This window comes from Streptomyces sp. NPDC058663, assembly GCF_042716745.1.
Taxonomy (GTDB): Bacteria; Actinomycetota; Actinomycetes; order Streptomycetales; family Streptomycetaceae; genus Streptomyces.
Genome location: NZ_JBHXRV010000048.1, coordinates 1 through 56,702 on the forward strand (window position 1 = coordinate 1; position 56,702 = coordinate 56,702).

Sequence of the window (56,702 nt, forward strand, 5' to 3'; positions counted from 1 at the left end):
TGTGGGGGGGGTGGTCGGGGGGGGCGCGCGCGGCGGCCGCCCGCGGCGCGGCCCCCGTGACCTCGCTAGATGCGTTCGACCAGGTCGGCGATGGAGTCGACCACCGACGAGGGGCGGAAGGGGTAGCGGTCGATGTCGTCCTTGCCGGTCAGCCCCGTGAGGACCAGGAAGGTCTCCATCCCGGCCTCCAGGCCCGCCAGGACGTCGGTGTCCATCCGGTCGCCGATCATCGCGCTGGACTCGGAGTGCGCCCCGATCGCGTTCAGCCCGGTCCGCATCATCAGCGGATTGGGCTTGCCCGCGAAGTACGGGTCCTTGCCGGTCGCCTTGGTGATCAGGGCCGCGACGGCGCCGGTGGCCGGCAGCGGGCCCTCGGCCGAGGGGCCGGTCTCGTCGGGGTTGGTGCAGATGAACCTGGCTCCGCCGTTGATCAGCCGGATCGCCTTGGTGAGGGCCTCGAAGCTGTAGGTGCGGGTCTCGCCCAGGACGACGTAGTCCGGCTGGTGGTCGGTGAGGACGTACCCGATGTCGTGCAGCGCCGTGGTCAGTCCGGCCTCGCCGATGACGTACGCGGTGCCGCCCGGCCGCTGGTCGTCCAGGAACTGTGCCGTCGCCAGCGCCGAGGTCCAGATGTTCTCGACCGGCACGTCGAGCCCCATCCGCGCGAGCCGGGCGTGCAGGTCGCGGGCGGTGTAGATGGAGTTGTTCGTCAGCACGAGGAAGGGCTTTCCGGTGTCCCGGAGCTTCCTGATGAAGGCGTCGGCGCCGGGGATCGGTACGCCCTCGTGGATGAGGACCCCGTCCATGTCGGTGAGCCAGGATTCGATCGGCTTGCGCTCTGCCATCTGACGGAACTCCTCGTACGCGGTCAAAAAGAGCGAAGGGGGCGCGCACGACCTTGTGCACGCCCCCAGCCTAGTCAACGCAGGGCCGCGTCATCCTGCGACGATCGCGACCCCGTCGACGGTCCAGTACCAGTTGTTGCCGCCGGTGTAGCGGAAGTGCACCCGGGCCGTGGTGGCCCCCGCGGGGACCTGGAGCCGCAGGCTCTCCACCCGCGAGGAGGTGTCGGCGGTGTACGTCTTCACGACGGCCGGCGCCCCGTCCCCGTACGACACCAGCACCTCGCCCTTCTGCGGCGCCTCCTGCCGGTAGTACGTGGTGTACGTGAGCGTGGCGGGGGCGCCTGCGGTAACCGGGAACGCCGGGCTGACCAGTGTGGAGTCGAAGGTTCCGGTGACCGCCCTGTCCGACCACTCGTCGCCGTCGGCGACCGCGAAGACGTCGCGGGCCCGCACGTTGAGCTCGCGGCGCTGGCCCTTCTCGGCCTTGGTCCAGAACTCGTCGGTGGTGAAGGACCAGCCCCGCCATTCGGTGACGCCGCCCGTCCCCATCCGGGAGTTGTCGATCCGCCAGCCGGTGGGCGGCACCTGCGTGAAGCCGAGCACGTCGGTGCCCACGCCCGTCTCGTCGACGGCCTTCTGGAGCCGGCCGCGCAGCGAGTCGAAGGCGTCGGGCAGCGGCAGCTGCACGGGCCGTCCGTCCAGCCCCCAGGCCGGGTCGACGGCCACGCCCAGGTGGTGCAGCGCGGAGACGGCGACGTCCGGCATCTTCACGTCGTGGCGGGTGCTCCCGGCGGGCAGCCCGCCACCGCTCGCGATCAGGAAGGTCTGCCGCTCGTCCCAGCTGTCACCGCCGTGGCCGCCGGCCGCGGTGTGCCCGTGGTCGGTGGTGATCATCACGAGCCAGTCCTCGTCGCCGTACGAGGCACGGGAGGTGACGGCGGTGAGGATCTGGCCGACCTGGGCGTCCGCGTCGCGCAGCGCGTCCAGGTACTGCCGGCTGGCGTTGCCGTGCGCGTGGCCTGCGTGGTCGACGTTGTCGAGGTGGACGAAGAGCGCGTCGACGTCCGCCTTGGCCTTGGCGACGGCGCGCGCCGTGGTGCCCGCGTCGTACTCGGCGCTCGGCGTGGAGACCCGCTCGTCGACCTTCGCGGAGAAGATGACGTCGGTGACCGGGTTCCAGGAGGCCACCGCGTACGTCCTCAGAGCCGGCTTCGCCGTCTCGGCGCGGGTGAGGAAGTCCGGGTACTGGGCGAGGTTGTGCCCGGTGAAGTCGTTGTTGACCACCTTGTGCTTGTCCGGCCAGACACCGGTGAGGAGCGTGGACCAGCCGGGCCCGGAGGAGGTCGGCGCCATCGGGTTGCTGTAGATGCTGCTGGGCGCGGTGACACCGGACGCCATCAACGCGTCCAGGTGCGGGGTGTCGGCGTCCTTGATCCGGCGGAGCATCGCCCCGTCGAGCCCGATGACCAGCACCTTGGGAACCCGGGCCGCCCGCGGCGCGGCGGCGTGCGCGGCCCCGGCGAGGGGCCCGGACGCGGCGGCGGCGACGGCGGCCGCACCGAGCAGGAGGGCGCGACGGGAAATACCTGAGGACATGTCGGTCTCCAGTGGGGTGACGTGCGTGGCGAAGGTGGCTTGCGTGGTGCTCGGGGCCCGGAACCCGGAAGCTCGGACCAGACCCGTTACCTTGGCGTGACATCGACACTGCGTGGCGCAGCGCGACGGATGGCACAGCGCGACCGGTTGAGTGCGGAAGGCCTCACCGGGCACCGCCCTGCACTCAGCTGCCCGTGGCCGTCTTCCAGGCGTCGACGTAGTCCTTGAGGTTCTTGTCGATGTCGGCCCAGTCCGGGGTGAAGATCTCCACACCGTCGATGATCTTGGCGAGTTCGATGGCGTTGGCGTCGGTCGGCTTGACGTCGGTGCGGGAGGGGAAGCCGCCGCCGACCGGGCTGACCTGCTTCTGGGCTTCTTCGGTGAGCATGAAGTCGAGGAGCTTCCTGCCGTTCTCGGCGTGCGGGGCCTTGGCGACCAGGCCGGCGGCGTACGGGAGGGCGAAGGTGGTCGGCCTGCCGCCGGCCTTGGCGGGGAACCAGATGCCCAGGTGGGGGGCGGACTTGGACTGGGCGAAGTTCATCTGTACGTCGCCGTTGGCGATGAGGATCTCGCCCTTGTCGACCTTGGGGGCCAGCTTGGAGGTCGAGGAGGACGGGCCGACGTTGTTGGCCTGGAGCTTCTTCAAGTAGGCCATGGCGGGTTCCTTGCCGCCGAAGTCGTGCATGGCCTTGATGACCACCGCCGTGCCGTCTCCGGCGACGCCCGGGGTGGAGTACTGGAGCTTCCCCTTGTACTGCGGGTCGAGGAGGTCTTCCCAGGTTCTCGGGGTGTCGCCGGGGAGTTCCTTCTTGTTCTTGATGAAGCCGAAGTAGTTGTTGACGACCGAGGTCCAGGTGCCGTCGGCGGCCTTGTCGGCGCCGTTGACCTTGTCGGAGCCGGCCGGTGCGTACTTCTGGAGGAGGCCCTTGGAGCCGGCCTGCTGGATGAAGGGCGGCAGCGTGACGAGCACGTCCGCCTGGGTGTTGGACTTCTCGCGGACGGCGCGCTGCACCATCTCGCCGGAGCCGCCCTCCACGTACTTCACCTTGATGCCGGTCTTCTTCTCGAAGTCCTTGAAGACCTTGTCGTACCAGCCGTCGCCCTTCTCGCCCTTGAGGCCGTCGGCGCTGTAGACGGTGACGGTCTTCTCGTCGGAGGAGGCGGCCGAGGAGCCACCGCACGCGGTGAGGGTGGCGGCGAGGGCGAGGCTGCCGGTGACGGCGGCGAACGGCGTGAGCAGGTGGCGGTTGCGCATGGCGATTCGTGTCCCCTTGTGGCAGGTGGGAGTGGCGGGAGGGCGGGAGCGGGAGGTGGCGCCCGGCATACGGGAGAGGGCGGAAGGTGGCGTATGGCGGGCGGGCGTGGCGGGTCAGCGGTAGGAGGCGCGGGTGCGGACGCGGGAGACCGCGAGCAGCACGAGCAGCGTGGTGCTCATGAGGACGACCGCGACGGCGGACCCGGTGAAGAGGGAGCCCCGGTCGGTGGCCGTGAAGATCTGCACCGGCAGCGGCATCCAGTCCGGCGGGTAGAGCATCATCGTGGCGCTCAGCTCGCCCATGGACAGGGCGAAGCAGAGCCCGGCCGCCGCGTTGAGCGAGGGCAGGAGCAGGGGGAGCTTCACCCGCCACAGGACGTACGAGGGCCTGGCGCCGAGCGAGGCCGCGGCCTGCTCGTACACCGGGTCGAGCCGGAGGAGCGCGGCCGAGACGGACTGGTGGGCGAACGCCGTGACGAGCACGGTGTGCGCCAGGATGACGATCCAGCGGGTGCCGTTGAGGAGGAAGGGCGGCTGGGAGAAGGCGACCAGCACCGCCAGGCCGACGACCACCGAGGGCACCGCGACCGGCAGCATGAACAGCGCGTCCAGGACCCGCTTTCCGCGCGGTTTCAGCGCGGCAGCGGCGAGCGCCGCCCAGCTGCCGAGGACCAGGGCCAGGACGCTGGCCGCGACGGCGGTGACCAGGCTGGTGGTGAGTGCCTGGAGGGACTCGCCGCGTACGGCGGCCCCGTAGTTCTGGACGGTCGCGCCGGAGGGGAAGGCACCCGACCAGTGGGTGGCGAACGAGGCGGCCACGATGACCAGCATCGGCAGCGCGAACAGCGGCAGGAAGAGGATCAGGAAGAGCGCCCAGGTGGCCCACTTCCCGGTGCGGCTATGCACCAGCACGACGGCTCACCACCCGGTAGAGGCCGTAGAGCCCCACGGAGATCACGACGTTGACGACGGCGACGACACAGGCGGCGGTGTAGTCCGACTCCAGGATCGCCTTGCTGTAGACGAGCATCGGCAGGGTGGTGACACCCTTGGCGCCGGTGAAGAGCACGATGCCGAACTCGTTGAGGCACATCACCAGGACGAGCGAGCCGCCGGCGGCAAGGGCGGGCAGCGACTCGGGCAGGATCACCTGCCGTACGATCCGCCCGGTCCTGGCCCCCAGCGAGGACGCCACTTCCAGCTGCGCGGTGTCCAGTTGGGAGAACGCGGCGAGCAGCGGGCGCATCACGAAGGGCGTGAAGTACGTGATCTCCGCGAGCAGCACGCCCCACGGCGTGGTGAGGAAGTGGAAGGGTCCTTCCGCCGCTCCGGTGACGCCGGTCCACACCCCGTTGGCCATGCCGACCGTGCCGTAGATGAACAGCAGCGCGAGGGTGATGAGGAAGGAGGGGAAGGAGAGGAAGACGTCGATGAACTTGGCGACCGCCCTGCCGCCGGGGAAGGGCACGAAGGCGATGATCAGCGCGAGCAGGAAGCCGAGGACGAGACAGCCGACGGTGGCGCCGACCGCGAGCAGCACGGTCGTGGTGAGCGCCTCCCGGAAGGCCTCCGAGCCGAAGACGTCGGCGTAGGGCACGGTGGACACCACACCGTCCTCGGTGAGGAACGACTGCCGCACCACGAGGGCGAGCGGGTAGAGGAAGACCAGGGCGAGGACCGCGACCGGCGGCAGCGCCCACACCCAGCGGGGCACGCTCCGGCGGACGGGACCGTCTCCGCGGGCGGGACCGTCTCCGCGGATGGGACCGTCCCCGCGGAAGGTCGGCGGGCTCAGGGCGGCGCTAGCCATGGGGGGCTCCCACGGGTGTCTCCGCCGGGGCCCCGGTGACGTCCGCGCCCAGCAGCACCGCGTCCTCGGGGGCGAAGTGCAGGGTGACCTCGCCGCCCAGGGCCGGCGTCTCGCGCAGCTCGCGCACATCGGCCTTGACGCGGTGGCCGCCCACGTCGACGTACAGCCGGTGGGTCGAGCCCCGCCACTGGACCTCGGCGATCGTCCCGCGCAGTGCGTTGGGCCCGTCCTCTCCGAGTCCGACGAGGTGGGGGCGCACGCACAGGGTGGCCGAAGCGCCCGGGGCCACACCGGCCGTGTTCACCTTGAGGACGGTGGAGCGCAGGGTGACCGAGCCCGAACCCACCTTCACCGGCAGGAGGTTGGCGTTACCGACGAAGGAGGCGGTGAAGGCGGTGCGCGGCCTGCGGTAGAGGTCCTGCGGGGTGCCGCAGTCCTGGAGGCGGGCCTTGTCCATGACGGCGATGCGGTCGGCCAGCGTCAGCGCCTCGACCTGGTCGTGGGTGACGTACAGCATGGAGACGTCCGGCAACTCGCGGTGCAGGCGCGCCAGTTCGGCGAGCATTCCGGAGCGGAGCTGGGCGTCGAGCGCGGACAGCGGTTCGTCGAGGAGCAGGACGCCCGGGCGGATCGCCAGGGCGCGGGCGATGGCGACGCGCTGCTGCTGCCCGCCGGAGAGTTCGCGCGGGTAGCGGGCGGCGTAGGAGGCCATCCCGGTCATGTCCAGGGCCTCGGCGACGCGCCCCGGGATCTCCGCCTTGGGGACCTTCTGCGCCTTGAGCCCGAAGGCGACGTTGTCCTCGACCCTGAGGTGGGGGAAGAGCGCGTACTGCTGGACGACCATGCCGATGCCGCGCCGGTGGGGCGGCATCGAGGTGATGTCCCGCTCCCCGATGAACACCCGCCCGGAGACCGGCTGGACGAAGCCCGCGACGGCCCGCAGCGCGGTGGTCTTGCCGGAGCCCGAGGGGCCGAGCAGCGCCATCACCTCGCCTGGCTCCACGGTCAGGTCGAGGGAGTCCAGCACGGTGTTCCCGCCGTACGCGACGGTGACCTTGTCGAAGCGTATGCCGCTGCTCATCGCCCCAACTCCCGCAGCAGCTTCGGCAGTTCGACGACGGACTCCAGTACGTGGGTGGCGCCGTGCGCGAGGAGCACGTCGCGGCCGTGGGCCCCGGTCAGCACGCCGCCGACCAGGCCGGCCCCGGCACGGACGCCGCTGAGCATGTCGTACGAGGTGTCGCCCAGCACCGCGACGTCGCCGACGCCCGCGACGGCGCCGGTCCGCAGGAACGCGGCGAGCACCATGTCCGGGTAGGGGCGGCCCCGGCCGCCCGCGTCCGCCGGGCACAGGGTGAGCCCGACCAGCTCCTGCCAGCCCAGCGCGGCGAGGATGGCGTCCTGGGTGACCCGGGCGAAACCGGTGGTCAGGACGACGGTGCGGCCGTCCGCAGTGAGCTTCTCGATGGTGGCGCGGGCGCCCGGGATCTCGGCGATCCGGCCGCCGTCGACCAGCTCGCCGTACGCCGCCTCGAAAGCGGTGTTGGCGCGCCGGGCACGCTCCTCGTCGCCGAAGAGGTGCCGGAAGACGGAGATCTTCGACTCGCCCATGGTCCGGCGGACGTAGTCCAGCTTGGTGTCGAAGTCGGCGGACCCGGGGCGTACCCCGAGGTGCCCGGCGGCGGCCGCGAAGGCCTGCTCGACGAGGCCGCCGTCGGCGACGGTGGTGCCGGCCATGTCGAGAACGACGAGGCCGATGCGGTGCGTGGGGCTGTCGGTGCGCTCGTGGCTGCGGGGGTTCTCGTGGCTGCGGGGGTTCTCGTGACTGCGGGGGTTCTCGGGGGCGCTCGGGCTCTCGGGGGCGCTCGGGCTCTCGGGGGCGCTCGGGCTCTCGGGGGCGCTCGGGTTCTCGGGGACCGTCCGGCCTCCGAGGTCGCGGCGGTTCTCGGCGGCGGTCCGGTTCTCGGGATTGCTGCTCATGCTGTCGCTCACCAGCCCAGTTCGTTCGCGGTCTTCTCGGCGATGGCGGGCGAGCAGGTCATCCCGCGCCCGCCCGGCCCTGTCACCAGCCAGACGCCGCTGCGCACCTGTTCGCGGTGCACCACCCGGCTCGTGTCGGTGCACTGCGCGTACACCCCGGCCCAGCGCCGCCGGATCTTCGGCAGCGGGCGCCCCAGGAAGCTCTCCGCAACGGCCTGTACGTGCTCGTACGGCTCCTCCTCCACGTCGAAGCGGAACGGGTGCTCGTACTCGTGGGTGTCGCCGATGGTCAGCCCGCCGTCGCGCCGCTGCACCATCAGCAGCTGCATCTTGTGCGCGGCGGCGGCCGGGGTCTGCTCCTGTCCGGCGTTGAGGGCGTCAAGTGCCCCGCCCGCGTACGCCGGGTAGTAGCGGAAGCTGTCGCCGTCGGCCACCGAGGTGGTGAGGGTCTCGCCGAGCGGCCCGGTCTGCATCATCTGGAGCCGCACCCGCCGCACCGGCAGGCCAGGTACCAGCTCGCGCACCAGGCCGCCGAGCCACGCCCCCGTACACAGGACGACGTGATCGGCGCGGTGCACGACCCCGTGGTCGTCGCGTACGGAGCCCTCGCCGACCACGTCGCGGACCTCGCGGCCGCCGAGGAAGGTGTACCGGCTGGACGCCAGCAGGGCTTGCTTCAGGGCGAGTTGGGCGGTGCGGGGCTCGACGGCCGCGTCCCGTTCGCAGTGCAGCGCGGCGAGGAAGCCGCCGCGCAGGGCGGGGTTGACCGCTCGCGCCTCGGCGGCGGTCAGCAGCCGGTAGCCGCGCGCGGCGGCGTCGTCGCGCCCGAGCACGCTCTCCGCGACGCCGAGTTCGAGCTCGGTGCGCACCGGGGTCAGCGAGCCGTTGGCCCGGAAGCCCAGCTCGGGGACCCGGGCACCGATGCCCTCCCACAGCTCGCGGGCCCGCAGCGCGGTGTCGAGTTCCTCGCCACCGGCCCGGCCGCTGACCCATATCTGGCCGAAGTTGCGCAGACTCGCGCCGCGCGCCTCGCTCTCGCGCTCGATCTGTACGACCTCGTGGCCGCGTTCCACTGCCTGCCAGGCGTGCATGGTTCCCACCACGCCGGCTCCCACCACTATGACTCTCACGCCGGCAACGCTCCTCCGAACGGGTGGCCGGGCCGGAGCCGCCCAGCAACGGCCCGGTGAACAGCCTCCCAAGGATGGACCAGACCCGTTACCGTTCTGTGATCTGCGCGGGCCGCATCGAGCGCCTCCCCGGGCCACCCCGGCCGCTTCCCCCCTCGTAGGCGTGCAGGTAGCCGGCCCTGTCGCCCGCCGTACCCCCGCTAGGTGTTCAACTGCGTCGTGAAGCTGAATCTGTCGCCCCGGAACAGCATCCGCACCCGTTCCAGCGGCCGCCCGGCCAGGTCCCGCGACCACCGGTGCATCAGCAGCATCGGCAGCGCCGGCGGTGTCCCGATGAGCAGGGCCTCGCGCGGGGTGGCGAGCACGGTCTCGATCCGCTCCCCGGCCTGCCCGAGCGCGATCCCGCACTCCTCGCGGAGGTAGGCGTAGAAGGACGAGTCCGGACGGAATTCGACGTCCAGCCGGGGCACCCGCGCCACGGCGACGTACGAACTCTCCAGCCCCACCCGCTCGTCGTCGGCGAGCAGGACGCGCTCCAGGTGCCAGACGGGGTCGCCGGGTGCCACACCGATCTCGGGGGCGAGCCGCTCGGGGCACGCGAACCGTTCGAGGCCGATCAGGTTGCGGCCGGGCCGCCTGCCCTGGCGGCGTACTCCTTCTGTATAACTGGCCAACGCCAGGGGCTGCTCCAGCTTCGGACCGGCGGCGACGGTGCCGCGCCCCTGCCGCCGTACGCGTCCCTCCAGGAGGAGTTCGCGCAGCGCCTGGCGGACCGTGTCGCGGGCGACCTCGTACCGCAGGGCGAGGTCGCGCTCGGTGGGCAGCAGCTGCCCCTCCCCCAACTCGCGCACGAGTACGGCGAGGTGGGCCTTCACGGCGTAGTACTTGGGGATGCGTCCGTGCTCCGGGATGCCGGACCGGACGGGCGCGCCGGGGTCCTGGTGGTGCGTGTTCGGGTAGTCCACGTCAGGGATCGTCGCAGATGGCACCGGAGGGGGCTCCGGCCGCGGGCGTCCTGGATCGGTGCGGGCGGGCCGGGCACGGGCCTGCTGTCAGCGGCCGGGCGGTCAGTCGATGGCCGGCGCACTGACGGTCAGTGGATGGCCGGCGCACCGACGGCCGGTGGATGGCCAGCACCCCGACGGTCAGAGGATGGCCGGCGCACCGACGGCCAGTGGATGGCCGGCGCACCGACGGTCAGCGCATCCGTCGCGAGCCCACCACGAGGGCTCCCCCGCCGAGGAGGAGCGCGGCGGCGGTGGCCCCCAGTCCGGGCAGTGCGTCCCGGCCCGTCCGTGCGAGTTCGGCGGGGCTTCCGGCGCTTTCCGCGTAGGGGCGGCCCCAGGTGTCCGTGGAGCCGCCGGAGTCTCCCGTGGCGGCGTCGGGGTCGACCGCGAACCGGTACTCCCCGGACGCGCCGACCCATTCCCCGTCGTCGCCCTTGCGCTGCACGACGGCGGCGGTGGCCACGACGGTGTTGGTCCTGGCCGCCTCGGCGAACCCGAGCCGGACCTTCACCGGCAGGGTGCTGCTCGCGGCGACGGTGAAGCCGGGGAGCTTCTCCCCGGACGGCCCTTCGCCGAAGACGCCGATGACTTCATCCCTGTCCGTACGGAGGAACGGGACGCGGTGCCAGACACCGGTGCCGATGTCCTGGAACTCGGCCCTGACCTGTTCCGGCCGGAGGGTGCGTGCACTGTCGACGAGGACGAGCAGCGGGTGGATGTCGTGGCAGGCGGTCGCGGTGGCGTTGGTGAGGTCGACGTACCACTCGGCGCTGTCACCCCCCGGCTGATAGGTGCCAGGACCACCGTGGACGCGCGTACCGAGGGGGAACTCGGTGCTGCGCGGGTCTCCGCAGGAGGGCTGCTGCTGGTCGGCGGCAGGGCCGTGGCGGGGGGCGGCCGCCATGGCGACCGGGGCCTGCGCGAGCGCCCCGACGGTCACTGCCAGCACGAGAGCGCGGCGCAGTCGCATGAGGGGGCCTCTCCGGATCGCACGGTACGGACAACAGGACGGCGGGGCGGGACAGTGGGAGCGGCGGACAGACAGGGCGGGCGGACAGGGCGGGCGGGCGGGTCGGGAGGGCCGCAGCAGGTACGGAGCTGGGTGAGCGGCACCGCGATACGGAGGGCACACACCGGACGCCCAGGCACGGCGAACACGAAGGACACCCGCCGGGGCACCCGGGCACCGCGCCCGGCCTGCACCGGGCCCGCACCCGGCCGAGCGGCCCGCACCGCACCGCCGACGACCGGCCGCACGGCTCGCCGCCCGCACCGCGAAACCACGGTTCGCGAGCCTGGCACGCCGGTTCGCCGCCTCGACCGCGCCACGCCCGTACAGGGCCGGACAGCACGCAAAGTACCCCCGACCGGCCCAACCGCCTGCGCCACCACAGCGTTCCCGCACGGAGGGGCGGGGACGGCGCCGCAAGGCATCGACCGGGCGGGCAACGGCGTTCACCGGCCCAGCTGCACGGGGTGACCGCGCGGGGTGAGCCCACCCGAGAGGCAACCCCACAGGAGGCGGGCAGCCGCGTTCTCCCGACCTGGCTGCGCATGCGACCGCACGGGGCGAGCCCACAGACGCGACCCCACGCGCTCCCCCGCCCGGACGTGCGCGAGCGCCGAGACGCACGAGCGACCCCGCACCACGCAGCCGCACGGCCCCCTGCACAGCCGCACCGCCGCACCCGACAACCCCGCACCGCCGCACCGCCGCACCCCCGCACCGCCGCACAGCCCGCACGCCCCCCGCCACCCCCATATGGCCAGGTGCCAGGGGGCTCCCCCGGCGCACCCTTTTTGCACAAGGCGGCGCCCATTGTTTAAGTGGAAACCATGACGCCCTCAGCTACCCCGAGCACCACTTCCACCGCCCCCCTCCGGGTGGCCCTGATCGGTTACGGCCTGGCCGGTTCCGTCTTCCACGCGCCGATGATCGCCGCCACCGACGGCCTGGTCCTCGACACGGTCGTCACCTCGAACGAGGAGCGCAGGCAGCAGGCCCTCGCGGAGTTCCCCGACGTACGTTTCGCTGCCGCGGCCACCGAGCTGTGGGACCGGGCCGGCGAGCTGGACCTGGTCGTCATCGCCTCCCCGAACAAGACCCACGTCGATCTCGCCAGGGCCGCACTCGAAGCGGGCCTCCCCGTGGTGGTGGACAAGCCGCTGGCCGCCACGGCCGCCGAGGCCCGCGAGCTGGCGGCCCTCGCCGCCGACCGCGGCCTCCTGCTCTCCGTCTTCCAGAACCGCCGCTGGGACAACGACTTCCTCACCCTCCGCGCCCTCCTCGCGGACGGCGAACTGGGTGACGTACAGCGCTTCGAGTCGCGGTTCGAGCGGTGGCGTCCGCAGCCGAAGGGCGGCTGGCGCGAGTCCGGCGACCCGGCCGAGATCGGCGGGCTGCTCTACGACCTGGGCAGTCACGTCGTCGACCAGGCGCTCACCCTGTTCGGTCCTGTGACGCAGGTGTACGCGGAGGCGGACGTACGCCGCCCCGGCGCGCAGGCCGACGACGACACGTTCCTCGCGCTCACCCACGCGAACGGGGTCCGCTCGCACCTGTACGTCAGCGCGACGACGGCGCAGCTCGGCCCCCGCTTCCGGGTGCTCGGCTCGCGTGCCGGTTACGTGAAGTACGGCCTGGACCCCCAGGAGGCCGCCCTGCGCGAGGGCAAGCGCCCGGCCGCCGACGCCCCCTGGGGCGAGGAGCCCAAGGAGATGTGGGGCTGCCTGGGCTCGGGCGAGTCCCCGCTGACGGGTGGCGGCACCCCGGTCCCGACCGCGCCGGGCGACTACCCGGCGTACTACGCGGCGATCGCGAGCGCCCTGCGCACCGGCGGGGAACCCCCGGTCACGGCCCTTCAGGCCGCAGCGACCCTGGAGGTCCTGGAAGCCGCCCGCAAGTCCGCCACCGAGGGAATCACGGTGGCGCTCCCCCGGTGAGGTGAGCCGACGGGCGACCCGTGCCCTCCGGGCCCCGGATGGGGAGCCGACGGCCCGGGCCCTCGGGTCCCGGGTACGGGGAGCCGCCGGGCCGGGCGTCCGGTCCCGGGAAGCGGAAGCCAGGACGCCGCGCCCTCGGGTCCCTGGATGCGGGAAGCCGGTGCGCCGCGCCCCGGTACCAGCCGGCGCCCCGGGACACCCGTCCCGAGGGCGCGGGCTGGTCCCCACTCGCGTCCCCTCGCGTCCCCCACTCGCGCCCCTCGCGCCCCCGCTCGCGACTCGCGGGTGCGGCCATGCGGGAAGCCGGTGCGCCGCGCCCCGGTACGCAAGCAACCAGCCACGCACCCGCCAGGAGCAAACCTCCCCCGCCCCCTCAGGCCCCCTTCAGCTCCTGCCGCTGCCTGCCCAGCCCGGCCACCTCCAGCTCCACCACATCACCCGCCCGCAGGTACGGCTTGGGCTCCGGCTGCCCCATCGCCACTCCCGCCGGCGTCCCGGTGTTGATCACGTCACCGGGGTAGAGCGTCATGAACTGGGAGACGTACCGCACCACTTCCCCCACGCCGAAGATCTGCTCAGCTGTGGTGCCGTCCTGCTTCAGCTCCCCGTTGACCCACAGCCGGACCTCCAGCTGCTGCGGGTCAGGCACCTCGTCGGCGGTCACCAGCCACGGGCCCAGCGGGTTGAACGTCTCGCAGTTCTTGCCCTTGTCCCAGGTGCCGCCCCGCTCGATCTGGAACTCCCGCTCGGACACGTCGTGCGAGGTGGCGTACCCGGCGACGCAGGCCAGCCCCTCCTGCGCGCTGTCCAGGTAGCGGGCCGTCCGGCCCACCACCACGGCCAGCTCGACCTCCCAGTCCGTCTTCACACTCCGCCGGGGCACCAGCACGGTGTCGTACGGGCCGACGACCGTGTCCGGTGCCTTGAAGAAGAGGATCGGCTCCTCGGGGATCGCCTGGCCGGTCTCCGCCGCATGATCGTGGTAGTTCAACCCGATACAGACGATTTTCCCGATCCGTCCCAGCGGCGCACCGACCCGCAGCCCGGTGGCGTCGAGCGCGGGCAGCGAGCCGTCCCGGGCCGCGTCGCGGATCCGGTCCAGCTCCGCCTGGTCCGCCAGCAGGGCTCCGTCGATGTCGGCGACCAGTCCGGAGAGGTCCCGTACCGTCACGCCGTCCTCGTCGAGCAGGGCGGGCCGCTCGGCCCCGGCGGGACCTACACGCAGCAGCTTCATAGTCGTCTCCTCGTGGTCGAAGGTCGCGCCCAACCCGGCCGTTGTCGTGCGGCCCGGCCACCGGAGAATTGTTCGATCCTCCAAGGTCAGCGCCCGCTGCGCAAGACCGCGTTCACCGACTGGACCAGCCCGCGTCCGAGCCGTACGGTCCTCGCGCCCCCGCCGGGCCGCTCCTCGGCGGCCTCCTCGCCTGCCTCGCGGACCGCCTTCCGGGGCCGCTTCTCCCGGTGCAGCCAGGCCCGTTCGGCCACGGTCCAGGCCGTCGTGGTCGCCACGTAAAGCCCGGCTGCGAGCGGCACGACGGCCACGGTGATCAGCGTTCCGAAGGACAGAAGCGGCAGCCACTTCATCAGGCCGGCTCCCGGCGCCCCCGCCCCCGCAGCCCCGGCGGCGCCCATCAGCTGCGGCACCTCGGCGGTGGCCGCGTTCTTGCGCGCCCGCCGGAACGACCACGTCGCCACGGCCGTGATCACCAGGAACAGCCCCACGTAGACGACCCCCTGCGGCCCGAACAGCCCGCCCTCCCCAAGGGCGTCGCCCCACCGCGACCCGAGCGGCGCCGCGAACAGCCGGTGCCCGAGCAGCTCATTGGCCCGGTCGCCGACCTCGGCCGAGGAGAACACGTGGTACATCACGAAGAAAATCGGCAACTGCACGAGCATGGGCAGCATTCCCGCAAAGGGAGACACCTTCTCCTTGGCGTGCAGCGCCAGAATCTCCTGCTGCATCCGCTCCGGCCTCTTCGCGTACTTCTTCATCACGGCCGCCCTTTGCGGCGCCAGCCGCAACCGGGCCTTCTCACCGCGTACGGCGGCCCGGGCCAGCGGATGGAGAGCGATACGCACGAGCATGGTGAAGGCGACAATGGCGGCGGCAGTGGCGGACGCGGCGAAAAAGGGCTCAAGAAGCCCGGCCAGCCCCTCCACGAGGGAAGCGAAAAGGGAATACATAACGGAAGAGCCCTCCGAGGGTCTCGTCGTACCGAAGAAATGCGGAAAGCATCGGTATGACGACCCACGAGGGGCTCTGGCGGAACTCGGAAGTCACTTTCCTTCCAGCTCCCTGGTGCGCGATACCCCTACGCGGCCGTCGGAGAGAGACGGCCCGGAGCTCGCGGCCGGGCACGGCCCGCCGCATCGGGATCACGCTGGGCCAGGAAGGCGGTACGCCGCTCCCGGTCGCGCAGGGCGGTGCGCACCTTCGTACGCGGTACGCCCGGCGCGCTGCGCCCGGCCATGACGGCGCAGGCGATGAGCGCGGCACCGACGGTGGCGGTGGCGGCGAGCGCGACGGCACCGGCGAAGCCGAAGCCGCCGAGGTCGAAGAGGACCTGGGCCAGCAGGAAGAACATCAGCAGCGCATAGCGCGCACGCCCGGCATTCCTGATCACGCCCGTCCCTCCTCCCACTCGTCCCACACCACTGCGCACGTGACGGGTGACCGCACACGGCTCACCGTTCACGTCCGCCACAACTCACTCGCGACGTAACGCGACTGTCTTCAGCCTGCCACGACTGCGCGGTCCTTGGCCAGGGGATCCCCCAGCGGGTCCCGGGCCAGAACCTCGTCGTCCGGCCGGTCGTCCCGTTCGGGCGGCCCACCGTAGGAGACGGCGAGAGCGACGAGGAGGTTGAGTGCGAGCGCCACAATTCCCGCGTTCATTCCCCAGACCGGATCATGCCCGCCGAACACCAGGACACACACGGCCACCACCCCCACCACGAGCCCACTCAGCGCCCCTGCCCACGTGAGCTTCCGCCACACCAGCCCCAGCAGCAGCATGGGCAGCAGCTGCGCCATCCCCTCGTAGGAGATGAGCGAGAGCCGTACGAGGGTGTCGGGCGCGGTGTACGTGAGGACGAGCGCGAGCGTCCCCGCCACGACGACGACCACCTGCGAGGCGAGCTTCTCCCGCCCGCGCCACCTGGGCACGTGACCGAGCACGCTGCGCCCCCACATGGTGCCGATGACCAGCATGAACACCGCCATGGGCACGATCGACGACAGCGCGGCCGCGACCCCGATGACACCGACCGCCCAGGCCGGCAGCGAGTCGACGACCAGCTGGAAGAGCGCCAGGTTCGAATCGGCCCCGACCAGCCCGGGCACGACGAACAGGGCGGCGATCCCGAGCAGCATCGGGACGAACAGCAGGACGTTGTAGGCCGGCAGCCAGATCGCGTTGCGCCGCAGCCCGTCGGCGGACCGCGCACCGAGGTAACCGGCCACGGTGGTCGGAAAGATCACCACTGTCAGCGAATTCAGGAAGGACGTCGTGATGAACCACACCTGCCCGAATCCACTGTCCCCGTGCCCGGGAAAGGTCAGCCAGTCCCGCTTCTCCGCCACCACTTGGTCGAGAAAGGGCTCGTACCCGCCGAAGTAATGCAGCGGCACATAGACGGCCAGGAATCCCAGGGTCAGAATCACCATGCCGTCCTTCAGTACCGAAACCCACGCACTGCCCCGGAGCCCGCTCACCACCACGAATCCCACGGTGACGGCGAACCCGATGAAATAGGCCCAGTTGAGGCTGATCGCCCCGTACGAAATGGTCGAGACGACCACTCCCATACCGGTGATCTGCAACTGGATATAGGGCAGCAGAAAAACGGAGGCGAGCACGGCGACGACCGCTCCCAGCCACTTCTTCCCGTACCGGTGGGCCACCATGTCGGTGATCCCGACGAGCGAGTGGCGGCGCGCGTACGCCCACAGCATCGGCCCGACGACGTACCCCACCGCGTAACCGCAGGACATGTAGGCGACGACGTACAGCACCGGCGCCCCGTAGTTGTAGCCCCAGCCCGCGGCCCCCAGGTAGCTGAAGCTCGTGTACCCCTCCCCCGCCATCAGCACCCAGATGAAGACGGCCCCGAGGCTGCGGCCGCCCACCGACCACTCGGCGAGCCCGCCACTCCCGCCTCCGCGCCCGCGCATCGCGAGCAGCCCGAGGCCGACGGTGCCCACCATGAAGACCCCGAAGATGGACGTGGCCACCACTGCGGAACTCATCGCCGGTGATCCCCCCGCCAGGTCAGCCACACCGAGACGGGCGTGAGGAGAGTCGCCCCGAGCAGCCACACGAACAGGAACGGCAGCCCGAACAGGACGGGCTGCACCCGGTTCACCAGCGGCAGCGCACCCAGGTACAGCACATAGGGCACCAGCAGCCACAGCAGCTGCGGGCGCCGCTTGAGCAGGTGAGGGCGGGGGTCCCGGGACTCACGGGGCACGGCGTCGGGGGAATCACTTGGCACGCCGCGACCCTAGCCCCCTGCCGCGACGGGCCCCGCGCCGGCGGTCGGAAGAGCCCGGAAAACGCCCCGGACCCGCCAATAAGAATTCAATAGAATTATGTACCACAAGTTGAATCGCCAATACCGCTTGTGCCTTTTACACAGAACCCCAGAAACCATTGACCGCACCGTTCCCGTCGTGCTTCGATTCCTTGAGCAGCGCCCATCACCCGGCATCGAAAGAAAGGAATTTCATGCACTTCAAGACGGTGACGAATGCCAGAAATTCGATCCCCGCGGTAATGGCGGCCATTCTGCTGGGTGGCCTGGCGACTCCCACCGCTGCAGCACCCGCGCCTGCGCCCGTGACGCACAAGAAAGCCGTTGCAAACCTGGCGGCAGACAGCTATGACGCCATCTGCCGGAGGAACCCCCGCCATCACGTCCTGAAGCAGTACTACCGCGGACCCGGCGTTTACACCCTGCGATGCGGTACGGCCTCATGGGGCTGGAAGCACATCAAGGCGCGCCACGGCTGGAATGCCGCGATGGACAAGAAGATCAGCGCGGCCTTCTGGTCGGGGCAGCCGAACGGCCGGGGCGGGTACTCGACCTACACCGCCACGTGCCCCTCCAAGGAGAAGTTCCGCACCATCGTCGGCACCCCGGCCGGCCGGAACGACCTCCTCACCGCGTACACGGTGAACACCAAGGCCCTCGCCGCACCATGCTGAGGTCAGCGCCAGGTCACCGCACCGTCGATTGAGGCACTGAGGAGAAAGCAGGATCATGCCGAATCGGACACCGGCCGAAGAAGCCCTGGGGAAATCCTTCATTTCGGGCCCTCCGGGAGACACGACGACATTCCACGTCTCCCAGCTGGTCATCAACGCCCCCCAGGACGGAAAGACAACGCTGGTGTACGACCTTGAGGTGCGGCGCGACAAGCATCCGACGGAGCGATGGGAACTCACCCTCCCGTGGCAGGACACATCCTTCCGCGATGTGTTCCTTTCCCCCGCGCCTTCTCCCGAACGCCTCCGCCAGTTGGTGTTCCTCACTCACTCACTGATCGAGGAGTGGTGGGACACCAAGGAGCACAATCGGAAATCAGCAAAAATGGCCCGCCGCCTTCCGGGAACCTGACCTCGACCTCTCCTGACAGCCCACCGGATGGGCCGTCACGTAACGAAGGCCGGCCACTTCCGGCGGACGCCCACCCAACCCCTGGGCAGGTTCCCCCACCACTGGGGAGGGGCCTGCGCCACTCGGGAGGGACACTCCGAAGGAACCACCACCACTGGGCAGGTTCCCCCACCACCCCGACGTTCCTCCGCCACTCCACCGGGGAACGCTCCCCCCATGCACCGCCCCACACCCCCTCCAACGCCCCACGCGGCCACGGATACGGCCACCACCCGGCCGACGCAACCCGCACCTTCAGGCGCACCGCGACCCGAAGTCCCGCACCCTCTCACCCACGCCCCGTACAGCAGTACGGTGTCCCCCATGCGCCCCGACACGCCTTCGCCCGCCGACCACACGACCGAAGCCGAACGTCTGCTGCGCACCGCGGCGCAGTACCCGGAGGACCAGGAGCCGCTGCTGCTCCAGGCGGCGGCCCACCTCGAACTCGCCGGGGACCGGCCCCGCGCGGCCACCCTCTACGACCAGCTCCTCACCGCCACCCCCGAGGACCCGCACCTCGTCAAGGCACTCAAGGCCGCGAACCTGTGGGAGTACGGCCACGAGGCCGAGGCCCGCGCGATCATCGACGGCATCCGCACGGCCGCCCCGCGCACCGCCCAGCCGTGGGCGGTCGTCGCCGAGGCCCTGGAGAACCACGACGAACTCCAGCAGGCCCACGACGCGTACACCACCGCCCTCACCCTCCTCGTGGACCCCTCGGACTCCGAGGTCCCGTACGCCACCCGCCCGCTCCTCACCGGCCGCCACCGCGTCCGCCGGATGCTGGGCAAGGCGCACGACAGCTGGGACGCCCTCGCGGACACGGTGAACCCGGGCCCGGTCCCCCTGGACGAGCTCCACGACCCGAAACGCCTGTGGGCGCTGGGCTCCTCGGACCCCGCCGAGCTCCGCGCCGAAATCGAGCGGCTCCAGGCGGAGTTGGGCTCGTACCGCGCGGCCCTCTCCCGCCCGTTCCCGGTGGCCCTGCTGCACTGGCCGGCCGACGAGTACGAGGAACTGCGCGCCACGCACCCGACGCTCGCCGCCGAGTACCCGCCCACCCACGCGGAGCACCTGGCGGGCCTGGAGTCCTCGCTCCGCGAACTGGCCGCGGCCGGCACCCCGAACCTGGGCGTGGTCACCGGCTCCATCCCCTCCTACGAAGCCTTCGCCGCCTCGGAACGCACCACCCCGGACTCCACGTCCCTCCTCGCCGAATACGCCACCACCCTGGCCGCCCGAGGCCGCGCCTCCTTCTGGCCCCCGTTGGCCTCGGCCCCGTGCTGGTGCGGCTCGGGAGACGCGTACCGCGACTGCCACGGGGGGACGACCGCGACGGTGGTCTGAGCAGTTTTTTGTCGACCCGTCGCCTGGGCCCCTTCATCCAGCGGACCGGCTACCGCCAAGCGGCACAGCGTCCGGGTGGAGGGGCCCTTCTGGCTTGATTCGCAGGATTCTCCGCCCTGCCGACGGCCGGTGCAGTAACTTCTCCAATGGATCTTTGAACTGCCTGTACGACTGGCCGCTAACCCCCACGCAGGCCCAGTCCCTGTGTGTCCGAGGTATGCCATGTCACCGTATGAATCCAGCGCCTCCTGGCAGTACGACGTGCCCACCAGCGGCAGCAAGCGGCTGCCGCCGGACGCACGTTACGTGGAGGCCCTCACTCACCAGGGTTACAGCTTCGAGGCCGCAGTCGCGGACCTGGTCGACAACTCGCTCGACGCGGGTGCGCACAATGTGGTCATCAGCTTTCTGCGCGATGAAGACCGACTAGTCAGCCTCCTGATCGTCGATGACGGCCGGGGCATGGACGAGCCGGGCCTGGATACGGCAATGACGGTCGGCGGGCAGAACCGGTACGCGGAGGGCTCGCTGGGCAAGTTCGGCACGGGGCTCAAAGCCGCCTCCATGTCAAAGGCCGATGCCCTCAGCGTTATCAGCCGTACCAAGACCAGTCCGGCCGCCGGACGCCGCTGGCTGACCGCTCACGCACGGGACGACTTCAGCTGTGACATCGTCGACGCCGCGTACTGCCAAGACCTGGTTGACCGGTATGACGGCGTGATCAGCTGGCACGGCACGATCGTCCGCTGGGACGGGGTCCCGGACTTCGAGACGATTGCCCAGCATCAGACTGACCGCTACCTGGACGAAGCGATCGAGAAACTGGAGACCCACCTCGGTCTCTACCTTCACCGTTTCCTGGCCCGCGAGGACTTCCACCTCGACATCGCAGTCGAGGATGTACGCACCAAGGAGATCCTGGACCAGCGAGGGGTGCTGCCCATCGACCCCTTCGGGTACCGGGTGCCTGGGAGGGCGGGCTACCCCCGTCCCCTCACGGCTCCGGTCGAAGGGGTTGGCGATGTCACCCTCACCGCCCACATCTGGCCGCCGAAATCGCCCCTGACCGGATTCCGGCTGTCCCGTCTCGGCTCCCTCACCGAGCATCAGGGCTTCTACTTCTACCGGCACGACCGTCTTATTCAGGCCGGCGGCTGGCAGGGCGTGCGGCTCACGGAGCCCCACCTGAACCTGGCTCGGGTCGCAGTTGACCTGCCCGATCAGGAGAACAGTGTTTTCAAGCTCACCGTCAAGAAGGACGGCCTCAATACGACACGGGCCTTCGCCCATGCCGTCGAGAGGGCAACGGACACCAGCGGGCTCACCTTCCACGACTTCCTGCGCGACGCGCAAACCGTGTACCGCGAGGCATCATCCCGCTCGGAAGTCGTACGCAAGGCCGTGATCCCGCCCGGCAAGGGCCTGGACCCGAAGGTGAAACGGGCCATCCTGGAAGAGCTCCCGGAGAAGACCGGGGAGGACCCGATCGCGCTGAACTGGGTGGCGCTGCCAGCTGACCGCTTCTTCGCCCTAGACCGCGACAACCGGGTCATCCAGCTCAACCAGTTCTACCGGGACGCCTTCAACAGCAACCGGCGCGGCGGCTCAAATGACGCCCCGATGGTCAAGACCTTGCTGTATCTCCTGCTGGAGGAACTGTTCGGCTTCGCCCGGATGGAGAAGAAGCGCAGCGACCAGCTGGACTACTGGAACACGATCCTGCTCGCGGCGGTAAGAGCCGAGCGCGAACGTCTCACCATCTGACCCACACCCCGGCTGCCGTACCTCTACTGCCCCGCCAGGCGGCTCCCGCTGTTGAAAGGCCTCCACACGATGACCGACGCCACCAGCGACGTACACGCATCGGGCGACGTCCTGCTCGACGTCTACCGCGAGACTCTGGGCGGGATGGCGATCCGGCCCAAGCCGCTCCTCAAGTGGGTCAGACTGACGGCCGAGGAGGATCCGGCGGGACTCCCCGCGTACTCCCTCAGCGAGGAAGCCCTGCGGGAGCAACTGGCTGACGTGGAAAGCCCATTCACCCTCTTGTGGAAGCGGACTCTCAGTAACTGGGACCGCGCCCCGGAGCCCGCCTGGTCCAACAGTCCTCCGCACACCGAGGAGCGCCGGGCGGACGCGTACTCCCGCCTCTGCATCAACCTCGATCTGCGCAAGGTGCTCGATACGGTGGCACCGGTCGCCAAGGCTCCCGAGGTCACGGTGATCGCCAAGGAGCACCGCCCTTGGTACAGCAGAGATACCGCTGCCAGCCGGGCCTTCTACTGGCCGGCGTACGAGAGGTATCTGCGCGAGACCAAGGGGTGGGACGAGACCGCCATCGCCACTCTCGACGTGGCCAGTCACAGCGTGGTGGAACGGCTCAGCGACCCCAGCCGCTCGGAGGCGTACGGTGCCCGCGGGCTAGTCGTGGGCTATGTCCAGTCCGGCAAGACCGCCAACTTCACCGGCGTCACCGCGAAGGCCATCGACGCGGGCTACCGACTCGTGATCATCCTGGGCGGCACGCTGAACCTGCTGCGCGGCCAGACCCAGCGCCGTATCGACATGGAACTGGTGGGCCAGGAGAACATCCTGCGCGGCGCGGACCCCTCCGACCTGGACTCCCTGGTCGGCATCGACTACCAGGACGACGAGGACTGGCCCGCCAGATTCGTCTCGCATGGCGGCCGCCCCTCTGCCCTGCACGCCTTCGACATCGAACGCCTCACCACCCGCGAAGACGACTACAAGAGTCTGCTCACCGGCATTCGCACGCTTGAATTCGAGAAGCAGGACCGCAACCGCCCGCTGCACGCACCGGAGAACCTGCACCACGCGGCAGCCCGGCTGATGGTCGTCAAGAAGAACAAGTCTGTCCTGTCCAAGCTGGTCACCGACCTCAAAAAGATCGGCCCGATCCTCGGTGAGATTCCGGCACTGATCATCGACGACGAGTCGGACCAGGCGTCGGTCAACACCACGGACCCGGCGAAGTGGGAAGCCGGGGAGGTCACCAGAACTGCTATCAACGGCCTGATCTCCGACCTCCTCACCCTCCTCCCCCGCGCCCAGTACGTCGGTTACACAGCCACACCCTTCGCTAACGTCTTCGTCGACCCAGGCGACAGCCAGGACATCTTCCCTCGCGACTTTCTCATCTCACTGCCGCGCCCGACCGGGTACATGGGCGTACAGGACTTCCACGACCTTGATTCCCCGGTCCCGTACGACGAACGAACCGTCGCCAACTCGCAGGAGAAGGCCCATACCCGCGGCATCTACGACTCCACGGGCGACCGCCTTCAGGAAGCCATGGACGCTTTCGTCCTCTCCGGCGCCCTCAAGCTTTACCGCGCTGACCACGGCGTCCCCGAGGGGCCGTTCCGCCACCACACCATGCTGGTCCACGAGTCCGTCCGTACGAACGATCACAGTGCCCTCGCGCTGCGCATCAACACCATGTGGCACCAAGCTGGTTATGCCGGCCCGTCCGGCCACGCCCGCCTGATGAAGCTCCTCGACTCCGACTTCTCCCGGGTCTCCGGGACCCAGGCAGAATCACTGCCCTTCCCGCCCTCCTACGAGGAACTACGGCAGTACGTCGCCCGTGCACGCCAGCTGATCAACAACGGCGGCGAGCCGGTCGTCATCGTCAATGGCGACTCAGACAAGTTCTTCCAGCAGATCAACCTCGACTTCGACCGCACGCCGAACGTCTGGAAGATCCTGGTCGGCGGCACCAAGCTCTCCCGTGGCTTCACCGTCGAGGGCCTCACCGTCACCTATTACCGCCGCACCACCCAGCAGGCCGACACCCTGATGCAAATGGGCCGCTGGTTCGGCTTCCGCCCGAATTACCGCGATCTGGTCCGCCTCTACATCGGCCGGGAGGAACCGTTCGGCCGCACCAAGACGATTGACCTGTACGAAGCCTTCGAAGCTATCTGCCAGGACGAAGAGGACTTCCGCGCCGAACTCAAACGCTACGCAGGCCTGGTAGACGGCAAGCCTTTGGTGACTCCAGCCGAGATCCCGCCCCTGGTGTCCCAGCACCTCTCCTGGATCAAGCCGTCGGCCCGCAACAAGATGTTCAACGCGGAGCTGGTCGAGATCCGGTCACCGGGTGAGCCTATCGAGCCGCTCAACTACCCGCTGGACACCAGGGCGGCCGAACGTAACACCAGCCGCTGGTCTCCGGTACTGAGCGCTCTCAGCGGCACGAGCATCCCGTGCCGTCTCCTTCCTGACGCCAGCAGTGCCCTGCGCCGGAGCTTCCACTCCGCCACCGCCGTTGTCAGCCACGCGGAGCTGCTGAGCGTCCTGGGCGGTCTGGAGTGGGAGGACGGCGGCACCCGTTTCGCTCCGCATCTCACGTATCTGGCCCAGTTGGACGGAACGCTGGCGAAGGTCGACGACTGGCTGGTCATCGCCCCGCACCGAGCGGAGAAGCGCCGCATCGAGGGCACGGTCCTCGGCCACGGCCCCTTCTCGCTCTTCCGGCGAAGCCGTCAGGCCGGAAAGACTTCTTTCGGCCGTATCTCCGGCAAGGAACACCGCGACTACGCACGCCATCTGGTCGATTCCGCAGCTCCCGGTACGGACCCCTTCGCGGTCGGACCGCAGCGGGGCGTGGTGCTTCTCTACCCGGTGGTGGAAGCGATGGAGGACACGGAAGTACAAGCGGCCGCAGCCACCGGAGTCGTTGACCCCGCCCAGGTGACCATGGCGTTCACTCTCATCCCGCCGCGTGAAGCCATCGACTCCAAGCGGGAGCTCGTCCGTTTCCGCGCGAAGGACTCCAGCCGGTCCGGGGACATCGTGGTGGACACCGCCGAGTAGCTGTCTCCTTCACCCAGCAACGCAACAGCAGAGGATGCTTCTTGCTTCCGTTCGACATCTCAGCAGCGGTCAACATCCACTCCCGGCGCTTCCTCGACGAAGACCTGGAACTAGCGGCGGTCTACCACCATCTGTTGTCTCTTGACCCCGCCGGAGAGCGCTTCGCCGCAGTGCTGCGGGACACGATCGACCAGCTCCTCAACGGCGAAGTCACAGGCCGCTACGACTGGAAAACTCTGTTCAAGACAGAGAAGACACACGCTGGCACCATCGTGGAGATCAACCTCCAGCGCGAGTTCAAGTTCGCTGATGGCAAGGACATGGACTACCAGATCGCCGGCGTCGACGTGGACTGCAAGTACTCCCAGAAGTTCGGCAGCTGGATGATCCCGCCGGAGGCGATGGGCCACCTGTGCCTCCTGGTCTGGGCAGACGATTACACGAGCAAGTGGAGCGCGGGCCTGCTCCGCATAACGCCGGAGTGGCTGAACCTGGGGAACAACCGCGATCTGAAGATGACGGTCAAGGCCGAGCACCGGGACAAGATCCTCTGGCTGTGGAACAGCGCGGAACTGCCGGAAAACATCCTGCTGCACATGTCCGATGCGGACCGCGAGGCCGTCTTCGCCAGATCGTCAGGACAGGCCCGTCTCAACGAACTCTTCCGCCGCATCCAGAAGCACCCGATCAGCCGGAACGTCGTACGTACGGTGGCACAGCAGAAGGACTACATGAAGCGGGTACGGGGGAACGGCGGAGCACGTTCAGCCCTCCGGAACGAGGGGATTTTGATCATGGGTGACTACGCGAGCCATCAGCGGGTCGCAAGGCAACTGGCTATCGCTGTCCCGCGTGAAGGCGAGTTCGTCAGCGTGCGGGTGACAGAAGCTCCTGAAGAGGGTGCCCGGCGCCCAAGCGTCTTGCTGGACGGCCGTCACTGGACCGTGGCCGCCGCCGATGATGAGGTGCGCACTGCGCCTGAGCTGCCGAAGCATACGAAGTAGCGAAGGGCTCCTGGACGAGTGGCCGAGAACTGGGAACTTCCCGCTGGCTCATGGGCTTCGTCGGCTGAACGGCGGCGGAACATGCAGGCGATCCGCAGCCGCGACACGAAGCCGGAGCTCCTGGTGCGACGGCTTCTGCACGCCCAGGGCCTGCGCTACCGGGTAGCGGCCAAACCCCTGCCTGAGCTGCGGCGCACCGCGGACCTCGTGTTCCGTCCCGCCCGGGTCGCCGTCTTCATCGACGGATGTTACTGGCACGGATGCCCCGAACACTACGTGCCGCCGAAAACCAACCCGGGCTACTGGTCAGAGAAAGTGGCACGAAACGTAGCGCGAGACCTCGACACCAACAGGCAACTAGCCGAGGCCGACTGGCTCGTGCTCCGGTTCTGGGAGCACGAGCCGTCCGTTGCCTGCGCGGCCCGGATCGCGGAGGAGGTCCGCAAACGGCGCGGAGGGGCCGTATGATGCCCCCACGGGATCACGGTTACAGCGGGCGGGCGTCCCGCTCACGGGCAGCACGCAGAACCTCAATAACTGACATACCGACCGCTTTCGCGACCGGCGGCGGGAACGCGTTACCCACCTGCCGGTACTGTGCGGTCTTCCCTCCGACGAAGTCCCACTCAGGCGGGAATCCCTGGATGATTGCGGCCTGCTGAACCGTGAGCATGGGGCCATCCGGGCCGAACAGGTCCCTGTCCTGCGTGCCCTTGAGCGCGCAGAGTTCAGCGTCGTTGGCTACACCGAACCCGGAAATACCCAGCTGCTTCCACGCGGCCTTCGCACGGCTGGGGCCAAGGTCAGCGCCGCCGTGCTTTTTCGAGCCGCCCACGAGGGTGGGGGCGATGCCGTTCCCTTTGCCCTTCTGCGCGTCCCGGCGCAGCGTCGCCTTGTCGAGCCAGAGTTCGTGCTTCGCTCGTGCGACCTGGTCGTGGGGGCCGTCGTAGTACCTCTCGAACCTCTCCTGCATGGTGTCATGGAGCGCCTCGACGACACTCACCGGTGTCTCATGCGTGGCCGTCGGCCATTCGTACTTCAGATCCTCAATAACGTCTTTTCTGATGGCGACGAGGATCGCCCTTGGCCTGAGCTGCGGCACACCGAAGTTGCTCGCCTCGAGTACACCCCAGTGGCAGACCTTGTAGTCGAGTCCCTCGTCCTGGGCTTCCGCACCGTCCTCGCCCCGGTATGTACCCCCCTGCAGGCGGGCCACGATCCAGTCCCGGTAGTCAGTGAACTTCGGGTCCATGATCCCGCGCACGTTCTCGATCAGGACGGCGCGAGGATTGAAGCGTTCCACCAGCTCCAGCATGCGCGGGAAGAGATCACGGTCGTCGTCTCTGCCCAGCTGCTTTCCGGCGTGGGAGAACGGAGGGCAAGGGACCCCGCCGGCCAGCAGGTCCAGACCGTCTGCTTTGAAGAGAGCCGCACTCTTCTCCAGACTGTTCTCGTCGAAGTCTTTGACGTCCGTGGGAGGCAGCACGTCGCAATAACGCCTCTCCCACTCCCACCCAGCCCGCTCCGCAACGTTTCGCTGCAGCGTGAGCGCGGCGTGCGGGTCGATCTCAACCAGAGCGAGGTGCCGGAATCCCGCCTGGTGCAGCCCGATCGCCTGCCCGCCGGCCCCCGCGCAGATCTCAATCGAGGTGAAACCCGCCTCAGTGCTGTTCACGCACCCTCCTTACAAACTTGCACGGCAGCTGCTTGATGCAACATGCCCTCACAGAGGGTGACATGCCCCACTGACAACGCCCTCTAGTGTGCGTCATCCGCACGCGTAGGCAGAACGTCCCCGCAGAGAGCGCCGGCCGACCACGTACGGCCATGCGGAAACGTCTTCTCTACGGGAACGAGGTGCGAGCATTGGAAAGGCACACAGGCCTTCTAGGTGCCCTCGTCAGGCGGCATCCCCCTTCGGTTTGGTTTCCGCGCTGCCGCAGCGGGTGACCGTAACGGTGATCTTCTCCTGCGTGCTCCACTCTCCTCCGTCATAGGTGGTGGGGCGCATGGCCCCCTCCCACTCGACCCGGGTCGTGACCTCCGACCAGCGGTGCTGTTTCCTGGGGATGTCCATCTGATTGTTCTCCGTACAAGCTATTTGGGACGGGTGGACGTACTCGGACGCGCAGTGGCCAGTCCTGGACCGGTAGCGCGCGAGAAAAGGTGCCTCGACGGGGGGTTTAGCCGCGCAAGCCCCCCCAGGGGCCGGTGAAGAGCGTCCGCGGGCAGTGCGGCGCGCATGACCAGTTCCGCGTACGCGGCGAGGTCCAGGTTCATCAGAGTCAGAGCCGTGCGCATCGTGTCGGTCTGGGGGCGTTCCCGCCCGCCGAGCAAGACGGCCTCGGCCAGAGCCTCGTGGCCTGACGCATCGAGTTCTGCCACGAAGACCGCCAGTTCCTCAGGGGTCCTGGTTTCGCTGACCGACCAGGTGAGCCTGCGGACCATTCCCAAGTCGCCGGTGGCGCGGGCGGTCAGCAACTCCCTGAACGCCGAAAGATCATTCCGGGAGAACGCCCTCCGGTGATCGGTGTGCCGGTCCTGTGCCGGTCGGGTTGCCGGAAGCTGGCCGGATGGGTCAGCCCTCACGCCAGTTCCAGGCGCAGGTACCTTTCCCGCACTGCCGCAGTTCGCCGCCGCCCTGACGTCTGCGCTCGTACTCGCGTTCACCGCCCGCTTGCGGCGCGCGGCGACTTCCCTGAGTTTTTCGAGCTCCGCCAGGGGGATGAGCGCCGCCCCGACGGGAGCGGCGGAGCGGACCCGCGCGTACATCGCACGGAGCCGGTTCAGGCTGGGCACCCGGCGCCCCGCCCAGTACTGCGACAGGCAGCCCGGCGAGATGGCCAGGTACTGCGCCCGGCTGGCCTGCCGGTCCGTGGGTAAGACGACGCACAGGCCCCGCCACTGGTCGACGAACGGTCTCCGTTCCGGCGTGCACTCCCGTGCGTACCCCAATTTCACGTGCCCTTGCGCGGCCACGACCACCCCTCGCATTTGTGCGGACTGCGACAGCGATCAATGCTTCACGCCGAGGCGACCCGAGGCAAGCCCTGCTTCGAAAGATTCGCCGGACCATGTTTGCAATTCCAAGTTTTCAGTTAGCGGACCGTAAGTGACGTGTTTTCATTTAACGACGGGTGATGATGAAAAGCTTGCTTTTATCCCTCCTCACGGAGTCAAATGATGCGCATGCCTCCTTCCTTGGGGGCGGGGCGGCCCTGTACGCGAGGGAAACGAGCGCCGCAAGCCAGATCAAAGGAGCGAAGCATGAATTCTCAGGACATTCCCTCCTGGCGGGAAGCAGGGCGGGGCACGATGGTGAGGTGCGCCCTGTGGCTCGTCAGTGAGGTGGGCCTGGGTGAGGTCTTCACGAAGACCTCACTGCGTGAAGCCTTTCCTGAGACCTCGCAGATCGACCGGCGCATGCGGGACTTGCGCGACCGGGGGTGGGTTATCGCGACGAACCGGGAAGACCCCACCCTGACTCCGAGCGAGCACCGCTTCGTCACCATGGGGGCCGAAGTCTGGAAGCCGGGCCAGTCAAAGGCGAAGACGCCGGCCGCGATGATCACAGCCACTCAGCGCCGCGAGATCTTCGACCTGGACGGCCACTTGTGCCGGATCTGCGGAGTCGCTGCCGGCGAAGCCTACGACGGCGGCGTCGAGACCGCGCAGCTGGATGTGGCAAGGCGCGATGTGCTGAAACCGGACGGGAGCATGGGGACCGAGATGGTCACCGAGTGCAAGCGCTGCAGGATCGGCGGGCGGGGTACACAGGCGGACCTGGCCGGGCTGCTTGGCCGGCTGGAGAGGATGAGCGGGATCGAGCGTGAGCACTTCGCCATGTGGCTGGCGGCGGACCGCCGGGACTTCAGCCCAATGGAGCAGCTCTGGGGCGAGTACCGCACACTGCCAGCCGAGTCCCGCAAGGCCGTCCGGGACGCCGCCCGCACATTTTGACGCGGCAGAGACAGTGTCGATACATGCCGGCCGTCATACGGCGCGGCTGGGGATTCAGGAGAAGTACGGATGCTGAAGTTCGACCTCCCACCCAGGGCAGAGCAGAACGCTGATCTCGTCGCGAAGCGTCTCAAGGAGGTCATGGAGGGAGACGGGCCGAGGGAAACGGTGACCGTCGAGTGGAACGGCCGGCCGGTGCACGTCGGCGTGATCGACATGCCGCTCCGTGAACTCTGCTACAACCCGGCGACTCACCGGATCCGGGCGCAGCGCGACCACGACCCGGCTCTCGCCAGGAAGCTGGATGCTGACCCATGGGCTGATGAAAGCCAGGAGTACCTCCACCGTCTTCTCGTAGGCAAGCCCACAAACCCAGATGAACCTGACCCAGAATTCCAGGCATTGCTGGAAAGCCTCCGGGATGTGGACCAGCAGGAGCCTGGTCTCATCACCCATTCGGGAATCCTGGTCAACGGCAACACTCGGGCAGCCGCGCTCAGAAATCTGCAGAAGCCGTCTATCCGGGTGGGCGTACTGCCTTCTTCGTTCACCTGGGACGACATCAACGCTGTTGAACTCTCCCTCCAGCTGCGGCCGGACAAGCGCCGGGATTACTCCTACATCAACCGCCTGATCGCCATGGAAGAACAGGAGTACATGGGGCGATCGGCCGATGACATCGCACGCTCTTTCCACATTCAGAAAAAGACTTTTCAGCAGGAGCGCTGGATTCTCGGCGTGATCCGGGAAATGATCGACCGCAGCCGGACCGCGGAGGGGGTGCAGCTCGGGCTGGCAGACTTCGAAGGACATCAGGAGAACCTGAAGGAACTGCACCGGAACTACTTCAAGGCGGCGGCCAGCAGTCAGGATCTAGCTGACCGGGTAAAGGAAAACCGCATCGTCGCCATCGTCCTCGACTTCGCTAAGACACAGACCCGGCTCATCGGGGGAGATTTCCATGAGAAGTACCTTGAAAATTCCGTTCCGCAGCATCTCCTGACCCCCGCGGAAGAGACCGCGGCAACAGCGATTCCTGGACTCGGGGTTTCAGTCTCGGCCCCCGTCGGCTCTGTCGCGCAAGCGCGCGCCCTTACCGACCAGGTGCTCCAGGCGAAGGCCGCAGCGATCTCCCGCAGCAACCCCGCAGAGGTGCGGCAAGCGGCTCAGAAAGTGGTCTCCGACGCCCGTAAAGGCGTGCGGCGCGCAATTGACGAAGCGGCTCGGGATGACCGTCTGAGAAAGGTTCAGCAGACCGCCGCCGAGCGGCTGGACGACGCACGGGCCTCCGTGGACCAGTGTGTCACCGACCTCACGCAGGCCTTCTCCAGCAACAGCCTGGATGAGGAAGCTTTCGACGCGGCGCTACTGCGTCTCAGGGGAAGCCTGGTGAAGCTCGCACGGCAGGCGAACCGGGGTGTCAGTGCACGCGACGAGGGCATGGCCTGGCTGCTCAAAGCCAGTGGGAGCTGACGTGCCCGACATGGCGGAGCCCTCACTGCGGATCGGTTTCGACGCGACCCGCACCAAAGTAGTCCTGCGCGCGCAGCCGTCCGATCACCAGCACCTGGTGCGGCTAAGCGCCCGCTTTGGCACCGGCAGCCAGCGAGGACACTACGCCGCCGAAGTGGATCTGGAGGATTTCCTAGCTCACCTCCCGCTGCTGGCAACCTGGCACGACGCTGCCAGGGTGATGTTCGACGCAGACCTCCGGGCGCTCGCGGAGGGGTCCGTCCGCGACGCGAGCGCGGTCGAAGCCCGCCTGACCGCCGGCACCCAGGGCGAGGAGATCGCCGGCGAGACCGCCCCCGAAAGCGTGCGGGACCTTCTCGGGCCCGACTGGCAGGCCCCGTTGACGGATTTCCAGACGCGGGACATCTCCAAGCTGCTGTCGTTGACTCACGGGGCGAACTTCAGCGTGCCGGGCGCTGGCAAGACCCGCACGGCCATGGCCGTGTTCGCGGCACTCAGGAACGCCGGCAAGGTAAAGCGGCTCCTAGTGGTGAGCCCCAAGTCGGCCTACGAGGCATGGCAGGAAGAGAGCGGGCACTGCTTCACCACACCGCTGCGTATCCGGGTGTTCCAGCGCCGCGCGGAGGACGAGACCGACGTCCTGCTGGTGAACTACGAACGTCTCTACCGCTATCAGGCCGAGCTGGCGGACTGGCTGAGCGTGGCGCCCGCGCTCATGGTCCTGGACGAGGCTCACCGCATGAAGCTGGGCGTCAGAGGAACCTTCGGCTCAGCGTGTATGGCCCTTGGCCCGCTGGCACGACACCGGCTGATTCTCACCGGCACGCCGGCACCCAACGGGGCCAAGGACCTGGAGAGTCTGCTCTCCTTCGTCTGGCCCGGGCATGGCCGCCGCGCGGTAGACCGCGCGATGGTCGGCGGTGATCTCGCGCATGCCAGCAAGGTACTCCGTCCGCTCTTTACCCGGACAACAAAGAGGGAACTGAACCTTCCGCCGCTGGACATCAAGCGCCTCCCTGTCGAACTCCCGGCCGCTCACCGCGAGGTATATACGGCTCTGCAGAAGAGAGGACTGGGGCTGGAGAGTCCCGAACAAGAAGAATTCGCACGGCTGGGCAAGGTACTTACTTACCTCATGATGGCTAGCACCAATCCTGCCCTGCTGGATGACAGTTTCGGGCGTTACGATCCGGTACCAGTTTTTACGTCCGATTTCAGCATCCCTGCGGACTCCTCCGTACGTGAAATGCTGCGCAACCTTCCTCGCTACGAGTTGTCACCGAAGTACCAGGCGGTCCTGAGCCTGGTGGCAGCGAACAGCCAGCAGGGACGCAAGACCCTGGTCTGGTCAACTTTCATCCGGAACTTGACCACGTTGAAGAGCGCCCTTCACGAATTCCAGCCCGCCATGGTGCACGGTGGAACCCCGGACCGCGACGAAGAAATACTTCGGTTTCGTAATGACCCTGACTGCATGGTTCTGCTGTCTAACCCCGCGACCCTCGGCGAGGGCATCAGCCTCCACCACGAATGCCACGACGCCGTCTATGTGGACCGGGACTTCTCCGCAGGAAGGTTCCTTCAGAGCCTTGACCGGATTCACCGGCTGGGCCTGAGCCCGGACACCCGGACCCGCATCACCGTGCTGACCGCGACCCGGACCATTGACGACCGCGTCCACGAGCGACTGGGACGCAAGCTTGAGTTCATGGGAAAGATCCTCGACGACCCGTCTGTGCAAGAGCTCGCAGACCCAGAAGACGAGGCCGGGCCGTGGGGAATGGACGCGGCGGACCGGCGGGCGCTGATCGCTCACCTGGAAGAGCGGGAATGAGCCCAGCAGGTCAGCCCGCTGCCCATCTCGCCTTGAACGCAGCTCGCACGCGACTGGCAGGCTGCACTGGGAAACCATCTCCCACGAGGCTTTTGCGCGAGCGCTAAACGGCCACTTTCGGCCAATTGATTACTTGTTGACCACTGAACCTTCACAGGGCTGCCATCATCAACCCCTCAGTTCACTTTGACGCCCTGGGGGGCACATGCGGAAGAGCAGCGCGGCACTGCGGCGGGTCGGGGCGATAGGTGGGGCCGGGGTGATGGTGGCCGTGGTTGCCGGGTGTGGGGGGAGTGACGTCGGGGGCGGGAAGGTCGGGGACGCGAAGCCGGTGGGGGCCACCTCGTCGCCGACGGCGTCGCCGTCCCCCACCGCCTCGGCCGGGCTTGAGCTCGTGGACGACGAGGCGAGTGGGCGGGGTGGGAAGCAGATCATCGTGGCCGCCCTGGTCAACGACAGCGTCTCCGGGGCCGGTGACGTGGCCCGGGCGGTCGGGGCCGGGACGTACGCGCTGAGTGTGTCCGTGAAGCCGCAGCACGGGCGGGCCGTCGTCAGTGGGACGAACCTCGTGTACACGCCCACGGCCGGTTACGCGGGCGCAGACGAGTTCACGTACCGGGTGGCCGGGAAGGCCGCCGGTGCCGTCAGTGACACGGCTGTCGTACGGATCACCGTCAGTGCGCCCGCCCCCACCAGTACGCCCAAGGCGCCGTCCGTGCCCAAGAAGCCTGCCGTGCCCAAGCCCCGGAAGACCGTCAAGACCGTCAAGCCCGCCCCTCCCGCCCCGCCCACCAAGCCGTCCGGCGGGGCCGGTGGGAGCGCCGTCGGTGGTGGGGGTGGCGGGGGTTCCGTGTACTACAAGAACTGTTCCGCCGTGCGGGCCGCCGGTGCCGCTCCCATCCGGCGCGGTGACGCCGGATACGCCCGTCACCTGGACCGCGACGGGGACGGCGTCGGCTGCGAGTAAGGGGTAGCTCGAACTGGGTATAGGCGGGACGCGTGACGGCTCTGGCGTACGGGGGAACTCGTGGGTACGCGCCGTGACGGTCCGGCCAGGGCTCCCGTTAGCCTCGGAGCGCAGGCGTGCGGCAGGTGTGCGTCGGATCCAGCAGGAGGCAAGTGGCATGGCGAAGGTTCCCGCATCCGTAGTGGCCGCGGCCGGGCTCCTCGGGGGCTACGGCGTGGCCCGGTGGACCAAGAAGCGGCCGTTGGGCGGGGTGGCGCTCGCGGCCGCGGGTGCGGTGGCGGCCCGGCAGTGGCAGCAGGAGGCCGGTACCAGGACCGCGGTGGCGCTGACCGGCGCGTACGTGGCCGCCTTCGCCGGGTCGCACCCGTTGGCCAAGAAGGTCGGGGCGTGGCCGGCGGTGTTCGCCGTGGCCGGTGGGGTCGCGGTGGCTTCGTGGGCCACGACCCGTTGCGGCTCGCGCTGCGCGGAGGGTGCGGGCGAGTAGGTCCGTCTGGTGGTGTCTGGGGGGGAGGGGGAGGTCGGCGGAGTGGCCTCCCCCTCCCCCCTCCCGGTTGCGTGCGGCGCACGCGCGCCCGCCTCGTACCGCTTACGCGCCGAACGCCCTCGACACCGTGTAGATCAGCAGGCCGACCAGCGCGCCCACCACCGTTCCGTTGATGCGGATGAACTGGAGGTCGCGGCCGATGTGCGCCTCGATCTTCCTGGAGGTGTGGTCGGCGTCCCAGCCCGCCACCGTGTCCGTGATCAGGGAGGTGATCTCGGAGCGGTACGTGGTGATGACGTAGACCGCCGCGCCCTCGACCCAGCCCTCCAGCTTGCGTTGCAGGCGGTCGTCCGTGGCCAGCCTCGTACCGAGGGAGATGAGGGAGGCGCGCACGCGCAGGCGAAGTTCGGACCGGTCGTCGTCGGCGGCGGCGATGATCATCGCGCGGACCGCGGACCAGGCGGAGGCGATGACGTCCTGGACCTCGCCGCGGTTGAGGATCTCGGACTTGAAGCGTTCGACCCGGGCCCGGGTGTCGGTGTCCGACTGGAGGTCGGTCGCGAAGTCGGCCAGGAAGCGGTCGATGGCGCCGCGTGCCGGGTGGGTGGGCATGTCCCGCATCTCCGTGATGAAGCGCAGGAGCTCCTTGTAGACCCGGTCGCCGATCTTCCGGTCGACGAAACGCGGGGTCCAGCCGGGCGCTCCGCCCTGTACCGCGTCCATCACCGAGTCGCCGTGTTCGACGAGCCAGTCGTGGGCGCGGGTGCAGATCAGGTCGACGGCGCGGTGGTGGGCGCCGTCCGAGACCACCTTGTCGAGGGCCTTGCCGAGGCCGGGGGCGATCTCGGCGGCGTCCGCACGGCGGGTGATCGCCTCGCCGACGACCGCCTGTACGTCGGAGTCGCGCAGCACGGTCAGCGCACCGCGCAGGGCGGTGGCCAGCTCCTCCGTGACGCGGTCGGCGTGGGCGGGGTCGGCCAGCCAGGTGCCGAGCCTGCCCCCCATGTCCAGGGGGGCGAGGCGGGCCTTGATGACGTCCTCGGAGAGGAAGTTCTCGCCGACGAATTCACCCAGCGAGACGCCCAGCTGGTCCTTCTTGGTGGGGATGATCGCGGTGTGCGGGATGGGGATGCCGAGGGGGTGCTTGAAGAGCGCGGTGACCGCGAACCAGTCGGCCATCGCGCCGACCATGCCGGCCTCGGCGGCCGCGGCGACGTATCCGGGCCAGCCGGCGACGCCCTGGTGCTCGGCCCATTTCGCGAGGACGTACACCAGTGCGACGAAGAGCAGCAAGCCGGTGGCCGTCGCCTTCATCCGGCGTACGCCCTGGCGTTTCTCCTCGTCGGCCGCGCTGAAGGCGAAGGGCGGGCGGGGCGGGGGCGGGCCGTCGTGGCCGCCGCGGCTCGCCCGGCTCTCGCCGCTGTCCCGCCTCTCGCCGCTCTCGCGGCCCTCGCCGCTCTCCCGGCCCTCGCGGCTCTCCCGGCCCTCGCGGCTCTCCCGACCCTCGCGGCCCTCGCGGCCCTCGCGGCTCGCCTGGCTCGCCTGGCCCTTCTCGCCACCGGTGACGCCGCCGTCACCGGCGTCCCGCCCACCTCGGGCGCCACTCACGTCGCGTGCGTCACGTCCTTGGCGTTTGTCCTCCGCCGCCGACCTGTCGTCTGTACGATCCATCCGCTCCGCCCACTCCGTTCGCCCGTGCCGGTTCCGTCCGGTTCCGGCTCCGGGGCCGTCCGGTCCTGCCGCAGGTCCTGCCGCAGGTCCTGCTGCCGTTCCCGGCCGCCGGCGTCCGGTTCCGTGCGTTGCTGCCGTGCGTACGGAAAGACCCGTACGCGAACTCCTTACCTGACCTACTCCTGGAACGCACCTCAAGTTCCCGACGTCCCTCATCTCCGCACCATGCCTCATCATGGTGATCAGTTCGAGTCTCGAACGGGGAGCCCCACACTCCCCCCGCACAACGAGGAGCCCCCCACCGCATGACCAGGCGCCACGGTTATGCCCTGCTGGCCGGTCTGACAGCAGTGGTCGTACTGATATCGGGCGGTATCTTCGCCCTCACCTCGCTGTCCGGCGGGGACGGTTCCGCGGGCGGTCGGCAAGGATCGCACCAGACCAACGGCAAGGGACAGCACACCGGCGGTACGGGGCTGCGGCCCGCCGGCTCCGGCCGGTGGATCGGCACCTGGACCGCCTCGCCGGTCGGCCCGGAGCCGGGCACCGCACGGGGGATGCCCGGACGCTCCGTACGCAACGTCGTGCACACCAGCATCGGCGGCACCGGTGCCCGCATCACCCTGTCGAACCTCTTCGGGCGCGCCCCGCTGCACGTCTCCCGTGCGTCGATCGCCGTCGCCGCCGCCTCGGGCGCCCCGGCGGCCGAACCGGGCACCCTGCGGCCCGTCACCTTCCGCGGGAAGCAGTCGGTGGTGGTGCCGGCGGGCCGTTCCGTGGTCAGCGACGGTACGGCGATCAAGGTGCCGTACGACGGGGACCTGCTGGTCAGCGTGTACTCGGCGGCGACGAGCAGCTATGTGACGTACCACCCGCACGCGCGCCAGACCGGCTTCAGCGCCCGGGGTGACCACACCAAGGACTCCTCCGGGGCCGCGTACACCTCCCGTACCAACCGGTGGCGCTATCTGACCGGCGTGGACGTCCTGAACGCGGACGCCGACGGTGCGGTCGTCCTCTTCGGCGACTCGATCACGGACGGCCTGACCTCCGGTGTCGACGCCAACCGGCGCTATCCCGACGTGCTGTCCGACCGGCTGCGCTCGGAGCCGGGCGCACCGGACTACGGCGTCCTCAACCAGGGCATCAGCGGCAACCGCCTCCTCTCCGACAACAGGGGTCCCAGCGGTCTCTCGCGCTTCGGTACGGACGCGGTGGCACAGCCCGGCGCGAAGGCGGTCGTGGTGCTGCTGGGCATCAACGACATCATCGCGCCGCCGCACGAGCGGGAGGCGGGCCGGATCGTGGAGGGCCTGCGGGCGCTGGTACGCCAGGGGCATGCGCGCAACCTGCGGGTGCTCGGCGGGACGCTGCTGCCCTTCGGCGGGCACCCGCGGTGGACGCCCGAGCTGGAGGCGGTGCGGCAGCAGGTGAACAAGGAGATCCGGGCGGGGCACGTCTTCGACGCGGTCGTGGACTTCGACAAGGCGGTACGGGATCCGTTCGCGCCGGCGCGGATGCTGCCGGTGTACGACTCGGGAGACCATCTGCACCCCAGTGACGAGGGGTATCGGCGGATGGGGCAGTGGGTGGAGCTGGGGGCGCTGGTGCGGGGTGGGGCGGGGCTGGCGCGGCAGTCGGGGGTCTGAGGGGGGATTTCGGCGGCGTGGCGCGGGCGTGCGGGTGCGCCTCGGCGGGGCGCGGGGCTGTGTCGCGGTGCGGCTCCGGCCGCGTGGGCGCGGCCAGCTGCGGGTGCGCCCCGTCAGGGGCGCGGGGCTGTGTCACTGCGCGGCCCCGGCCCCGTGGGCGCGGCCTGCCACTCCGTGCCCCGTTAGGGGCGCGGGGAACTGCGCGGCCAGCCACGGGCGAGCCGCACTCCCCTACCCGCCGTGGCCGGGCTCGCCACCCCGGGGTCTGGGGCGGAGCCACAGTGCCGGGAAGGGGCCGGGGGGAGGCTCCGCGCAGCGGACCACTCCGGGGCCGGAGCGGGACCCTGCGGCGCGGGCCGGGGTGGGGCGGGGCCCAGGTGCACGGCTCCGCCGGGGGGCCGCCCCCTTGCCCGCCCGTCCCGCCCCCGGGGGGCGGCCCCGCCGCCCAAGGGGGCTGGGGGGTAAGGGTGCGGGCGGCCCCGCCGCCCAAGGGGGCTGAGGGATAGGGGTTGGGCGGCCCCGCCGCTCAGGGGGCGCGGTAAGCAGGGCGGCCCCGCCGCTCAGGGGGCGAGGTGAGCAGGGTCGGCGCGCCGCGCAAAAAGGGGGTCAGTCCAGTTCTTTGCGGCGTTGCTCGCGCAGCTTCGCCTTCTCCGCCTTGCGGAGCTTCCGTTCCACGCTCACACCGCCCATCAGGGCGAAGCCCGTCACGCGGACGCGGGGGGAGCCCGGGGTGCCCTCCCCCGTCGCCCTGTCGTCGAAGTCGCCCATGATGCCCAGGCCCGAGACGTGCACCGTCAGGTCCTGCGGGACCTTGACGACGATGCCGCCCATGATGGTGACGCAGCGGATCACCACCTCACGGTCCTCGAAGCGCGCCTCGCGCAGGTCGATCTCACCGCCGCCCCACATCGCGAACGCGTTGAAGCTGCGCGCCACGCTCCACTGCCCCCACCTCTTGAAGCCGCCCCAGAACGCGAAAGCCCCCTTCGACGTGGCCGGCACCCCCACCCGCCCCGCCCAGGAGACCGCCTCGCCGCCCGCTCCCGGCGACAGCACCGACGGTGCCGCCCCCGCGGACACCGGCAGGTCCCGCACCAGCAGTTGGAGCTCGCCGTGCGTTCGGGAGTTGTAGGCGGCGCCCAGGCGTTCGTCGAACTCCTCCATGTCGAGGCGCCCCTCGGCGACCGCGTCGCGCAGCACCTCGACTATGCGTTCACGGTCCGCGTCGGAGGCCCGCAGCTCGGGCCCCGGGCCGGGCACCGAGCCGGGTACAGGGCCGGGCACACCGGCGTCCGGGCGGCGGTCAGGCAGGTCACTGGTCATACAACTCAGCCTAGCCGCGTGCCCGTTGGCCGTCCCGTCCCGCGTACATCTTCGCGATCACTGCCTCGATGTCCGGCTCCCGGATCGAGAGGTCGACCAGCGGGTACGCCGCGGCCAGATCGGCCACCAGCGGCGCCGCGGAGACCGAGGCCGGAAAGGCCAGCCACTGCCGCGGCCCCTCGACCTTCACCACCCGCGCCCACTGCGTCTCCACCGGCGGAAGCTCCCGTTCCAGGTCCACCACCAGCGTCCGCTCGCTCCCGCCCACCTCGTGCAGAGCGGCGGGCGTACCGTCGTACACCAGCCGCCCGTGGTCGATGACCATCACCCGCGCGCACAGCTGCTCGATGTCGGTGAGGTCGTGGGTGGTGAGCAGCACCGTGGTGCCGCGCTCGGCGTTCAGGTCGCGCAGGAAGGCGCGGACCCGGGACTTGGAGACGACGTCCAGGCCGATCGTCGGCTCGTCGAGGTAGAGCACCTCGGGGTCGTGCAGCAGGGCCGCCGCGATGTCACCGCGCATCCGCTGCCCGAGCGAGAGCTGCCGTACGGGGACGTCCAGCAGCTCGCCCAGGTCCAGCAGTTCCACGCAGCGCGCCATGTTGGCCGCGAACCTGTCGTCCGGGATCCGGTACATCCGGTGCATCAGCCGGTACGAATCCTTGAGCGGCAGGTCCCACCACAGGGTGGTCCGCTGGCCGAAGACCACGCCGATCCGCTGCGCGAGGCGGGTCCGCTCCTTCGCGGGGTCGATGCCCGCCACCCGCAGCCGGCCGCCGCTGGGGGTGAGGATGCCGGTCAGCATCTTGATGGTGGTGGACTTGCCCGCCCCGTTGGGCCCGATGTAGCCGACCATCTGACCGCGCGGCACGGTGAAACTGATCCCGTCGACGGCCCTCACCTGCCGCTTCTCGCGCCGCAGGAACCCCGCCCTGCGGCGTACGTCGAAGACCTTCTCGACGCCCTCCAGCACGATGAAGTCCTCGGCGAGGTCCCTGCCCGCGCTCACACCCGTCATCTCCTCAGCTCCCCGTACTCCGGTACGAGCGCAGACCCGCCCGCCACAGAAATCCCGCCACCACCCAGAACACCGCCGCCACCACCGGCGGCAGGAACGCGAACCACTCCGGCACCGCCAGCGGATACGGCCTGCCCAGTACGTACATCGCCGGAATCCAGTTCACGAAGGCCAACGGCAGCACGAAGGTCACCCCGCGCACCAGGTCCTTGGCGAACACCGTCGGCGGGTACTGGAGCAGCGCGTTCCCGCCGAAGGTGAACGCCGACTGGACCTCGGAGGCGTCCTGCGCCCAGAACTGGAACGCCCCGCCCATCACGAACACCGCCGCGAAGATCACCCCGCCACTCACCAGCATCACCGGCACCATGAGCACCTTCAACGCCGTCCACTCCAGGTCCAGTTGCAGCAGCGCGTACACCAGCACCCCCAGCCCCTGGCAGATCCGCCCCAGCCTGCGCAGCGCGAACCGGTCCGCCGCCACCTGCGCCAGCACCGGCGCGGGCCGCACCAGCAGGGTGTCCAGCGTGCCGTCGCGCACCTTCTGTCCCAGCCTGCCCATCTGCCCCAGGGCGAGGTCGGCCAGTCCGAGCGCCGCCCCGGCCAGCCCGTACAGCAGCGCCACCTCGGGCAGCGTGAAGCCGCCGAGCGTATCGACGTGCTGGAACATCAGCAGGACGGCGACGAAGTCCAGCCCGGTCGCCGCGAAATTGCCGAGAGCCGTCATCACGAACGACGTGCGGTAGGCCATCGTCGAGCGGACCCACATCGCGGCGATCAGCCCGTACGCCCGCACCCCGTCGCGGGCCGTGGCGAGCCGCCCGGCCGGCCCCCGGCGGCGCACCGGAAGGAACTCCCGCGCCGGTCCCGGCAGCCCCGTCGGCCCGGCCGGTTCCCCCGACGGTGCCGGCCTTGCCCGTCCCCCCGGCTCAGCCACCCTGCACCACCACCCTCCGCGTCGCCACTCCCTGCAACAGCCGCCCCGCCGCCAACAGGGCCGCGGCCCAGCCCAGTTGGAAGGCGTACGCGCTTCCCAGGTCGCCGCCCGTCCGTTTGCCCAGGTACACATCGGCCGGGACCTGAAGGATCGAGGACCAGGGCAGCAGCCGGGCCACCTCGCCCAGCAGCCCGGGAAACAGCGTCAGCGGCAGCAGCATCCCGGAGAAGAACATCGACGCCAGCCACGCCACCTGGGTCACCCCCGCCCCGTCCATCAGCCAGAACGCGCTCAACGCCACCAGGAACCGCAGCGCGAAGCTCACCACCAGACCCAGAGCCACCGACGCGAAGAACGCCGGCCAGATCCACCAGGACGGCGGCAGCGCGACATCGAAGGCGAGCGCCCCCGCCACCATCGGCACCACCCCCCGCCCCAGCAGCTGGAACGCACCCCGCCCCAAATCGCCTGACAGCCACCACAGTTGGAGGTCGACCGGGCGGTGCAGATCGGTGGCGACCGCACCCGAGCGGATGCGTTCGATCAGCTCGTCCTCGAAGCCGCCACCCATCAGCGAGGCGGCCGCCAGCAGGGCCTGGCCGAGCCAGACGTACGCGAGGGCCTGCGGCAGCTCGTACCCGCCGAGGCCCGGACGCTGGCCCCACAGCGCGGTGTAGGTGTACGCGATGACGAAGCCGAAAACCGTATTGGTGAACACCCCGGCGACCGTGGCCAGCCGGTACGTGGCGTACCGGCGGAACCCTCCGGCCGCCACGAGCGCGTACAACCGCCCTCTCACCCACACCCCCCGCACCTCCTCGCTCGTTGTGCCGCTTGGCCCTGCGACACCAAAGCGTCCGACCCTAGTGCAACGGAGTCACCGTCCGCGAGCGAATACTCGCCGCGCGTGAGGGGCGGACGGAGGCAGCGGCGGGGCACGGTGTTTTACGGGAGTACTTACGAATCGCCCGATACAACACCGTTATGCCGGAGAGTGAACCTCTGGCCGCGTCCGAGGAGTCTTCACAGGCATGAGCGACGAGCCGCAGCAGCAACCGGGCTGGGCCCCCCGGGATCCCTCCGTTCCCGCCCCGGACCCGGAACCGGACTCCGAGGGGAAGGGCAAGAAGGCCAAACGCCCCAAGCGGACCGGCTGGCGCCGGCTGATCCCCACCTGGCGGCTCGTACTGGGCACCTTCCTGCTCCTCGCGCTCCTGCTCAGCGGTGCGTTCGTGGCCGGCTACACCATGGTCAAGATCCCCGAGGCCAACGACACCGCGACCGCCCAGTCGAACGTCTACCTCTACGCCGACGGCACTCCCCTGGCGCGCGACGGCGAGGTCAACCGGCAGAACGTGAAGCTCTCCCAGGTCCCCAAGTCCGTCCAGCACGCGGTACTCGCCGCCGAGGACCGCGGCTTCTTCAACGAGCCCGCCGTCGACCCCCAGGCGATGGTCAGGGCCGCCTGGAACACCGCGACCGGCAAGGGCAAGCAGTCCGGCTCCACGATCACCCAGCAGTACGTGAAGAACTACTACCTGGCGCAGGAGCAGACCGTCACCCGCAAGGTGAAGGAGTTCTTCATCGCGATCAAGCTCAACCGCGAGGAGTCCAAGGACTCCATCCTGGAGGGCTACCTCAACACCAGCTACTTCGGCCGCAACGCCTACGGGATCCAGGCCGCCGCCCAGGCCTACTACGGCAGGGACATCGAAGACCTCGGCGCCCCCGAGGGCGCCTACCTCGCCTCGCTGCTCAACGCCCCCAACGCGTACGACGTCGCCACCCACCCGGAGAACCGCGGCAAGGCGCTCGCCCGCTGGAACTACGTACTGGACGGCATGGTCAAGGAGGGCTGGCTCAAGCAGGCCGACCGGGCGAGGACCAGGTTCCCGCAGCCCCAGCAGGCCAAGCCCGCCGCCGGGCTCTCCGGGCAGCGCGGCTACATCGTGCAGGCCGTCGAGGACTACCTCACCGACAACAAGGTCATCGACGAGGAGACCCTCAACACCGGCGGCTACCGCATCACCACCACCCTGGAGAAGCCCCGCCAGGACGCCTTCGTGAAGTCCGTCGACGACAACGTGATGAAGAAGGTCGACAAGAACCGCAAGGCCGACCGCAACGTACGGGTCGGCGGCGCGTCCATCGACCCCGCCAGCGGCAAGATCGTCGCCCTGTACGGCGGCATCGACTACACCAAGCAGTACGTCTCCAACGCCACCCGGCGCGACTTCCAGGTCGGCTCCACGTTCAAGCCGTTCGTCTTCACCTCCGCCGTGGAGAACGGCTCCACCACCCAGTCCGGGACGCCGATCACCCCCAACACCACGTACAACGGCACCAACAAGCGCCCCGTCACCGGCAGTTCCATCCCCTTCGCCCCCGAGAACGAGGACGACCGCTCCTACGGGCAGATCTCGGTCCGCACCGCCACCGACAAGTCCGTCAACGCCGTCTACGCGCAGATGGCCGTCGACGTCGGCCCGGGGAAGGTCAAGGACACCGCGATCGCACTCGGCCTCCCCGAGGAGACACCCGAGCTCACCCCGTACCCCTCGATCGCCCTCGGCGTCGCCACCGCGAGCGTCCTGGACATGACCGAGGCGTACGCGACACTCGCCAACCACGGCAAGCACGGCACGTACACGATGGTCGAGAAGATCTCCAAGAACGGCGTGGACCTGCCGCTGCCCAAGCAGGAGGCCAAGCAGGCCGTCTCACGGGCCGCCGCCGACACCACCACCGCCATCCTGCAGAGCGTCGTCGAAGGCGGCACCGGAGCGGCGGCCAAGGCCGCGGGACGGCCCGCCGCCGGCAAGACCGGCACCGCCGAGGAGGACAAGGCCGCCTGGTTCGCCGGCTACACCCCCGACCTCGCCACCGTGGTCGCCGTGATGGGCGCCGACCCCGACACCGCCGTCCAGACCCCGCTGTACGGAGCCCTCGGCCAGCAACGCGTCAACGGCGGCGGCGCCCCCGCCGAGACCTGGGCGCAATACACGGCCGCCGCCCTCAAGGGCAAGCCCGCCAAGGACTTCGACCTGGAACTGGAGGAGGGCGCCGAGGAGCCGGCGCCGCCCCCCGTCCGCTCCCCCGTCGAACCGCCGCCCGGCGACACCGCCGGTGACGAGCCGGGCAACGACACCGCGGGCACCACCACCGACGGCGGCCAGCAGCAGGGCGGCCAAACCACCACCGGCGGCACCCCCACCACCGGGGGAACCACCACCAACGGCGGGCCCCCCACCACCGGCGGACCCACCACGGGCGGCGACGACACCGGCGGCGCCACCACCAACGGCGCAGCCGCCGCCACCGGAGGCGACGACACGGGCGGCGGGAACGACACAGGCACCGACGACGAACCGATCGGCGGCCTCCTCGGCGGCAACGACGGCGCCACCGGCGACGACACAGTGGGCGGCAACCCGCCCCCGAGGTAGGGACTCCGGACGCCGGGAACCTCGGGAACCTAGTGACCCGACGTCGCCTTCAGGCCGACCACGGCCACCAGCAGCAGGCACACGAAGAAGATCCGGGCGGCGGTGACGGGCTCGTTCAGCACCAGCATGCCGACCACCGCCGCACCCGCCGCGCCGATACCGACCCAGACGCCGTACGCCGTACCGATCGGCAGCGTCTTGGCGGCCTGCGACAGCAGCAGCATGCTCACCACGATGCCGGCACCGGTGAACACGCTCGGCCACAGCCGGGTGAACCCGTCGGTGAACTTCATTCCGATCGACCAGCCGACTTCCAGCAGACCGGCGACGACCAACAGAACCCATGCCATGACGGCACCTCCGACACGAGACGAACGCGGACAACTCACGGGTGCGTCGTCTTGTCGTGAACCCGGTACGGCGCGTCTCGTCGGGGTCCCACCAAGGTAGCAAACAGCAAGGGGAAGGGCCCGGTGACGATCGTCACCGGGCCCTTCCCCACAGGTCGGGTGCGGGGCTCCAGGGATCCAGGGCCCCAGCTACTACGGACTACAGATACAGACCGGTCGAGTCCTCGGACACGCGCTCCGAAGCCACCGCGTGCAGATCCCGCTCCCGCATCAGTACGTAGGCGGTGCCGCGCACCTCGACCTCGGCACGGTCCTCCGGGTCGTACAGCACCCGGTCACCGGGCACCACCGACCGCACGTTCTGCCCGACCGCGACGACCTCCGCCCAGGCCAGGCGCTTGCCCACCGCGGCCGTCGCGGGAATCAGGATGCCGCCACCCGAACGGCGCTCGCCCTCCGGGCTGTCGGACTTCACCAGCACACGGTCGTGCAGCATCCGGATGGGCAGCTTGTCGTCACTGTTGTCGCGGGGACGGCTCTTGTCGCTCACGCCACGCAACCTACCCGCCCCGCCCGCCGCCGTCCGCGACAGGGGGGCACCCGGCAGAGGTCAGCCAGAGGTCAGCGCTTGCGGCGGCGCGAAGAGACGACCAGCAGCCCGACGACAGCCACCGCGACCACCGCCACCGGCACCAGCCGGTCCATCCGCGGCGCGCCCTCCGCGTCCACGAACTGCGCCCGTACGTCCGTGACCTTGCGGTTCACGGCCACGAACGCCCGGCCTGCCGTCTCGTCGACCGCCGACCTCGCCTTCGCCTTCGCGTCACCCACGAGCGTCTTCGGATGCAGCCGCACACCGATCTCGTCGAGCGTCACCGCGAGCTGCTCACGCCTGCGGACGATGTCCGCCTCGATCTGCGCAGGGGTCCTGGCTTCCGACACTGCGCCGCCTCCGTGGTCCGGTCCGGTATTCCGTCCTGAACAGTCTGTCAGCTCACCGCCACTCGCACCCCACGGCACCCCCATTACGCTCAAGCCATCACCCGGTCCCTACCCCACCTGGGAGTCCCCATGAGCGAGCGCCTCAGCCCCGGCGACACCGCCCCCGCCTTCACCCTGCCCGACGCCGACGGCAACGACGTCTCCCTCGCCTCGCACAAGGGCCGCAAGGTGATCGTCTACTTCTACCCGGCCGCCCTCACCCCCGGCTGCACCAAGCAGGCCTGCGACTTCACCGACAACCTCGACGTCCTCGCGTCCGCCGGGTACGACGTCATCGGCGTCTCCCCCGACAAGCCGGAGAAGCTGGCGAAGTTCCGCGAGAAGGAGTCGCTCAAGGTCACGCTGGTGGGCGACCCGTCCAAGGAGACCCTGGAGGCCTACGGCGCGTACGGCGAGAAGAAGCTGTACGGCAAGACGGTCACGGGCGTCATCCGCTCGACGGTCGTCGTGGACGAGGACGGCAAGGTCGAACACGCCTTCTACAACGTCAAGGCGACCGGCCACGTCGCGAAGATCATCAAGGACCTGAAGATCTGAGCCGCCCCGACCGGGCAATATGGGTCGAATGCGGCTTGTAAGACGTGCGTGTGACAGGAATCCCACCCTCACCGGGTGGGATTTTTGTTTGCACCAGTCGCGATCGCGCAGACGTACCTCCTGGAACACCGAACCACCTGCACCACCTGCACCACCAGAACCATCTGCACCCAGGAGAGGACCCGCACATGACGCCCACCGCCCCCGAAAGGGCCGAGGACCCCGAGGCGGTCAAGCGTCACCGCGTCCTCTTCCGCGCCATGAACCGCCGCAAGAACCCGCCACTGCGCCGGTCCGACATCACCGTCACCGACGAAGCCGCCGTCAAGAGAGCCGTCAAGGCCGCCTCCCTCGGCAATGCCATGGAGTGGTTCGACTTCGGCATCTACAGCTACCTGGCGGTCACCCTCGGCCACGTCTTCTTCCCTTCCGGGAACGACACCGCCCAGCTCCTCTCCTCCTTCGCGACCTTCGCCGTCGCCTTCCTGGTGCGCCCCCTCGGCGGCATGTTCTTCGGCCCCATGGGCGACAAGGTCGGCCGCAAGAAGGTCCTCGCCCTCACGATGATCCTGATGTCGGTCGGCACCCTCGCCATCGGCCTCATCCCCTCCTGGGACTCCATCGGCATCTGGGCCCCGATCCTGCTGATCCTCTTCCGCATGCTCCAGGGCTTCTCCACGGGCGGTGAGTACGGCGGCGCCTCCACCTTCATCGCCGAGTACGCCCCCGACAAGCGCCGCGGCTACTTCGGCAGCTTCCTCGAATTCGGCACGCTCGCCGGTTACGTCGGCGCGGCCGGCCTGGTCACCGCCCTCACCGCGATCCTCGGCAACGACACCATGCGCGAATGGGGCTGGCGCGTACCCTTCCTGGTCGCCGCCCCCATGGGTCTGATCGGCCTCTACCTCCGGCTCAAGCTGGACGAGACCCCGGCGTTCCAGAAGATGGAGTCGGAGAACGCCCGCGCCTCGGAGGCCGCCGACGCCGTCGAGAAGTCCACCAAGGGCGACCTCGGCCGCATCTTCCGCGATTACTGGCCGACCCTCATCCTCTGCATCTGCCTCGTCGGCGCCTACAACATCACCGACTACATGCTGCTCTCGTACATGCCCACCTACCTCTCCAAGGAGCTGGGCTACTCGGAGACGCACGGCCTGCTGATCCTCCTCGCGGTGATGGCCTTCCTGATGGTGATCATCAGCCAGGTCGGCAAGCTGAGCGACCGCTTTGGCCGCAAGCCGCTGCTGATGACCGGCATGGTCGGCTTCTTCGTCCTCTCCCTCCCGGCGTTCCTCCTCCTCGGCCAGGGCAGCATCCCGGCGGTCGTCGCGGGCCTGCTGATGCTGGGCCTCTCCCTGGTCTGCCTCCTGGGCACGATGTCCGCCGCCCTCCCGGCCCTCTTCCCGACCTCGGTCCGGTACGGCTCCCTGTCGGTGGGCTACAACCTCTCCGCCTCGATCTTCGGCGGTACGACCCCGCTGGTGGTCACCGGCCTGATCGCCTGGAGCGGCAACAACCTCATGCCCGCCTACTACTCGATGGCCGCCGCCCTGGTCGGCATCATCGCGGTGGCGTGCATGAAGGAGACCGCTCAGAAGCCGCTGGATGGCTCCCCGCCGTCGGTCGAGACGAAGGAAGAAGCCGCCGAACTGGTCGAGGCCCAGGCCCGCGAACCGAGGTTCTGACGGTCGCCCGTCACCTTTCCCTCAGCAACGCCGTGTCCTGCTCGAAGTGGGGGCACGGCGCTGCCTCGTGGGCGCGCAACGGGAAACCGGAAGGCCGTTTCACTCGCCGCAATCGACCAGTAGGGTAGGACCGCTAACACGCGCCTGTACTCCAACGGCAGAGAGACTGGTCCTAGGAACCAGCTGTTGTCGGTTCGAATCCGACCGGGCGCACAAGGAAAATGACGCCCACCACCTTCTTTTCGAAGGCGGTGGGCGTTTGAGTGGGGCTCCACCCCATAGACACCGCACCACCGGCGCCAGCACCATTGGCGGTCGCGGCGCAGCCGGAGTGGGCCGCGAAACGCGCCGTTTCAGCATCGCTGCGTCAGTCACCGTCGTACGGGCTGCCCTCGGCCAGCCTCGCTGCGGGGTCATCCCTTCGGTCGGTCAGCTCAGCCCAGCAGCTCCCGCAGTACCGGTACCAGTGCCCTGAACGCCTTGCCGCGGTGGGAGATCGCGTTCTTCTCGGCCGGGGTCAGTTCCGCGCACGTCACCTCGTAGCCGTCCGGCTGGAGGATCGGGTCGTAGCCGAAGCCGTTCGTGCCGGTCGGGGTGTGGCGGAGGGTGCCCGGCATGATGCCTTCGACCACGCGTTCCGTGCCGTCCGGGAGGGCGAGGGCGGCGGCGCAAGCGAAGTGGGCTGCCCGGTGGGGGGCGGAGATGTCGGCGAGTTGGGCGAGGAGCAGGTCCAGGTTGGCTTTGTCGTTGCCGTGGGTGCCGGACCATCGGGCGGAGAAGATGCCGGGGGCGCCGTGCAGGACGTCGACCGCGAGGCCGGAGTCGTCGGCGATGGCGGGCAGGCCGGTCGCTCGGGCCATGGCGTGGGCCTTGAGCAGGGCGTTCTCGGCGAAGGTGACGCCGGTTTCCTTGACGTCGGGAATCTCCGGGTAGGCGTCGGTGCCGACCAGTTCGTAGGGGAGGTCGGCGTCGGCCAGGATCGTACGAAGCTCGGTGATCTTGCCGGCGTTGCGGGTGGCGAGGATGAGGCGGGTGGTCATGGGGCCACGCTACGGGGCGCGGGTGGTCGGCCGCCGCCCCCGTGGTCGCGATATGGGTGCGTGAGTGGTGGGGTGGCGCCCAGTACGGTCCTCGGCGCGCGGCGTGAGGGGTGCGGCGGAGTGCCGTACCTGTCTCGGCGCCGGTCAGCCCGGGGTGCAGACCTTGCCGATTTCGGTGGCCGCGTCCGTGACCGGCTTGAGGTCCGGGGTGGTGTCGCCGGAGTCGAGGGCCTTGCGGACGTTCGCGACGCCGGTGGTGAGGTCGTTGACCGCCTTGGAGAGGTCGGCGTTGTCGGTCTTGTCGCCGAGGGACTTCAGCTCGCGGTCGATGTCGTTGAGGGCCTGCTGCGACTGGAGGGGGTTTTCCGCGGCAGTGGTGACCGCCGTCTTCAGCCGGTCGACGCTGGAGGCGATGGTCGCGGCGGTGTTGGCGCAGTCCATGGCCTTGTCGAGGGCCCCGCAGCCGACGGCGAGTGGGAGGGCGAGCGCTGCCGCGGCGAGAGCCAGGGCGGTGCGGCGGTGGCGGGGGCGGCGTACAGCGGACGGCATGGACGGGATCCTCCCTGACGGGCCGCGGGCGGCCGGGTGGTCCGGCTGCCCGTGGCCAACGGATGGACGGGTGTACGGGGTTGAGGCCGTACACCCGTATCCGTTACGACGCGAGGGGGATGTCCATGGTTGCTCGCGCTACGGGGCGGTGGGGGGCTCCGTGTCGGTGGTGGCTGCGGTGAGGGCGCGGGTCTGGAGGGCGGTGAGGTCCGCGCAGCCACCGGTGGCCAGGTCGAGCAGGGCGTTGAGTTCCTTGCGGTCGAAGGGCTCGGCCTCGGCGGTGCCCTGGACCTCGACGAAACGGCCGTCGCCGGTGCAGACGACGTTCATGTCGGTGTCGGCACGGACGTCCTCCTCGTAGCAGAGGTCGAGGAGGGGGACGCCGTCGACGATGCCTACGGAGACGGCGGAGACGGTGCCGGTGAGGGGCTCGCGGTTCGCCTTGATGAGCTTCTTGGACTTACCCCAGGCGATGGCGTCGGCGAGGGCTACGTACGCGCCGGTGATGGCGGCGGTGCGGGTGCCGCCGTCGGCCTGGAGGACGTCGCAGTCCAGGACGACGGTGTTCTCGCCGAGGGCCTTGTAGTCGATGACGGCCCGCAGCGAGCGGCCGATCAGGCGGGAGATCTCGTGGGTGCGGCCGCCGATCTTGCCGCGGACGGACTCGCGGTCGCCGCGGGTGTTGGTGGCGCGCGGGAGCATCGAGTACTCGCCGGTCACCCAGCCCTGGCCGCTGCCCTTGCGCCAGCGGGGGACGCCCTCGGTGAAGGAGGCGGTGCAGAAGACCTTCGTGTCGCCGAAGGAGACGAGGACGGAGCCCTCGGCGTGCTTGCTCCATCCGCGTTCGATGGTGACGGGGCGGAGCATTTCGGGGGTGCGGCCGTCGATTCGAGACATGGGGTGAGCGTAGTCGGTGTGGGTGGGGGGCTGGTCCCTGTCGGGGGACTGGCTGGATCGGGGTGGGCCTTGCCCCCGACCCCCGACCCCCGGGCCTCCGGGCGGCCCCGGGGCTCCGGGCGGTCCGGGCCTCCGCGCGGCCCCGGGGCTCCGGGGCGTCGCGAGGCGGGCGGGGCGTCGCGGGGCAGGCGGGGCGTCGCGGGGCAGGCGGGGCGTCGCGGGGCAGGGGGGGGCGTCGCGGGGCAGGGGGGGGCGTCGCGGGGCAGGGGGGCGGGCATGGGGCGGGCGGGGTAGGGGGGCGCGGCTCCGCCGGGGGCCGCCCCCTTGCCCACCCGTTCCGCCCCCGGGGGGCGGCCCCGGTGCCCAAGGGGACTGGGGGAACGCCTCGGGCCCGGATCCAGGGTGGATTCGGGCCCGGGGTGAGGAAGCCAGTGGGTTACATCATGTCTTCGATTTCGCCGGCGATCGGGTCGGCGTCGGTGCCGATGACGACCTGGATCGCCGTGCCCATCCGGACGACGCCGTGGGCGCCGGCGGCCTTGAGGGCCGCCTCGTTGACGAGGTCGGGGTTGACGACCTCGGTCCGCAGGCGCGTGATGCAGCCCTCGACCTCTTCGATGTTGTCGAGCCCGCCGAGCCCGGCGACGATCTTCTCAGCCTTGGTGGCCATGTGTTTCTCCCTGAGTGGTCAAAGGTCGCTGCGGCACGCCGCGTCGGCCCAGCGTTGGCGCTTTGTCACGTTAACCCACGGTTGGCCCATCTTCACGGGCGCGCGCGTCGTACGTGGCGAAGGATGACGATCACCGGAGGACCGCGGACCGCAGCACTCCGGGACCGTATCGCAACTGGTCTACACCAGTGTGCAACACCCGTGCGGAATGGCTTGTTCCGGGAGGACGTCCATGAGTGTGCAGAGCACGGCGAGGCCGTCGCCGAAGTGGTGGAACGGCCTGTTCCAGGGACTGCAGAAGATGGGGCGGAGTCTTCAGCTGCCGATCGCGGTCCTCCCCGCGGCGGGCATCCTGAACCGGCTCGGCCAGCCGGATGTGTTCGGCAAGGACGGTCTCGGCTGGGAGAACGTCGCCAAGGTGATGGCGGGCGCGGGCGGCGCCCTGCTGGACGCGAACCTCGGGCTGCCGCTGCTGTTCTGCGTGGGCGTCGCGATCGGCATGGCCAAGAAGTCGGACGGCTCGACCGCGCTGGCCGCGGTGGCCGGCTTCCTCGTGTACTACAACGTGCTGCGCCAGTTCCCCAAGGACTGCGAGGGCGGCGGCGAGGCGGTCGCGACGGGGTGCCGGGCGGCGGACGGCACCGTGTCGGCGTTCGCGTACCAGAATCCGGGGGTGTTCGGCGGCATCGTGATGGGGCTGCTGGCCGCGTACTTCTGGCAGAAGTACCACCGCACCAAGCTGGTCGACTGGCTGGGCTTCTTCAACGGCCGCCGCCTGGTGCCGATCATCATGTCGTTCGTGGCGATCGTCTTCGCCGCGCTGTGCCTGTGGGTGTGGCCGCCGGTGGGCAGCGCCCTGGAGAGCTTCAGTGACTGGCTGATCGGCCTCGGCGCACTGGGTGCGGGCATCTTCGGCATCGCCAACCGCGGTCTGCTGGTGATCGGTCTGCACCAGTTCCTGAACGTGCCGATCTGGTTCCAGTTCGGCAGTTACACCAAGCCGGACGGCACCACCGTGCACGGTGACATCAACCGGTTCCTGGCGGGCGATCCGACGGCGGGGCAGTTCACCACCGGCTTCTTCCCGATCATGATGTTCGCGCTGCCGGCGGCGGCGCTGGCGATCACGCACTGCGCCAGGCCGAACCGGCGCAAGGCGGTCGGCGGGCTGATGCTGTCGGTGGGTCTGACCTCGTTCGTCACCGGCATCACCGAGCCGCTGGAGTACTCGTTCCTGTTCATCGCGCCGGTGCTGTACGCGATCCACGCGGTGCTCACGGGTGTGTCGATGGCGGTGACGTGGGGTCTCGGCGTCAAGGACGGCTTCAGCTTCTCGGCAGGACTGATCGACTACGTCATCAACTGGGGGCTGGCGACGAAGCCCTGGCTGATCATTCCGATCGGGCTGGGCTTCGCGGTCGTGTACTACGCGCTGTTCCGCTTCGCGATCACCAAGTTCAACCTCCCCACCCCCGGCCGCGAGCCGGAGGAGGTGGAGGAGGAGCTGGAGCGGCAGAACGTCAAGTAGCCCGGCGCGGCGGGCACCCGCGACCCCACGGAGCCCGCGGAGCCCGCACCCGCGACCCCGCGGAGCCCGCGCCCGAAACCGTATGAAAGCAGGCGCGCGAAGCGCCCGGAGCGGGGCATAGGCCCCGCTCCCCCAGGCCCTCGGACCCCAGTGGTCCGGGGGCCTTCGTCTGTTCTGTGCAGATGTGTCCCAGAGCAGCGGAATCGCGGGTTCCTTATCTCACCCTCACCGTGTTACAACTGGTCTACACCACTGGGTGGTGTAGACCACGCGCCCCGAGCTCTTGGGTTCGCGCGTACCCCGGAGACGCCGCCGTCCCCCTGTTTTCCATGTCCTGGCGGCGCCTTGCCCACATGGAGGATCAGATGTCCAAGGCCAGCGCCGCCCCCGCGGCTGAGAAGAAGAAGGGCGCGGGCGTGATGGCTGTCATGCAGCGCATCGGCCGCAGCCTGATGCTGCCGGTCGCCGTGCTGCCCGCGGGCGCCCTGCTGATCCGCCTCGGCCAGCCCGACATGCTCGGTCGTGAGAACTTCCCGGAGTTCATCACCAAGATCGCCGGGTACATGGCGGCCGGTGGTGACGCCATCATCGGCAACATGGCGATCCTGTTCGCCGTGGGCATCGCGATCGGCTTCGCCAAGAAGTCGGACGGCTCGACCGCGCTCGCCGCCGTCACGGGCTACCTGGTCTTCCAGAAGGTGCTCGCCACCTTCACCGACAGCAACCTGCCGAAGGTCGCCGCGGTCGTCGACGGCAAGATCGTCATGAACGAGGCGCCGGTCAACGCGGGTGTGCTCGGCGGTGTGGTCATGGGCCTCATCGTGGCCCTGCTCTACCAGCGCTTCTACCGCACCAAGCTGCCCGACTGGGCGGGCTTCTTCGGCGGCCGCCGCCTCGTCCCGATCCTCTCGGCCTTCGCGGGTCTGATCACCGGCATCGTCTTCGGCTTCATCTGGCCGGTCCTGGGCACCGCCCTGCACAACTTCGGTGAGTGGCTGGTCGGCTCGGGTGCGGTCGGCGCGGGCATCTTCGGTGTCGCCAACCGTGCGCTGATCCCGGTCGGCATGCACCACCTGCTGAACTCCTTCCCGTGGTTCCAGGCCGGCGAGTTCGAGGGCAAGCACGGCGACATCGCCCGCTTCCTGGCCGGTGACCCGAACGCGGGCCAGTTCATGACCGGCTTCTTCCCGATCATGATGTTCGCCCTCCCGGCGGCCTGCCTCGCGATCGTGCACTGCGCCCGCCCGGAGCGTCGCAAGATCGTCGGCGGCATGATGTTCTCGCTCGCCCTCACCGCCTTCGTGACCGGTGTGACCGAGCCCATCGAGTTCACCTTCATGTTCCTGGCCCCGGTGCTGTACGCCATCCACGCGGTGCTGACCGGTGTCTCGATGGCGCTGACCTGGGCGCTCGGCATGAAGGACGGCTTCGGCTTCTCCGCCGGTGCGATCGACTTCTTCCTGAACCTGGGCATCGCCACCAAGCCGTGGATGCTGGTCCTGGTCGGCCTCTGCTTCGCGGTGGTGTACTACTTCGTCTTCCGCTTCGCGATCACGAAGTTCAACATCCCGACGCCGGGCCGCGAGTCCGACGAGGAGCTCGCCGAGCTCCAGAAGGCCGAAGCCAAGTAGGCTCAGCCGCGCGGCAGTTGCCGTCACCGCTGTACGCGAGGGCCCCGGAACCGATCGGTTCCGGGGCCCTCGTGCGTACGTCCGGGACGGGGTGGACTCGGACGGAGTGGGCTCGGACGGGGTGGACTCGGACGGGGTGGACTCAGACCTCGTGGACCGCTCCCCTGGCCGCCAGTTCCACCGGTCCTTCGTAGACCTCGCGGGCGTCGCGCACATTGCGGGCCGCGTCCGTCCACGGCGGGATGTGGGTGAGCATGAGCCGTCCGACGCCGGCCCGCTGGGCGTACTCCCCGGCCTGGCGGCCGTTGATGTGCAGCTCCGGGATGTCCTCCTTGCCGTGCAGGAACGATGCCTCGCAGAGGAAGAGGTCGCTGCCCTCCGCCAGCTCGTACAGGGCCTCGCACGGCCCGGTGTCCCCGGAGTACGTGAGGCTGCGGCCGCCGTGCTCCAGGCGGATGCCGTACGTCTCGACGGGGTGGCGCATCTTCTCCGTGCGCACGGAGAGCGGACCGATGTGGAAGGCGCCGGGCTTGAGGGTGTGGAAGTCGAAGACCTTGCTCATCGCGTCGGGGGTGGGGAGGTCCGCGTGCGCCGCGGACAGCCGCTCCTCGGTGCCGTCCGGTCCGTACACCGGGATGCTGGGGGCGCGGCCGCCGTCGTGGCGGTAGTAACGGGTGACGAAGTACCCCGTCATGTCGATGCAGTGGTCGGCGTGCAGGTGGCTGAGGTAGATCGCGTCCAGGTCGTAGAGACCGGTGTGGCGCTGCAGCTCGCCGAGGGCGCCGTTGCCCATGTCGAGAAGCAGCCGGAAGCCGTCGGCCTCGACGAGGTAGCTCGAACAGGCCGATTCCGCGGACGGGAACGACCCCGAGCAGCCGACGACGGTGAGCTTCATTGAGCTGGGACCTCCGTGGTGCGGGGGCGGGTGCGGGGAGGGGGGCGGGGTGGGTCGAGCGTAAGGCGCGGCTGGTGGTCCCGCTCCTCGGCGGCCGTTCGTTGTGGGGCAACTCACCTGGGGTGTCACCGGTTTGGGGGGAGTGCGTGGGGGCGCGTGCGCGGGGTGGGGGTGCCGGGGCGGGGTGCCGGGGGCTGCGGCGCGGCACGGCGGGCACCAAGCCCCCGAGCACCCCGTTCGCCCTCCCCCGGGCCCCAGGGTGTGCCGTTCGGCGGGGGCGCCGGTACCGTCGGGCGCATGGATACGTCGTGGTGGCTGGCGTTGCTCGCGGTGGTCGCGGTCGCGCTCGTCGCGGCGCTCGCGGACGGGCGGGGGCGGGGGCCGCGGCTGCGCGGGCCCCGGAACCGGGGTGGTGGCAGGGATCGGACGCGTCCGCCGGGCCGTCCTTCGGGGCCGCGCCGCAGGCCGGGCAAGCTGCCCAAGCGGTTGCCGCAGGCGGGGGAGATCTGGTGGGCCGACGTGCCGTTCGAGGACGGTCCCGGCTCGAAGGACCGGCCCTGTCTGGTGTTGTCGGTGCGGGGGGAGAACGCGGTCGTCGCGAAGATCACGAGCAAGTGGCAGCACGACCGGGCGGGGGTGATCGCGTTGCCGCCGGGGTCGGTGGGTGATGCGCAGGGGCGGCCGAGTTTTCTGGAGACGGACGAGCTGCGGGATGTGGCGCTGTGGGAGTTCCGGCGTCGGGTGGGGGTTGCCGATCCCACCGTTTGGGATCAGGTGCGGCATTTGTCGCACTGAGGTGTGGGGCGGTCCCGTGACCTTGTGCGAACCGATGCGCAGCGGTTCGCGGGGGAACGGGGGCGGCGTAGCTCACACCGGGAGGCGGAAGGGGCCGGAGGGGCGCTAGCCTGACCGCTCTTGGGGTTTTTCCATGATCGCCCACTATGCAGAAGGCTCTCCTTCACCCCGAGATCCGACAAGCGCCCTTTTGTCTGACGTTCCTCTTCCGTCCCCGACGTACTGAGATGCCTGTGACTGCGACGCTCACTGCTCCCCGCCCACGCTTCGTCCCCGCGCCGTTCAGGCCGTCGGACCTGCCGAAGGCGCTGCCGACCAGGCTGGATTCCCTCACCAGCCTCAGATTCTTCGCCGCGTTCGCGGTCTTCGCACACCACTTCTCCGGGCACGGCAAGGGCACCGGTTACGGCACGGCGCCGCTGATCTTCCCGTACTCGATGATCGGTGGCCATGGCGTCACCTTCTTCTTCGTGCTGTCCGGCTTCCTGCTGACCTGGGTCTTCAAGCCGCAGGAGCATCCGCTCGCCTTCTACTGGCGGCGGGTCGGCCGGATCTGGCCCGCCTCGCTGGTGGCGGCGGTGCTGGGCGTCTACGCGTACTACATCGCCGCGCACGAGCACATCGACTGGCCGAGCCTGATCTCGTCGCTGTTCCTGGTGCAGACGTGGTTCCCGGGTGTCACGCCGACGCTGCCGGGCAACGAGGTCACCTGGACACTCAGTGTCGAGCTCCTGTTCTACGCGCTGTTCCCGCTGGCCGCGCGCGTGGTGGTGCGGCTGCGCACCCGCACGCTGGCGCTGCTGACCGCGCTCGGCCTGATCGGGATGTGGGCGGTCAACTGGTGGGCGGCGGCGAACTTCTCCGGCCCCACCGAGGGCTGGATCATGCGCAACCCGCTCGTCTACCTGCCGCAGTTCCTGCTCGGCATGACGGTGGCGCTGGCGGTG

50 protein-coding genes, 1 tRNA gene, 1 pseudogene and 1 riboswitch (1 of these 53 running past the window's edge) are annotated in these 56,702 nt (G+C 69.6%); of the genes and pseudogenes, 22 read left to right on the top strand and 30 right to left on the bottom strand.

What is annotated here, in order from left to right:
• Positions 1–65: 65 nt before the first annotated feature.
• The 10 genes from ACFWVV_RS29395 to ACFWVV_RS29440 form a co-directional block, all read right to left on the bottom strand.
• Entirely contained in the window at positions 66–845 is a 780-nt protein-coding gene (locus ACFWVV_RS29395) for an HAD-IIA family hydrolase (RefSeq protein WP_384356582.1), read from the bottom strand.
• Between the two features lie 90 nt (positions 846–935).
• Positions 936–2,441 (bottom strand): alkaline phosphatase family protein, encoded by a 1,506-nt coding sequence (locus ACFWVV_RS29400; RefSeq protein WP_384356579.1) that lies wholly within the window; start codon positions 2,439–2,441, stop codon positions 936–938.
• A gap of 184 nt (positions 2,442–2,625) precedes the next feature.
• Positions 2,626–3,696 carry a 2-aminoethylphosphonate ABC transporter substrate-binding protein gene (locus ACFWVV_RS29405; RefSeq protein ID WP_384356576.1) on the bottom strand — a complete coding sequence of 357 codons (1,071 nt, stop codon included), beginning with the start codon at positions 3,694–3,696 and terminating at the stop codon, positions 2,626–2,628.
• A 114-nt stretch (positions 3,697–3,810) separates the two neighbouring features.
• A complete protein-coding gene (locus ACFWVV_RS29410) occupies positions 3,811–4,608 on the bottom strand; it encodes an ABC transporter permease (protein WP_384356573.1) in 798 nt (265 codons plus the stop codon).
• On the bottom strand, positions 4,595–5,506 hold the full coding sequence (locus tag ACFWVV_RS29415) for a 2-aminoethylphosphonate ABC transporter permease subunit (RefSeq protein ID WP_384356570.1): 912 nt from the start codon (positions 5,504–5,506) through the stop codon (positions 4,595–4,597). The genes ACFWVV_RS29410 and ACFWVV_RS29415 overlap by 14 nt, the downstream gene beginning before the upstream one ends.
• Positions 5,499–6,587: an ABC transporter ATP-binding protein gene (locus ACFWVV_RS29420; protein ID WP_384356567.1), complete on the bottom strand. Its 1,089-nt coding sequence runs from the start codon at positions 6,585–6,587 to the stop codon at positions 5,499–5,501. Before ACFWVV_RS29420 ends, ACFWVV_RS29415 begins: the two co-directional genes overlap by 8 nt.
• Entirely contained in the window at positions 6,584–7,243 is a 660-nt protein-coding gene (locus ACFWVV_RS29425; protein WP_384356597.1) for an HAD family hydrolase, read from the bottom strand. Before ACFWVV_RS29425 ends, ACFWVV_RS29420 begins: the two co-directional genes overlap by 4 nt.
• Before the next feature lie 251 nt (positions 7,244–7,494).
• Positions 7,495–8,616: a TIGR03364 family FAD-dependent oxidoreductase gene (locus ACFWVV_RS29430; RefSeq protein ID WP_384356564.1), complete on the bottom strand. Its 1,122-nt coding sequence runs from the start codon at positions 8,614–8,616 to the stop codon at positions 7,495–7,497.
• A 200-nt stretch (positions 8,617–8,816) separates the two neighbouring features.
• Positions 8,817–9,581 (bottom strand): GntR family transcriptional regulator, encoded by a 765-nt coding sequence (locus tag ACFWVV_RS29435; RefSeq protein WP_384356561.1) that lies wholly within the window; start codon positions 9,579–9,581, stop codon positions 8,817–8,819.
• Positions 9,582–9,813: 232 nt separating this feature from the next.
• Entirely contained in the window at positions 9,814–10,593 is a 780-nt protein-coding gene (locus ACFWVV_RS29440; RefSeq protein ID WP_384356558.1) for a hypothetical protein, read from the bottom strand.
• Between the two features lie 866 nt (positions 10,594–11,459).
• On the opposite strand from ACFWVV_RS29440, the gene ACFWVV_RS29445 reads away from it, so the two are divergent.
• Complete coding sequence (locus tag ACFWVV_RS29445) at positions 11,460–12,566, top strand: Gfo/Idh/MocA family oxidoreductase (protein ID WP_384356555.1); 1,107 nt, start codon at positions 11,460–11,462, stop codon at positions 12,564–12,566.
• A gap of 373 nt (positions 12,567–12,939) precedes the next feature.
• Here the strand turns inward: ACFWVV_RS29445 and ACFWVV_RS29450 are convergent, their stop codons facing one another.
• The 5 genes from ACFWVV_RS29450 to ACFWVV_RS29470 form a co-directional block, all read right to left on the bottom strand.
• Complete coding sequence (locus tag ACFWVV_RS29450; protein ID WP_384356552.1) at positions 12,940–13,800, bottom strand: fumarylacetoacetate hydrolase family protein; 861 nt, start codon at positions 13,798–13,800, stop codon at positions 12,940–12,942.
• Positions 13,801–13,886: 86 nt separating this feature from the next.
• Positions 13,887–14,750: a YidC/Oxa1 family membrane protein insertase gene (locus ACFWVV_RS29455; RefSeq protein WP_384356549.1), complete on the bottom strand. Its 864-nt coding sequence runs from the start codon at positions 14,748–14,750 to the stop codon at positions 13,887–13,889.
• A gap of 128 nt (positions 14,751–14,878) precedes the next feature.
• Complete coding sequence (locus tag ACFWVV_RS29460; protein ID WP_384356594.1) at positions 14,879–15,151, bottom strand: DUF6412 domain-containing protein; 273 nt, start codon at positions 15,149–15,151, stop codon at positions 14,879–14,881.
• A gap of 149 nt (positions 15,152–15,300) precedes the next feature.
• Positions 15,301–16,815, bottom strand: coding sequence for a sodium:solute symporter (locus ACFWVV_RS29465; RefSeq protein ID WP_384356546.1), 1,515 nt, complete (start codon positions 16,813–16,815; stop codon positions 15,301–15,303).
• Entirely contained in the window at positions 16,812–17,060 is a 249-nt protein-coding gene (locus tag ACFWVV_RS29470) for a DUF3311 domain-containing protein (protein WP_384356543.1), read from the bottom strand. Before ACFWVV_RS29470 ends, ACFWVV_RS29465 begins: the two co-directional genes overlap by 4 nt.
• A 344-nt stretch (positions 17,061–17,404) precedes the next feature.
• Here ACFWVV_RS29470 and ACFWVV_RS29475 point away from each other — a divergent pair, with 344 nt between their 5' ends.
• The 7 genes from ACFWVV_RS29475 (at position 17,405) to ACFWVV_RS29505 (ending at position 25,885) form a co-directional block, all read left to right on the top strand.
• A complete protein-coding gene (locus ACFWVV_RS29475; RefSeq protein WP_384422846.1) occupies positions 17,405–17,773 on the top strand; it encodes a hypothetical protein in 369 nt (122 codons plus the stop codon).
• A gap of 55 nt (positions 17,774–17,828) precedes the next feature.
• Entirely contained in the window at positions 17,829–18,185 is a 357-nt protein-coding gene (locus ACFWVV_RS29480) for a hypothetical protein (protein WP_384356537.1), read from the top strand.
• Between the two features lie 363 nt (positions 18,186–18,548).
• Positions 18,549–19,574 carry an SEC-C metal-binding domain-containing protein gene (locus tag ACFWVV_RS29485; protein WP_384356534.1) on the top strand — a complete coding sequence of 342 codons (1,026 nt, stop codon included), beginning with the start codon at positions 18,549–18,551 and terminating at the stop codon, positions 19,572–19,574.
• A 222-nt stretch (positions 19,575–19,796) separates the two neighbouring features.
• Positions 19,797–21,338: an ATP-binding protein gene (locus ACFWVV_RS29490; protein ID WP_384356531.1), complete on the top strand. Its 1,542-nt coding sequence runs from the start codon at positions 19,797–19,799 to the stop codon at positions 21,336–21,338.
• 69 nt (positions 21,339–21,407) lie between these two features.
• Positions 21,408–24,413, top strand: coding sequence for a Z1 domain-containing protein (locus ACFWVV_RS29495; protein ID WP_384356528.1), 3,006 nt, complete (start codon positions 21,408–21,410; stop codon positions 24,411–24,413).
• Positions 24,414–24,454: 41 nt separating this feature from the next.
• Positions 24,455–25,417 (top strand): NaeI family type II restriction endonuclease, encoded by a 963-nt coding sequence (locus ACFWVV_RS29500; RefSeq protein ID WP_384356525.1) that lies wholly within the window; start codon positions 24,455–24,457, stop codon positions 25,415–25,417.
• Between the two features lie 18 nt (positions 25,418–25,435).
• Positions 25,436–25,885, top strand: coding sequence for a very short patch repair endonuclease (locus ACFWVV_RS29505; RefSeq protein WP_384356522.1), 450 nt, complete (start codon positions 25,436–25,438; stop codon positions 25,883–25,885).
• Between the two features lie 19 nt (positions 25,886–25,904).
• Here the strand turns inward: ACFWVV_RS29505 and ACFWVV_RS29510 are convergent, their stop codons facing one another.
• Both ACFWVV_RS29510 and ACFWVV_RS29515 read right to left on the bottom strand, forming a co-directional pair.
• The gene (locus ACFWVV_RS29510) at positions 25,905–27,092 is read right to left on the bottom strand and encodes a DNA cytosine methyltransferase (RefSeq protein ID WP_384356519.1); all 1,188 of its coding nucleotides are present in this window, start codon (positions 27,090–27,092) and stop codon (positions 25,905–25,907) included.
• A 225-nt stretch (positions 27,093–27,317) separates the two neighbouring features.
• Complete coding sequence (locus ACFWVV_RS29515; protein WP_384356516.1) at positions 27,318–27,494, bottom strand: hypothetical protein; 177 nt, start codon at positions 27,492–27,494, stop codon at positions 27,318–27,320.
• Between the two features lie 1,190 nt (positions 27,495–28,684).
• On the opposite strand from ACFWVV_RS29515, the gene ACFWVV_RS29520 reads away from it, so the two are divergent.
• The 5 genes and pseudogenes from ACFWVV_RS29520 (at position 28,685) to ACFWVV_RS29540 (ending at position 34,135) form a co-directional block, all read left to right on the top strand.
• Positions 28,685–29,377 carry a hypothetical protein gene (locus ACFWVV_RS29520; RefSeq protein WP_384356513.1) on the top strand — a complete coding sequence of 231 codons (693 nt, stop codon included), beginning with the start codon at positions 28,685–28,687 and terminating at the stop codon, positions 29,375–29,377.
• Between the two features lie 69 nt (positions 29,378–29,446).
• Positions 29,447–30,850, top strand: a complete 1,404-nt coding sequence (locus ACFWVV_RS29525) for a transcriptional regulator (protein WP_384356511.1) — start codon at positions 29,447–29,449, stop codon at positions 30,848–30,850.
• 10 nt (positions 30,851–30,860) lie between these two features.
• On the top strand, positions 30,861–32,684 hold the full coding sequence (locus ACFWVV_RS29530) for a DEAD/DEAH box helicase (protein ID WP_384356591.1): 1,824 nt from the start codon (positions 30,861–30,863) through the stop codon (positions 32,682–32,684).
• A gap of 262 nt (positions 32,685–32,946) precedes the next feature.
• A pseudogene (locus ACFWVV_RS29535) lies at positions 32,947–33,597 on the top strand (Ig-like domain-containing protein); the annotation flags it as partial.
• Positions 33,598–33,808: 211 nt separating this feature from the next.
• On the top strand, positions 33,809–34,135 hold the full coding sequence (locus ACFWVV_RS29540) for a hypothetical protein (protein WP_384356508.1): 327 nt from the start codon (positions 33,809–33,811) through the stop codon (positions 34,133–34,135).
• A 102-nt stretch (positions 34,136–34,237) separates the two neighbouring features.
• Here ACFWVV_RS29540 and ACFWVV_RS29545 read toward each other — a convergent pair whose 3' ends face one another.
• Positions 34,238–35,806, bottom strand: coding sequence for a DUF445 domain-containing protein (locus ACFWVV_RS29545; protein ID WP_384356505.1), 1,569 nt, complete (start codon positions 35,804–35,806; stop codon positions 34,238–34,240).
• Between the two features lie 305 nt (positions 35,807–36,111).
• On the opposite strand from ACFWVV_RS29545, the gene ACFWVV_RS29550 reads away from it, so the two are divergent.
• Entirely contained in the window at positions 36,112–37,455 is a 1,344-nt protein-coding gene (locus ACFWVV_RS29550; RefSeq protein WP_384356502.1) for an SGNH/GDSL hydrolase family protein, read from the top strand.
• A 606-nt stretch (positions 37,456–38,061) separates the two neighbouring features.
• On the opposite strand, the gene ACFWVV_RS29555 is transcribed toward ACFWVV_RS29550, so the two are convergent.
• The 4 genes from ACFWVV_RS29555 to ACFWVV_RS29570 all read right to left on the bottom strand — a co-directional run bounded on the left by ACFWVV_RS29555 (position 38,062) and on the right by ACFWVV_RS29570 (position 41,529).
• Positions 38,062–38,694, bottom strand: coding sequence for a DUF1707 domain-containing protein (locus tag ACFWVV_RS29555; RefSeq protein ID WP_384356588.1), 633 nt, complete (start codon positions 38,692–38,694; stop codon positions 38,062–38,064).
• Positions 38,695–38,788: 94 nt separating this feature from the next.
• Complete coding sequence (locus ACFWVV_RS29560) at positions 38,789–39,793, bottom strand: ATP-binding cassette domain-containing protein (RefSeq protein WP_384356499.1); 1,005 nt, start codon at positions 39,791–39,793, stop codon at positions 38,789–38,791.
• 4 nt (positions 39,794–39,797) lie between these two features.
• Positions 39,798–40,637, bottom strand: a complete 840-nt coding sequence (locus ACFWVV_RS29565) for an ABC transporter permease (RefSeq protein ID WP_384356496.1) — start codon at positions 40,635–40,637, stop codon at positions 39,798–39,800.
• A gap of 85 nt (positions 40,638–40,722) precedes the next feature.
• A complete protein-coding gene (locus ACFWVV_RS29570; RefSeq protein WP_384356493.1) occupies positions 40,723–41,529 on the bottom strand; it encodes an ABC transporter permease in 807 nt (268 codons plus the stop codon).
• 232 nt (positions 41,530–41,761) lie between these two features.
• Between ACFWVV_RS29570 and ACFWVV_RS29575 the strand changes: the two genes are divergently transcribed.
• Positions 41,762–44,176: a transglycosylase domain-containing protein gene (locus ACFWVV_RS29575; protein ID WP_384356491.1), complete on the top strand. Its 2,415-nt coding sequence runs from the start codon at positions 41,762–41,764 to the stop codon at positions 44,174–44,176.
• A 29-nt stretch (positions 44,177–44,205) separates the two neighbouring features.
• Here ACFWVV_RS29575 and ACFWVV_RS29580 read toward each other — a convergent pair whose 3' ends face one another.
• The 3 genes from ACFWVV_RS29580 to ACFWVV_RS29590 form a co-directional block, all read right to left on the bottom strand.
• The gene (locus tag ACFWVV_RS29580; protein WP_384356488.1) at positions 44,206–44,526 is read right to left on the bottom strand and encodes a DMT family transporter; all 321 of its coding nucleotides are present in this window, start codon (positions 44,524–44,526) and stop codon (positions 44,206–44,208) included.
• Between the two features lie 40 nt (positions 44,527–44,566).
• Positions 44,567–44,631: riboswitch (guanidine-III (ykkC-III) riboswitch) on the bottom strand.
• A 94-nt stretch (positions 44,632–44,725) separates the two neighbouring features.
• A complete protein-coding gene (locus ACFWVV_RS29585; protein WP_384356585.1) occupies positions 44,726–45,022 on the bottom strand; it encodes a GroES family chaperonin in 297 nt (98 codons plus the stop codon).
• A gap of 125 nt (positions 45,023–45,147) precedes the next feature.
• Entirely contained in the window at positions 45,148–45,468 is a 321-nt protein-coding gene (locus tag ACFWVV_RS29590; RefSeq protein ID WP_384356485.1) for a DUF3618 domain-containing protein, read from the bottom strand.
• Between the two features lie 129 nt (positions 45,469–45,597).
• Between ACFWVV_RS29590 and bcp the strand changes: the two genes are divergently transcribed.
• From bcp to ACFWVV_RS29605, 3 genes are all read left to right on the top strand, one after another.
• Positions 45,598–46,065, top strand: a complete 468-nt coding sequence (gene bcp, locus ACFWVV_RS29595) for a thioredoxin-dependent thiol peroxidase (RefSeq protein ID WP_384356482.1) — start codon at positions 45,598–45,600, stop codon at positions 46,063–46,065.
• Between the two features lie 188 nt (positions 46,066–46,253).
• The gene (gene proP / locus ACFWVV_RS29600; protein WP_384356479.1) at positions 46,254–47,750 is read left to right on the top strand and encodes a glycine betaine/L-proline transporter ProP; all 1,497 of its coding nucleotides are present in this window, start codon (positions 46,254–46,256) and stop codon (positions 47,748–47,750) included.
• A gap of 140 nt (positions 47,751–47,890) precedes the next feature.
• Positions 47,891–47,963, top strand: a tRNA-Leu gene (locus ACFWVV_RS29605).
• A 221-nt stretch (positions 47,964–48,184) separates the two neighbouring features.
• On the opposite strand, the gene rdgB is transcribed toward ACFWVV_RS29605, so the two are convergent.
• From rdgB to ACFWVV_RS29625, 4 genes are all read right to left on the bottom strand, one after another.
• Positions 48,185–48,790, bottom strand: coding sequence for an RdgB/HAM1 family non-canonical purine NTP pyrophosphatase (rdgB, locus tag ACFWVV_RS29610; RefSeq protein ID WP_384356476.1), 606 nt, complete (start codon positions 48,788–48,790; stop codon positions 48,185–48,187).
• Positions 48,791–48,934: 144 nt separating this feature from the next.
• Positions 48,935–49,339 carry a hypothetical protein gene (locus ACFWVV_RS29615; RefSeq protein WP_384356473.1) on the bottom strand — a complete coding sequence of 135 codons (405 nt, stop codon included), beginning with the start codon at positions 49,337–49,339 and terminating at the stop codon, positions 48,935–48,937.
• Between the two features lie 138 nt (positions 49,340–49,477).
• Positions 49,478–50,236 carry a ribonuclease PH gene (gene rph, locus ACFWVV_RS29620; protein ID WP_384356470.1) on the bottom strand — a complete coding sequence of 253 codons (759 nt, stop codon included), beginning with the start codon at positions 50,234–50,236 and terminating at the stop codon, positions 49,478–49,480.
• 436 nt (positions 50,237–50,672) lie between these two features.
• On the bottom strand, positions 50,673–50,906 hold the full coding sequence (locus tag ACFWVV_RS29625; protein WP_384358652.1) for a glucose PTS transporter subunit EIIB: 234 nt from the start codon (positions 50,904–50,906) through the stop codon (positions 50,673–50,675).
• Positions 50,907–51,138: 232 nt separating this feature from the next.
• On the opposite strand from ACFWVV_RS29625, the gene ACFWVV_RS29630 reads away from it, so the two are divergent.
• Together ACFWVV_RS29630 and ACFWVV_RS29635 are read left to right on the top strand one after the other, a co-directional pair.
• Positions 51,139–52,434: a PTS transporter subunit EIIC gene (locus ACFWVV_RS29630; RefSeq protein WP_384358650.1), complete on the top strand. Its 1,296-nt coding sequence runs from the start codon at positions 51,139–51,141 to the stop codon at positions 52,432–52,434.
• A gap of 365 nt (positions 52,435–52,799) precedes the next feature.
• On the top strand, positions 52,800–54,065 hold the full coding sequence (locus ACFWVV_RS29635) for a PTS transporter subunit EIIC (RefSeq protein ID WP_384358648.1): 1,266 nt from the start codon (positions 52,800–52,802) through the stop codon (positions 54,063–54,065).
• Positions 54,066–54,207: 142 nt separating this feature from the next.
• Here ACFWVV_RS29635 and ACFWVV_RS29640 read toward each other — a convergent pair whose 3' ends face one another.
• Positions 54,208–54,960 carry an MBL fold metallo-hydrolase gene (locus ACFWVV_RS29640; protein WP_384358646.1) on the bottom strand — a complete coding sequence of 251 codons (753 nt, stop codon included), beginning with the start codon at positions 54,958–54,960 and terminating at the stop codon, positions 54,208–54,210.
• Positions 54,961–55,257: 297 nt separating this feature from the next.
• Between ACFWVV_RS29640 and ACFWVV_RS29645 the strand changes: the two genes are divergently transcribed.
• Together ACFWVV_RS29645 and ACFWVV_RS29650 are read left to right on the top strand one after the other, a co-directional pair.
• Positions 55,258–55,755 carry a type II toxin-antitoxin system PemK/MazF family toxin gene (locus tag ACFWVV_RS29645; protein WP_384358644.1) on the top strand — a complete coding sequence of 166 codons (498 nt, stop codon included), beginning with the start codon at positions 55,258–55,260 and terminating at the stop codon, positions 55,753–55,755.
• A 233-nt stretch (positions 55,756–55,988) separates the two neighbouring features.
• A protein-coding gene (locus tag ACFWVV_RS29650) for an acyltransferase family protein (protein WP_384358642.1) crosses the window boundary here: on the top strand, positions 55,989–56,702 show its 5' portion. Its footprint extends 510 nt past the window's final position; the window shows 714 of its 1,224 coding nt (coding positions 1–714); its start codon is at positions 55,989–55,991; its stop codon lies off the right edge, out of view.

Coding starts and splice junctions, on each gene's coding strand:
- ACFWVV_RS29405 (WP_384356576.1), bottom strand. CDS start 3,696: ATGCGCAACCGCCACCTGCTCACGCCGTTCGCCGCCGTCACCGGCAGC.
- ACFWVV_RS29450 (WP_384356552.1), bottom strand. CDS start 13,800: ATGAAGCTGCTGCGTGTAGGTCCCGCCGGGGCCGAGCGGCCCGCCCTG.
- ACFWVV_RS29615 (WP_384356473.1), bottom strand. CDS start 49,339: ATGCCGTCCGCTGTACGCCGCCCCCGCCACCGCCGCACCGCCCTGGCT.
- ACFWVV_RS29515 (WP_384356516.1), bottom strand. CDS start 27,494: ATGGACATCCCCAGGAAACAGCACCGCTGGTCGGAGGTCACGACCCGG.
- ACFWVV_RS29560 (WP_384356499.1), bottom strand. CDS start 39,793: ATGACGGGTGTGAGCGCGGGCAGGGACCTCGCCGAGGACTTCATCGTG.
- proP (WP_384356479.1), top strand. CDS start 46,254: ATGACGCCCACCGCCCCCGAAAGGGCCGAGGACCCCGAGGCGGTCAAG.
- ACFWVV_RS29485 (WP_384356534.1), top strand. CDS start 18,549: ATGCGCCCCGACACGCCTTCGCCCGCCGACCACACGACCGAAGCCGAA.
- ACFWVV_RS29580 (WP_384356488.1), bottom strand. CDS start 44,526: ATGGCATGGGTTCTGTTGGTCGTCGCCGGTCTGCTGGAAGTCGGCTGG.
- ACFWVV_RS29545 (WP_384356505.1), bottom strand. CDS start 35,806: ATGGATCGTACAGACGACAGGTCGGCGGCGGAGGACAAACGCCAAGGA.
- ACFWVV_RS29645 (WP_384358644.1), top strand. CDS start 55,258: ATGGATACGTCGTGGTGGCTGGCGTTGCTCGCGGTGGTCGCGGTCGCG.
- ACFWVV_RS29445 (WP_384356555.1), top strand. CDS start 11,460: ATGACGCCCTCAGCTACCCCGAGCACCACTTCCACCGCCCCCCTCCGG.
- ACFWVV_RS29425 (WP_384356597.1), bottom strand. CDS start 7,243: ATGGCCGGCACCACCGTCGCCGACGGCGGCCTCGTCGAGCAGGCCTTC.
- ACFWVV_RS29635 (WP_384358648.1), top strand. CDS start 52,800: ATGTCCAAGGCCAGCGCCGCCCCCGCGGCTGAGAAGAAGAAGGGCGCG.
- ACFWVV_RS29540 (WP_384356508.1), top strand. CDS start 33,809: ATGGCGAAGGTTCCCGCATCCGTAGTGGCCGCGGCCGGGCTCCTCGGG.
- ACFWVV_RS29625 (WP_384358652.1), bottom strand. CDS start 50,906: ATGGCCACCAAGGCTGAGAAGATCGTCGCCGGGCTCGGCGGGCTCGAC.
- ACFWVV_RS29630 (WP_384358650.1), top strand. CDS start 51,139: ATGAGTGTGCAGAGCACGGCGAGGCCGTCGCCGAAGTGGTGGAACGGC.
- ACFWVV_RS29460 (WP_384356594.1), bottom strand. CDS start 15,151: ATGTTCTTCCTGCTGGCCCAGGTCCTCTTCGACCTCGGCGGCTTCGGC.
- ACFWVV_RS29490 (WP_384356531.1), top strand. CDS start 19,797: ATGTCACCGTATGAATCCAGCGCCTCCTGGCAGTACGACGTGCCCACC.
- rph (WP_384356470.1), bottom strand. CDS start 50,236: ATGTCTCGAATCGACGGCCGCACCCCCGAAATGCTCCGCCCCGTCACC.
- ACFWVV_RS29400 (WP_384356579.1), bottom strand. CDS start 2,441: ATGTCCTCAGGTATTTCCCGTCGCGCCCTCCTGCTCGGTGCGGCCGCC.
- ACFWVV_RS29525 (WP_384356511.1), top strand. CDS start 29,447: ATGCTGAAGTTCGACCTCCCACCCAGGGCAGAGCAGAACGCTGATCTC.
- ACFWVV_RS29640 (WP_384358646.1), bottom strand. CDS start 54,960: ATGAAGCTCACCGTCGTCGGCTGCTCGGGGTCGTTCCCGTCCGCGGAA.
- ACFWVV_RS29530 (WP_384356591.1), top strand. CDS start 30,861: ATGGCGGAGCCCTCACTGCGGATCGGTTTCGACGCGACCCGCACCAAA.
- ACFWVV_RS29550 (WP_384356502.1), top strand. CDS start 36,112: ATGACCAGGCGCCACGGTTATGCCCTGCTGGCCGGTCTGACAGCAGTG.
- ACFWVV_RS29520 (WP_384356513.1), top strand. CDS start 28,685: ATGAATTCTCAGGACATTCCCTCCTGGCGGGAAGCAGGGCGGGGCACG.
- ACFWVV_RS29575 (WP_384356491.1), top strand. CDS start 41,762: ATGAGCGACGAGCCGCAGCAGCAACCGGGCTGGGCCCCCCGGGATCCC.
- ACFWVV_RS29415 (WP_384356570.1), bottom strand. CDS start 5,506: ATGGCTAGCGCCGCCCTGAGCCCGCCGACCTTCCGCGGGGACGGTCCC.
- rdgB (WP_384356476.1), bottom strand. CDS start 48,790: ATGACCACCCGCCTCATCCTCGCCACCCGCAACGCCGGCAAGATCACC.
- ACFWVV_RS29585 (WP_384356585.1), bottom strand. CDS start 45,022: ATGCTGCACGACCGTGTGCTGGTGAAGTCCGACAGCCCGGAGGGCGAG.
- ACFWVV_RS29495 (WP_384356528.1), top strand. CDS start 21,408: ATGACCGACGCCACCAGCGACGTACACGCATCGGGCGACGTCCTGCTC.
- ACFWVV_RS29395 (WP_384356582.1), bottom strand. CDS start 845: ATGGCAGAGCGCAAGCCGATCGAATCCTGGCTCACCGACATGGACGGG.
- ACFWVV_RS29440 (WP_384356558.1), bottom strand. CDS start 10,593: ATGCGACTGCGCCGCGCTCTCGTGCTGGCAGTGACCGTCGGGGCGCTC.
- ACFWVV_RS29465 (WP_384356546.1), bottom strand. CDS start 16,815: ATGAGTTCCGCAGTGGTGGCCACGTCCATCTTCGGGGTCTTCATGGTG.
- ACFWVV_RS29455 (WP_384356549.1), bottom strand. CDS start 14,750: ATGTATTCCCTTTTCGCTTCCCTCGTGGAGGGGCTGGCCGGGCTTCTT.
- ACFWVV_RS29420 (WP_384356567.1), bottom strand. CDS start 6,587: ATGAGCAGCGGCATACGCTTCGACAAGGTCACCGTCGCGTACGGCGGG.
- ACFWVV_RS29480 (WP_384356537.1), top strand. CDS start 17,829: ATGCCGAATCGGACACCGGCCGAAGAAGCCCTGGGGAAATCCTTCATT.
- bcp (WP_384356482.1), top strand. CDS start 45,598: ATGAGCGAGCGCCTCAGCCCCGGCGACACCGCCCCCGCCTTCACCCTG.